Below are 52753 nucleotides of genomic sequence, written 5' to 3' on the forward strand. Positions count from 1 at the left end.
GGGAGCGGCGGGCGGCGGCAGCGGCGCCCCGGCGGGCTCCTCCTCGGCCCGGGCCACCCGCGGCGGCACGGCGAGCTGCACCACGTCGGCGAGCGAGCCGGCGTAGCGGTCGGCGACCGCGCGGCAGAGCCGCAGCAGCCCGGGGCCGAGCACCTCTTCGGTGGACAGGACCTGGGCGATCGGGGCGAGCACGCCGGGGAAGTCGCTCTCGGCGGCACGCTCCACGATGAAGCCGTTGATCAGCCGGCCGCCCTCGCGGCGGCCGCCCCGCTCCCCGGCGCCGAAGCGGACCCGCACCCGGACACCGGGCCGGGCCTGGCCGTCCATCGCGGCGGGCACGGCGTAGTCGAAGTAGCGGTCGAGGTGGAGCTGGCCCTTGTCGACCAGGACCCGGGCGACGGGCAGCCGCTCGGCGAGCGGTGCCCCGCGCCAGGTGCGCGGGCGGGCGCGGGGCGCGGACTTCCTTCGGGCCGCCCGGATCAGCGAAAGCTGTTCGGCGCCGCCCGCGCCCGGCTCTCCCTCCCCGGCGCTCCGGCCGCCTTCACCGCTGCTCACCAGCCCAGTACACCAGACCGCGCCGACACCGCGGCCTCCCGGCGCCGCCGGCGGCCCGGCGGAGTCCGGCGGGAACGCGGACAGCCGCCGGGCACGGAACCCGGCGGCTGCGGCAGGCGGCGGAGGGGGCGGCCTACAGGCCGGCGGCGCGGCGCAGGGCGTCGACCCGGTCGGTGGTCTCCCAGGTGAAGTCCGGCAGCTCACGGCCGAAGTGGCCGTAGGCGGCGGTCTGGGAGTAGATCGGCCGCAGCAGGTCCAGGTCGCGGATGATGGCGGCCGGGCGCAGGTCGAAGACCTCGGAGATGGCCTTCTCGATCCGGTCCGTGGCGACCGCGGCGGTGCCGAAGGTCTCCACGAACAGGCCCACCGGCTCGGCCTTGCCGATGGCGTAGGCGACCTGCACCTCGCAGCGGCGGGCCAGCCCGGCGGCGACCACGTTCTTGGCGACCCAGCGCATGGCGTAGGCGGCGGAGCGGTCCACCTTGGAGGGGTCCTTGCCGGAGAAGGCGCCGCCGCCGTGCCGGGCCATGCCGCCGTAGGTGTCGATGATGATCTTCCGGCCGGTCAGCCCGGCGTCGCCCATCGGGCCGCCGATCTCGAACCGCCCGGTGGGGTTGACCAGCAGCCGGTAGTCCTCGGTGGACAGGCTGATGCCCTGCTCGGCCAGTGCGGCGAGCTCCGGCTCCACCACGAACTCCCGGATGTCCGGGGTGAGCAGCGAGTCCAGGTCGATGTCGGAGGCGTGCTGGCTGGACACCACCACGGTGTCGAGCCGCACCGGACGCTCGCCGTCGTACTCGATGGTGACCTGGGTCTTGCCGTCCGGCCGCAGGTAGGGGATGGTGCCGTTCTTCCGCGCCTCGGTGAGGCGGGCGGCCAGCCGGTGCGCCAGGGTGATCGGCAGCGGCATCAGCTCGGGGGTGTCGTCGCAGGCGTAGCCGAACATCAGGCCCTGGTCACCGGCGCCCTGCCGGTCGAGTTCGTCGTCCTCGCCCTCGACCCGGGCCTCGTAGGCGGTGTCCACGCCCTGGGCGATGTCCGGCGACTGCGCGCCGATCGACACCGAGACGCCGCAGGAGGCGCCGTCGAAGCCCTTCTTGGAGGAGTCGTAGCCGATGTCCAGGATCTTGCCGCGCACCAGTCCGGCGATGTCCGCGTATGCCTTGGTGGTGACCTCGCCGGCCACGTGCACCAGGCCGGTGGTGATCAGGGTCTCCACGGCGACCCGGGAGGACGGGTCCTCCTTGAGGAGGGCGTCGAGAATGGTGTCGCTGATCTGGTCGGCGATCTTGTCCGGGTGGCCCTCGGTCACGGATTCCGAGGTGAACAGACGGCGGGACACGGCGCTCCCTGGGTTTGCAGCGGCTGCTGACTGACGAAGAGGAATGCACGGCCACGGTGTTCGGGCTCGACGGCCGTTCCCGGCCAGCATATCGGTCCGGACACGTGCGCGGGCAGAGTCTGTCCGGTTACTGGGCGACCGGCCGGGCCGTGGGGATTCCGTGCAGGTCAGGCGGGGTGGGCCGAGTCCCAGCGGGCCACCACGGCATCCCAGACCCGGTCGGCGAGCGCCTCCTTGGGGCCGTGCGGGACCATGATCTCCGGCCCCCGGGCGTCCAGGATGACGGCCTCGTTCTCCTCGGTGCCGAAGGCCAGCCGTTCCCCGACCTGGTTGACCACCAGCAGGTCACAGCCCTTGCGGGCCAGCTTGGCGCGGCCGTTGGCCAGCACGTCGTCGGTCTCGGCGGCGAAGCCGACCACGAGCTGCCCGGGGTCGGGCCGCCCGGCGGCGAGCCCGGCCAGGATGTCGGGGTTGCGGACCAGCCCGATCGGGTCCGGTTCCCGGTCGTCCCGCTTCTTGATCTTGCTGCCGGAGCGGTCCGCGGGCCGGAAGTCGGCCACGGCCGCGGCCATCACCACGGCGTCGGCGCCCCGGGCGGCCCCGGTGACCGCCCGGCGCAGCTCCTCGGCGGTGCCGACCCGGATCACCTCGGCGCCGGCCGGATCGGGCAGCTCGGTGTTGGCGGCGACCAGGGTGACCCGGGCACCGCGCGCCAGCGCGGTACGGGCCAGGGCGTACCCCTGCTTGCCGGAGGAGCGGTTGCCCAGATAGCGCACCGGGTCCAGCGGCTCGCGGGTGCCCCCGGCGCTGATCACCACATGGCGGCCGGCCAGATCCTGCTCGGCGGCGCGCGGCCCGCGGGCCAGCACCCGGCGGCAGAACGCGAACAGGGCCTCCGGCTCGGGGAGCCGGCCCTTGCCGGTGTCCGCCCCGGTCAGCCGGCCCACGGCGGGCTCGATCACCAGGGCGCCGCGGCGGCGCAGCGCGGCGACGTTCTCCCGGGTGGCCGGATGCTCCCACATCTCGGTGTGCATGGCGGGTGCGTAGACCACCGGGCAGCGGGCGGTGAGCAGGGTGTTGGTCAGCAGGTCGTCGGCCAGGCCGTGGGCGGCCCGGGCCAGCAGGTCGGCGGTGGCGGGGGCCACCACCACCAGGTCGGCGTGGCGGCCGATGCGGACGTGCGGCACCTCGTGGACGGACTGCCACACCTCGGTGGCGACGGGCCGGCCGGACAGCGCCGACCAGGTGGCCTCGCCGACGAAGTTCAGGGCGGCGGCGGTGGGCACCACGGTGACCGCGTGCCCGGACTCGGTGAACCGCCGCAGCAGCTCGCAGGCCTTGTAGGCGGCGATGCCGCCGCTCACGCCGAGCACCACCTCGGGACGGCCGCCCGGCCGTGCGGGGCCGCCCGGCTCGGCCGGCAGGGCCGCGGGTTCTGCCACGGACCGGCTACTCGGTCGGGCCGTCGATGGCCTCGGCGGTCAGCAGACCGGCGTTGATCTCGCGCAGCGAAATGGAGAGCGGCTTCTCGTGCACGTGGGTGTCCACCAGGGGGCCGACGTACTCCAGGAGGCCCTCGCCGAGCTGCGAGTAGTACGCGTTGATCTGGCGGGCGCGCTTGGCGGCGTAGATCACCAGGCTGTACTTCGAGTCGGTGGCCTCAAGCAGCTCGTCGATCGGAGGGTTGATGATGCCCTCCGGCGGGGCGATGGACGAGGACACGCGCTGCCTCCGAATGGGGTTGTGAACGGTGATCGGGCAAAAGATCAGGACAGACTCATCAAGGCTAGCAGCTCGGCGACCACGGCCTCGACGGAGGTGTTGACCAGGGTCAGGTCGAACTCCGACTCGGCGGCCAGCTCCACCCGGGCGGCGTCCAGCCGGCGCCGGATGACCTCCGGGGCCTCGGTGCCCCGCCCGGTGAGCCGGCGCACCAGCTCCTCCCAGGACGGCGGCGCGAGGAAGACCAGCCGGGCGTCGGGCATGGCCTCGCGCACCTGCCGGGCGCCCTGGAGGTCGATCTCCAGCAGCACCGGCTCGCCCGCCTCCAGCCGGTCCAGGACAGGCCGACGGGGAGTGCCGTAGCGGTTGCCGGCGAACTCGGCCCACTCCAGCAGCTCCCCGTTGGCGATGAGCTTGTCGAACTCCTCGTCCTCGACGAAGAAGTACTGCACACCGTGCCGCTCGCCCGGGCGTGGTCTCCGCGTGGTGGCCGATACCGAGAGCCAGACCTCGGGATGGGCCTTGCGGAGGTGCGCGACGACCGTGCTCTTGCCGACCCCGGAGGGACCGGAGAGCACGGTCAGTCGCGGACGACCGGCCGGTGTTGCGGGGGCCGCCCCCCGGGATGCACCACTCATGCGGTGATTATCCCGGCTACCCGCCGCGCCGAGAAATTCAGGAGGAGCCGGCCCCGAATTCACGCTCAAGCGCCGCGATCTGGTTGGAGCCGAGTCCGCGGACTCGCCGGCTCTCGGAGATGCCGATCCGCTCCATGATCTGCTTGGCCCGGACCTTGCCCACACCGGGCATGGACTCGAGCAGGGCGGAGACCTTCATCTTGCCGATGACATCGTTCTCCTGGCCCTGCTTGATCACCTCGTGGAGCGAGGCGCCGGAGTGCTTGAGCCGATTCTTGACCTCGGCGCGCTCCCGGCGAGCCGCGGCGGCCTTTTCGAGCGCGGCAGCGCGCTGTTCAGGGGTAAGGGGCGGAAGAGCCACGCCTACGTCACCTCAGGTGTCGAACTGTCGGATACGGATGTGGTGAGGAACCTAACGGCCCCGCACCCGGCGGAGCAACATGCAACGCGCCCTGCAACTCCGCTCTCGTCGGAGACTAGCGGCCCAACGCGCCACAGTCAGCGAGATCAGCCGAAAACTCCTGGTCAGCCTCTACTGAAAGGGACATTCCCGGACAAAACCATGGCCGTTTTCGGTCCGGAATCCTTCCCTCCGGCGGGAAGGAGAGCCGGGGCCGGCCGCTCACACGCCCGGCGCGCGGGCCGGCAAGGGCGTCCGGCTCACCTTTCCGACACCCGTTCCCGGCCGTCCAGCGCCGCCGCCAGCCGCTCCGACTCCTCCCGGACGGCCTGGCGCAGTCCCTCCGCCGAGGGGCCCCGGCTCAGCACCCCGCGGCTGACCGAGGGCAGCACCCGGTGCACGGCGGCACCGAACAGCCGCGGCAGGTCCGCGGCGGTGGCCCCCTGGGCGCCCAGCCCGGGCGCCAGCAGCGGCCCGCCCATGTCCAGGTCCACCCCGGCCTCGGCCAGGGTGGCGCCGACCACCGCGCCGAAGGAGCCCAGCGGCTCCGGGCCCCGGTTCTCCTCGGCGAGATGGTCCAGGATCACCTGGGCGACCGGACGGCCGCCGACGGCGGTGGCCCGCTGCACCTCGGGGCCCTCCGGGTTGGAGGTCAGGGCCAGCACGAAGACCCCGCCGCCGAAGCGCCGGGCGGCGTCCAGGGCGGGCCGCAGCGAGCCGAATCCCAGGAAGGGGCTGACCGTGACGGCGTCGGAGCACAGCGGGCTGCCCGGGGTGAGGAAGGCGTCGGCGTAGGCGGCCATGGTGGAGCCGATGTCGCCGCGCTTGGCATCGGTCAGCACCAGCGCGCCGGCCGAACGGGCGTCGGCGATGGCGCGCTCCAGCACCGCCAGGCCCCGCGAGCCGTGGCGCTCGAAGAAGGCGGCCTGCGGCTTGAGCACCGAGACCCGGTCGGCCAGGGCCTCCACCACGGTGCGGGTGAAGCGCTCCAGGCCGGCCACGTCGTCGTCCAGGCCCCAGCCGGCCAGCAGCGAGGCGTGCGGGTCGATGCCCACGCAGAGCGGGCCACGGGTTCCCATGGCCCGCCGCAGCCGGGCCCCGAACGGCTCGGGCGCGCCGGAGGTGCTGCCGGGAACGCCTCCGGGAGTGCCGGTCATCGGGTCTCCGCCTTCCGGGCCGCGGCGCCGACCGCGTCGGCGAGGGTGGGATAGGGGCTGTTCCGCAGCCGCGCCGCCAGGCCCTTGCGCACCGCCCGGGGCCAGAACGGCCCGCGGTAGACGAAGGCGCTGTAGCCCTGGACCAGGGTGGCCCCGGCCAGCACCCGCTGCCAGGCGTCCTCGGCGTCCTCGATGCCGCCCACCCCCACCAGCACCAGCCTGTCGCCCACCCGGGCGTACAGCCGGCGCAGCACGGCCAGCGAGCGTTCCCTGAGCGGGGCGCCGGAGAGCCCGCCGGGCCCGATCTCCCCGATCCGCCCGGCCGGCGTGGCCAGCCCCTCCCGGCCGATGGTGGTGTTGGTGGCGATGATGCCGTCCAGGCCGAGGTCCACGGCCAGGTCGGCGACCGCGTCGATGTCCTCGTCGGCCAGGTCCGGGGCGATCTTGACCAGCAGCGGGACCCGCCGCTCCGGCACGGCACGGCCGGCGGCCTCCCGCACCGCGGCGAGCAGCGGGCGCAGCCGCTCGGTGGCCTGGAGGTCGCGCAGCCCGGGGGTGTTGGGCGAGCTGACGTTGACCACCAGGTAGTCGGCGTACGGCGCCAGCCGCTCGGCGGAGGTGACGTAGTCGGCGACCGCGTCCCGCTCGGGCACGGCCTTGGTCCTGCCGATGTTGACCCCCACCACGGCGTGCGGGAACGGCGGACGGCCGGCCCGGCGGCGGCGCAGCCGTCCGGCCACCGCCGCCGAGCCCTCGTTGTTGAAGCCCATCCGGTTGATCAGCGCCCGGTCGGCGACCAGCCGGAACAGCCTTGGCCGGGGATTGCCGGGCTGGGCCTGTCCGGTGACCGTGCCGACCTCGATGTGGTCGAAGCCGAGCATGGCCAGGCCGTCGATGCCGGCCGCGTTCTTGTCGAAGCCGGCGGCCAGGCCGAACGGTCCGGGCAGGTCCATGCCCAGCGCGGTGATCCGCAGCGCGTCGTCGCGGTGGCCGAGCACCCGGGCGGCGGCTCCCCGCACGCCGGGCACCCGGGCCGCGCCGCGGATACAGGAGAAGGCCAGCCGGTGGGCCCGCTCCGGGTCCATCCGGGCGAAGGCCAGCCGGAAGAGCAGCCGGTAGGCCCGGTGCTGGGTGGGATGCACGTCAGTTCTCCCGGGCCGCGGTGAGGAAGGCGGCGTGTTCCTGGAGGGAGCTGACGCCGACCGCGCCGCGCACCAGGGCGTCGATGGCCTGGGTGGCGGCGGCCAGCGCCTGCACCGTGGTCAGGCAGGGCACGCCCCGGGCCACGGCGGCGGTGCGGATGTCGTAGCCGTCGAGCCGTCCGCCGGTGCCGTGCGGGGTGTTGACGATCAGGTCCACCTTGCCGTCGTGGATCAGGTCCACGATGGTGGGCTCGCCGTCCGGGCCGGGGCCCTCGCTGTGCTTGCGCACCACCGTGGCCCGGATGCCGTTGCGGCGCAGCACCTCGGCGGTGCCGGAGGTGGCCAGCAGTTCGAAGCCGTGCTCGGCCAGCACCCGGGCGGGCAGGATCATGGCCCGCTTGTCCCGGTTGCGCAGCGAGACGAAGGCCCGGCCCCTGGTGGGCAGCGCCCCGTAGGCGGCGGCCTGGGACTTGGCGTAGGCGGTGCCGAAGGCCGCGTCGATGCCCATCACCTCGCCGGTGGAGCGCATCTCCGGGCCGAGCACGGTGTCCACGCCGCGGCCCTGGATGTCGCGGAAGCGGCTCCAGGGCAGCACCGCCTCCTTGACCGAGATCGGCGCGTCCAGCGGCAGGTCGCCGCCGTCCCCGCGGGCCGGCAGCAGGCCCTCGGCGCGCAGTTCGGCGATGGTGGCGCCGAGCGAGATCCGGGCGGCGGCCTTGGCCAGCGGCACGGCGGTGGCCTTGGAGGTGAAGGGCACGGTGCGGGAGGCGCGCGGGTTGGCCTCCAGCACGTAGAGGATGTCCCCGGCGATGGCGAACTGGATGTTGATCAGCCCGCGCACGCCCACCCCCCGGGCGATGGCCTCGGTGCAGGTGCGCAGCCGCTTGATGTCGTAGCCGCCGAGGGTGGTGGGCGGCAGGGCGCAGGCCGAGTCGCCGGAGTGGATGCCGGCCTCCTCGATGTGCTCCATCACCCCGCCGAGGTAGAGCTCCTGGCCGTCGTAGAGGGCGTCCACGTCGATCTCGATGGCATCGTCCAGGAAGCGGTCGATGAGCACCGGGTGGTCGGAGATCAGGCCGGCGTGGCGCTGGAGGTACTCGGCGAGGGCGGCCTCGTCGTAGACGATCTGCATGCCGCGCCCGCCCAGCACATAGCTGGGCCGGGCCATCACCGGGTAGCCGATCTCGGCGGCGATCCGCTTGGCCTCCTCGAAGGAGAAGGCGGTGCCGTACTTGGGGGCGGGCAGCCCGGCCTCGGCCAGTACCCGGCCGAACGCGCCGCGTTCCTCGGCGGCGTGGATGGCCTCCGGCGGGGTGCCGACGACCGGCACGCCGTTGTCCTTCAGGCCCTGGGCCAGGCCCAGCGGGGTCTGGCCGCCGAGCTGCACCAGCACCCCGGCCACCGGGCCGGCGGCCCGCTCGGCGTGCACGATCTCCAGCACGTCCTCCAGGGTGAGCGGCTCGAAGTAGAGCCGGTCGGAGGTGTCGTAGTCGGTGGAGACGGTCTCCGGGTTGCAGTTGACCATGACGGTCTCGTAACCGGCGGCGCTCAGCGCGAACGAGGCGTGCACGCAGGAGTAGTCGAACTCGATGCCCTGGCCGATGCGGTTGGGCCCGGAGCCGAGGATGATCACGGCGGGCTTCCGGCGCGGCGCGACCTCGGTCTCCTCGTCGTAGGAGGAGTAGAAGTACGGGGTGCGGGCGGCGAACTCGGCGGCGCAGGTGTCCACCGTCTTGTAGACGGGACGGATGCCCAGGGCGTGCCGGACCTCCCGGATCACCTCTTCGCGCAGGCCGCGGATCTCGCCGATCTGGAGGTCCGAGAAGCCGTGCCGCTTGGCGTGCTCCAGCAGTTCGGGGGTGAGCCGCTCGGCCGCGGCGATCTCCTGGGCGACCTCGTGGATCAGGAAGAACTGGTCGACGAACCAGGGGTCGATCCGGGTGGCGGCGTGGACCTCCTCGGCGGTGGCGCCGGCCCGGATGGCCTGCATCACGGTGTTGAGGCGCCCGTCGGTGGGGACGGCGGCGGTGCGCAGCAGCGCCTCCTTCTCCTCCGGGCCGCCCGGCTCCCCGGTGAAGGAGAACTGGGAGCCCTTCTTCTCCAGCGAGCGCAGTGCCTTGTTGAGCGCCTCGGTGAAGTTGCGGCCGATGGCCATGGCCTCGCCCACCGACTTCATGGTGGTGGTCAGGGTGGCGTCGGCGGCCGGGAACTTCTCGAAGGCGAACCGCGGCACCTTGACCACCACGTAGTCCAGGGTGGGTTCGAAGGAGGCCGGGGTCTGCTCGGTGATGTCGTTGGGGATCTCGTCCAGGGTGTAGCCGATGGCCAGCTTGGCGGCGATCTTCGCGATCGGGAAGCCGGTGGCCTTGGAGGCGAGCGCCGAGGAGCGGGAGACCCGGGGGTTCATCTCGATGACCACGACCCGCCCGTTGTCCGGGTCGACCGCGAACTGGATGTTGCAGCCGCCGGTGTCCACCCCGACCTCCCGGATCACCGCGATGCCGATGTCCCGCAGGACCTGGTACTCGCGGTCGGTGAGGGTCATGGCCGGGGCGACGGTGATGGAGTCGCCGGTGTGCACGCCCATCGGGTCGAGGTTCTCGATGGAGCAGACCACGACCACGTTGTCGTGCCTGTCGCGCATCAGCTCCAGCTCGTACTCCTTCCAGCCCAGGATGGACTCCTCCAGGAGCACCTCGGTGGTCGGGGAGAGCGCCAGGCCCTGGCCGGCGATGCGGCGCAGTTCCTCCTCGTCGTGGGCGAAGCCGGAGCCGGCGCCGCCCATGGTGAAGGAGGGCCGGACGACCACGGGGTAGCCGCCCAGGGTCTCCACCCCGGCCAGCACCTCGTCCATGGAGTGGCAGATCACCGAACGGGCGGACTCGCCGTGCCCGGTCTTCTCCCGGACCCGCTCCACGACCTCCTTGAACTGGTCGCGGTCCTCGCCCTTGCGGATGGCGGCCACATTGGCGCCGATCAGCTCGACGCCGTACTTCTCCAGGGTGCCGGCCTCGTGCAGGGCGATGGCGGCGTTGAGCGCGGTCTGGCCGCCCAGGGTGGGCAGCAGCGCGTCCGGCCGCTCCTTGGCGATGATCTTCTCGACGAACTCCGGGGTGATGGGCTCGACATAGGTGGCGTCGGCCATCTCCGGGTCGGTCATGATGGTCGCCGGGTTGGAGTTGACCAGGATCACCCGCAGGCCCTCGGCCTTGAGCACCCGGCAGGCCTGGGTGCCGGAGTAGTCGAACTCGGCGGCCTGGCCGATGACGATCGGGCCCGAACCGATCACCAGTACGGACTGGATGTCAGTGCGCTTCGGCACGGTGGGCCTCCATCAGCGAAACGAAGCGGTCGAACAGGTAGGCGGCGTCGTGCGGTCCGGCCGCCGCCTCGGGGTGGTACTGGACGCTGAACGCGGGCCGGTCCAGCAGCCGCAGGCCCTCCACCACGTTGTCGTTGAGGCAGACGTGGCTGACCTCGACCCGGCCGTAGGGGGTGTCGGTGGCGCCGTCCAGCGGGGCGTCCACCGCGAAGCCGTGGTTGTGCGCGGTGACCTCCACCTTGCCGGTGGTGCGGTCCTGCACCGGCTGGTTGATGCCGCGGTGCCCGTACTTCAGCTTGTAGGTGCCGAAGCCGAGCGCCCGGCCGAGGATCTGGTTGCCGAAGCAGATGCCGAACAGCGGGGTACGGCGCTCCAGCACGCCGCGCATCAGCTCCACGGCGTGCTCCGCGGCGGCCGGGTCGCCGGGGCCGTTGGAGAAGAACACGCCGTCGGGCCGGACGGCCTCGATGTCCGCGGCGGTGGCGGTGGCGGGCAGCACGTGCACCTCGATGCCGCGCTCGGCCATCCGGTGCGGGGTCATGCCCTTGATGCCCAGGTCCACGGCGGCCACGGTGAACCGCTTCTCCCCGAGGGCCGGGACGGTGTACGGCTCGGTGGTGGCCACCTCGGCGGCCAGGTCGGCGCCCTTCATCGGCGGCACGGCCCGCACCCGGGCCAGCAGCTCCTCGTGGCGGTCGATCGCCGGGCCGGAGAAGATGCCGACCCGCATGGCGCCGCGCTCGCGCAGATGGCGGGTGAGGGCGCGGGTGTCGATGCCGCTGATGCCGACCACGCCCTGGGCGGTCAGCTCCTCCTCCAGGCCGCGCCGGGCGCGCCAGTTGGAGGAGACCCGGGCCGGGTCGCGCACCACGTAGCCGGCCACCCAGATGCGGCGGGATTCGGGGTCCTCGTCGTTGACGCCGGTGTTGCCGATGTGCGGGGCGGTCATCACGACCACCTGGCGGTGGTAGGAGGGGTCGGTGAGGGTCTCCTGGTAGCCGGTCATGCCGGTGGAGAACACGGCCTCGCCGAAGGTCTCCCCCACGGCCCCGTAGGCGCGGCCGCGGAAGGTGCGGCCGTCCTCCAGGACCAGTACGGCGGCAGGGCGTCCGCCGCCGGCGGGGTTCGTCGCAGCGGTGGTCATGGTGTGCCTTCCTGGTGGTGCTGTCCGGCCGCGGGCCGGCCGTCGCGCTGCCGCGCGGCCCGCGGTGCGGTCGTGCCGGGCGGGCCGGCCGTGCTGCCGGCCTGCCGCCCGGCGAGGGCGGTGAGGGCGTCCACCCAGCCGGGGTGCTGGGCGGCCCGGTCGGAGCGGAAGCCGGAGTCCAGCAGCCGGCCGCCGTGCTCCCAGGTGATCACCAGCAGCGCGTTCTCGGTGAGCACCTTGCCGGCGATGGCCTTGTCCAGGCGTGCGCCGCGCAGCCGGGAGGCGGGGATGAAGAAGTCCTGCGCGCCGGGCCGGTCGACCCGGACCCCGCCCTCGGTGAGGGTCAGCTCGGCCCGGCTGCGCACGCCGAGGCCGTGGGCGACGATCCGGTCCAGCCACTGCCCGGCGGTGGTGGTGCCGTGGTAGCGCCCGGCCAGCCGCAGCCGGCCGTCGTCCGGGCCGGGGGCCGCCGCCTCGGGTGGGGCGGGCAGCGCGGGCAGATCGGACTGGAGCAGGCCCCGCCACTGCCAGCCCTGCCGCATCAGCCAGTAGACCAGGACCACGACCAGGGCCAGCCCGATCGTCCAGGCCAGGTAGCCGGGCCAGGCGGCCCCGCCCGTCCCGGCGGCGGCGGCGGTGATGCCCGCGCTCATGCCGCGGCTCCGTCCGTCAGGGCGCCGTCGGACACCGTGGCGCGGCCGCGCAGGAAGGTGTGGGTGACCCGGCCGGGCAGCTCCATCCCCCGGTACGGGGTGTTGCGGCTGCGCGAGGCGAACGCCGAGGGCTCCACCGGCGAGCGGTGGCCGGGGTCCCACAGGGTGAGGTTGGCGGGCTCCCCGGCGGCGACCGGGCGGCCCTGTCCGGGCAGCCGGCCGATACGGGCGGGCCGGAAGGACATCCGCTCGGCGACCCCCGCCCAGTCCAGCAGCCCGGTGTCCACCATGGCGTGCTGCACCACGGACAGCGCGGTCTCCAGCCCGACCATGCCCATGGCCGCCGCGGCCCATTCGCAGTCCTTGTCCTCCTGCGGGTGCGGGGCATGGTCGGTGGCCACCACGTCGATGGTGCCGTCGGCCAGCGCCTCCCGCAGGGCCCGCACGTCCGCCTCGGTGCGCAGCGGCGGGTTGACCTTGTAGACCGGGTCGTAGGACCGCACCAGTTCGTCGGTGAGCAGCAGGTGGTGCGGGGTGACCTCGGCGGTCACCGGCATGCCCCGGGACTTGGCCCAGCGGACGATCTCCACCGAGCCGGCGGTGGACAGGTGGCAGATGTGCACCCGGGAGCCGACGTGGGCGGCGAGCAGCACGTCCCGGGCGATGACCGATTCCTCGGCCACCGCGGGCCAGCCGGCCAGGCCGAGTTCGGCGGAGACCGGGCCCTCGTTCATCTGGGCGCCCTCGGTGAGCCGGGGCTCCTGGGCGTGCTGGGCGATCACCCCGTCGAAGGCCTTCACGTACTCCAGCGCGCGCCGCATGATCACCGCGTCGTCCACGCACTTGCCGTCGTCGGAGAAGACGGTGACGGCGGCGGCCGACTCGTGCATGGCGCCGAGTTCGGCGAGCTGCTTGCCCTCCAGCCCGACGGTGACCGCGCCGACCGGCTGGACGTCGCAGTATCCGGCCTCCCGGCCCAGCCGCCAGACCTGCTCCACCACACCGGCGGTGTCGGCGACCGGGAAGGTGTTGGCCATGGCGTGCACCGCGGTGTAGCCGCCGCGGGCGGCGGCCCGGGTGCCGGTGCGCACGGTCTCGGAGTCCTCCCGGCCGGGCTCGCGCAGATGGGTGTGCAGGTCCACCAGGCCGGGCAGCAGGATCCGGCCCGCCGCCTCGATCACCGTGGCGCCGTCCGCCCGGGCCGCGGTGTCCGGGCCGTCGCCGACGGCGGCGACGGTCCCGTCCTCGATCAGCACGTCCTGCGGTTCCCCGCCCAGGACCCGGGCGCCGCGGATCAGCGTCTTGCTCATGTCAGTGGTTCTCCTCGGTGCGGGGGCGGGCGGCCGGCGGCTCGGCGGGGGCCTGCCCGGCGGGCGGCTGGGCCCCGCCGAGCAGCAGGTACAGCACGGCCATCCGGACGGACACCCCGGCGGTGACCTGCTCGACCGCGGTGCAGCGGGGCGAGTCGGCCACCTCCGCGGTGATCTCCATGCCGCGGTTCATCGGGCCCGGGTGCATCACGACGGCGTGGCCGGGCATCCGGGCCATCCGGGCGGCGTCCAGGCCGTAGCGGCGGGCGTATTCGCGCTCGGTGGGGAAGAAGGCGCCACCCATGCGTTCCCGCTGGACCCGCAGCATCATCACCGCGTCGCTCTTGGGCAGGACGGCGTCGAGGTCGTAGGAGATCTCGCAGGGCCAGTTCTCCGCGCCGACCGGGAACAGGGTGGGCGGGCCGACCAGGGTGACCTCGGCGCCCAGGGTGGCCAGCAGGCCGACGTTGGAGCGGGCCACCCGGCTGTGCAGGATGTCGCCGGTGATGGTGATGCGCCGGCCGGACAGGTCGCGGCCCAGTCCTCCGTCCGGGCCGAGCAGCCGGCGGCGCATGGTGAAGGCGTCCAGCAGCGCCTGGGTGGGGTGCTGGTGGGTGCCGTCACCGGCGTTGATCACGGCGGCGTCGATCCAGCCGGAGGTGGCCAGCCGGTAGGGGGCGCCGGAGGCGCCGTGCCGGACGATCACGGCGTCGGCGCCCATGGCCTCCAGGGTCTGCGCGGTGTCCTTGAGGGATTCCCCCTTGGAGACCGAGGAGCCCTTGGCGGAGAAGTTGATGACGTCGGCGGAGAGCCGCTTGGCGGCGGCCTCGAAGGAGATGCGGGTGCGCGTGGAGTCCTCGAAGAAGAGGGTGACCACGGTGCGCCCGCGCAGGGTCGGGAGCTTCTTCATCGGCCGGTCGGAGAGCCTGGCGAGTTCCTCGGCGGTGTCGAGAATCAGCACGGCGTCGTCGCGGGTCAGGTCGGCGGCCGAGATGAGATGGCGCTTCATCGTTGCCTTCGGTGTGCCTTGGGGCCTTGGATGCGTGCGGGCGTGGGACGGGGCGGGTGCGGGCAGGCGCGGGTGCCCCGGCGGGACCGCCCGGGGGCGGGCCGCGGGGCGTGCGGGGCTAGCGGTCCGGGGTGGTGGGTGCGGACTCGCGCAGGCCGAGCCGTACGCCGTCCCGGCCGTCCTCCTCGGTGAGCTGGACCCGCACCGCCTCGCGCAGCGAGGTGGGGATGTTCTTGCCCACGTAGTCGGCGCGGATGGGCAGTTCCCGGTGGCCGCGGTCGACCAGGACCGCGAGCTGCACGGCGCGGGGGCGGCCGAGGTCGCCGAGCGCGTCGAGGGCGGCGCGGATGGTGCGTCCGGAGAAGAGGACGTCGTCCACCAGGACGACGAGCCGGCCGTCGATGGATTCGCCGGGGACCTCGGTGCGGGCCAGCGCGCGGGCGGGCCGCAGCCGGAGATCGTCCCGGTACATGGTGATGTCGAGGGAGCCGGCCGGCATCGGGTGTCCGGCGATGTCGCCGAGCCGGGCGGCCAGGCGGCGGGCCAGATGGACGCCGCGGGTGGGGATGCCGAGCAGCAGCACGTCGTCGGCGCCCTTGGTGCGTTCGACGATCTCGTGCGCGATGCGGGTGAGCGCCCGGGCGATGTCCGGGCCCTCCAGGACGGTGCGGGCGGCGGCTGCGCCGTCGGGGCTGCTGGTGCTGTTGGTGCTGTCCATGCGGAACGGACCTCCTTCCCCGCCTCACGGGACGGGCCTTAAAGGACGTCTGGAAAACCGTCCGGGACACCGCGGACGGTTGCGTGGACCCGCGGGAGGAATACCCCAGGGTGAACACAACCGGCTCGCACAGCAGCCCGGCGCGGTCGTTTCCCGAGCATACCGCAGCATTGCCGTACGCCACTCCCGCCCCTTCCGCTACCGGAATCCTGGGCATCTCCCCAGGTCAGAAACGTATCGCCGGTTTCAGCTTGACGGTTTCCATCACGCTGCGTAACCTCACAGTGAGTAACAGCAGAGCCGTCCGGGGAGTCACATGTCCAGCGAATACGCCAAACAACTCGGAGCCAAGCTCCGGGCGATCCGTACCCAGCAGGGTTTGTCGCTCCATGGCGTGGAGGAGAAGTCCCAGGGCCGGTGGAAAGCGGTCGTGGTCGGTTCCTACGAGCGTGGTGACCGGGCGGTCACCGTGCAGCGCCTCGCGGAGCTGGCGGAGTTCTACGGTGTGCCGGTCCAGGAGCTGCTTCCCGGGTCGACGCCCGCCGGCGCCGCCGAGCCCCCGCCGAAACTCGTACTGGACCTGGAGCGGCTGGTCCAGGTGCCGTCCGAGAAGGCGGGTCCGCTGCAGCGTTACGTGGCCACCATCCAGAGCCAGCGCGGTGACTACAACGGCAAGGTGCTCTCGATCCGTCAGGACGATCTGCGCACCCTGGCCGTGATCTACGACCAGTCGCCGTCGGTGCTCACCGAGCAGCTCATCAGCTGGGGCGTGCTCGGCGCGGATGCCCGCCGTGCGGTGCAGACCGAGGAGGGCTGAACCCCCGTCGGCCGGCTTCCGACCGTTCGGAGCGGAAGGGGCGGGCCGGAGACCTCCGGGTCTCCGGCCCGCCCCTTCCGTCTGTTCCGACCGCCGCTCCGGCTCAGCGCCGCAGGGTGGGCTTGAGGTCCTTCAGCCGGCCCAGCAGTCCGTTGACGAACCCCGGGGACTCGTCGGTGGAGTACTCGCGGGCCAGCTGCACGGCCTCGTCCAGCACCACCGGGTCCGGGGTGTCGTCCTCCCAGAGCAGCTCGTAGGTGCCCATCCGGAGGATGGAGCGGTCCACGCCCGGCATCCGGTCCAGCGGCCAGCCGACCGCGTAGGCGGCGATCAGCTCGTCGATCCGCCCGGCGTGCTCGGTGTAGCCCTCGACCAGCCGCACCGTGTACTCCGAGACCCGGGGATGGCGTTCGTCCTCCTGGGCGTGGCGTATCCACTCGGCGAGCACGGTGGCCGGACGGGTGTCGCGCTGATCCGCCTCGAAAAGGATCTGCAGGGCGCGGACACGTGCCTTGCTGCGTGCCGCCACTTAGCCGCTCACCCGGCCGAGGTAGTCCCCCGAGCGGGTGTCCACCTTGATCTTCTCGCCGGTGGTGATGAACAGCGGAACCTGGATCTCGAAGCCGGTCTCCAGGGTGGCGGGCTTGGTGCCGCCGGTGGACCGGTCGCCCTGCAGGCCGGGCTCGGTGTGCGCCACGGTCAGCTCCACGGCCGCGGGCAGCTCCACGAAGAGCGGGTTGCCCTCGTGGATGGCGACCGTCGCCCCGAACCCCTCCAGCAGGTAGTTGGCGGCATCGCCGACGACCGCCGGGTCGACATGCAGCTGGTCGTAGGTCTCCATGTCCATGAAGACGAAGTACTCGCCGTCCTTGTACGAGAACTGCATGTCACGCCGGTCGACGGTGGCGGTCTCGACCTTGGTGCCGGCGTTGAAGGTCTTGTCGACCACCTTGCCGGAGAGCACGTTCTTCAGCTTGGTGCGGACGAAGGCGCCGCCCTTGCCGGGCTTGACGTGCTGGAACTCGACAACGGACCACAGCTGGCCCGCGTCGAGCTTGAGCACCATGCCGTTCTTGAGGTCGTTCGTGGTGGCCACGGTCGCGGATTCTCCTGAAGCAGCTTCGGATCGACGCGAGCCCCCGGGCCCGGCCCCGGTGGGGCTAGAGGGCGAGGAGCTCCTTGGTCGTGATGGTGAGTAGCTCGGGCCCGCCGTCCGCCGACGGCCGGACGACGAGTGTGTCATCGATGCGGACACCGCCCCGGCCCGGGAGGTGGACCCCCGGCTCGACGGTGACCGGCACACAAGGGTCAAGTCTACCCATGGCCACGGGTGACAGCCGAGGGTCCTCCCCGATTTCCAGCCCCACCCCGTGCCCGGTCACCGGGCCCAGGGCCGCACCGTGCCCGGCCGCGTCGAGCACCGCGCGGGCCGCCTGGTCCACCGCCCGGTACTCGGCACCCGGCGCCAGTGCCTCCCGGGCCGCCCGCTGCGCGGTGAACACCAGGTCGTAGAGGTCGATCTGCCAGTCCGCCGGCCGGGAGCCGATGACGAAGGTGCGGCCGATCTGGCAGCGGTAGCCGCGGTAGCGGGCGCCCATCCGCACGGTGAGGAAGTCCCCCTCCTCCACCCGCCGGTCGGTGGGCCGGTGGCCCGGGATGCCGGCGTGGCTGCCGGTGGCCACCGAGGTGGGGAAGGCCGCGCCCTCGGCCCCGTGGTCGATCAGCCGGCGCTCCAGCTCCAGGGCGAGGTGGCGTTCGGTGCGGCCGACCAGGATGGACTCCAGCAGCTCGCCCAGCGCCCGGTCGGTGATCTCGGCGGCGGTGCGCAGCGCCGCGATCTCCTCCTCGTCCTTGACCAGCCGCTGGTGCTCCACGGCGCAGTCCAGGTCGCCCAGCTTCAGACCGCCGGCGCGGGCGGCCAGCGCACGGTGCCGGGCCACGGTCAGATGGTGTTCCTCCACCTCCAGCGCGGCCGCCCCGGCACCCGCCGCCAGGCCCGCCGCGACCAGGGCCGGATCGCTGTCGTCGGTGAGCGGCAGCAGCCGCAGGGCGTCGTCCGCCTCCGGGGCCACCGGACCGGCGGCCGCTCCCCCGGGCGGCACGACCAGCACGTCGGCGTCGGGTGCGGCCTGCTCGGGCAGCACCAGCAGCACCGCGCCGGCCGGTGCGGCCCCGGTCAGATACCAGACGTTCGCGGGCCGGGAGACCAGCAGGGCCGCGTCGCCCGCCGCCGCGCGGCGGGCGCGCAGCCGGGCGCGCCGCGCCGCGTGAGCTTCCGAGATGGTGGCCATGGGGCCGAGAGTACGCAGCGGGGCCGCCGGTTGTCCCGTTCAGCGGGTCCGCTCGGGGTGTCGGCGGCACCGGCCCGCGCGGCCCGCCGGGCGGGTCACCACTGCGGGGGGTTGGACAGCGAGCGGGCCACCGCCTCGTCCAGCAGCCGGGCGGTGGCCGGCACGTCCAGCCGGGAGTTGTCGATGATCGGCAGGCCGGAGCTGTACCAGCCGGCCATCCGGCCGTGGATGGCGGCCACCTCCTCGTCGGCCAGCCGCCGGGTGCCGCTGCGCGCGGCGTTGCGCTGCAGGACCACGTCCAGGCCGGGCAGCAGCACCACCGGGATCAGGCCGGGCCCCACGTGCCGCTTCCAGCCGCCGAGCCCGACCGCGGGCCGGTCCGGGAAGACCGCGTCGTCCAGGATGCAGGAGATGCCGTTGGCCAGGAAGTTGCGGGCGGCGAAGCCGCAGGTGCGGCGGGCCAGCCGGTACTGGGCCTCGGAGTTCTCGTTCCAGCCGGCCCGGGGGTCGGCGAAGCCGGCGCGCACCCACTCACGCACGTCGTCCAGGCTGATGTGCGCGGTGGGCACCTGGCGGCGGTCCGCCCAGTAGCGGGCCACGGTGGTCTTTCCGGCGCCGGCCGGCCCGATCAGCAGGACCGCCACTCCGGCGCGCGAGACGTCCACCGGGACGGCGCCCTGGGCGGCCACCGGGCGCATCCCGCCGGGCGGCAGCGGGATGTTCCCGGTCGTGCTGCCGTCCGCCGGTGCGGGGGGCGGAACGGGGAGTCCGCCGGGCTGGTGCATCCGCTGCCACTCCGTAGTCGTGAAAAGCCTTCGAGAGCCCGGTGCCCGCCTGGGGTCCGGCGTGCGGCCGCGGTGCCGTCCGGGAGCCGGCGGGGATGCTCCTCCCCCGGCGGCCGTACCGGCCGGGTCACGGGGCCGTACCGGTCACACGGTACCGGGCCGTGCGGCGGTGCACCGCACTGGCCGGGAGGTCAGCGGCGTTCCGCGGCCGGAGCGGTCTCCTCGGCCAGGGCCCGCAGGGCCAGCAGGTAGGAGGAGATGCCGAAGCCCGCGATGGTGCCGCTGGCCACCGCCGCCACCACCGAGGTGTGGCGGAACTCCTCCCGGGCGTACGGATTGGAGATGTGCACCTCGATCAGCGGGGCCGTGCGCTGGGCGGCGGCGTCCCGCAGGGCGTACGAGTAGTGGGTGAAGGCCCCGGGGTTGAGCACCACGGGCAGGCGCCGGTCGGCGGCCTCGTGCAGCCAGCGGACCATCTCGCCCTCGTCGTTGGTCTCCCGCACCTCCACCGCCAGGCCCAGTTCCCGGCCCAGCGCGGTGCAGCGGGCCACCAGACCGGCGTAGGAGGTGGAGCCGTAGACGTCGGGCTCCCGGGAGCCCAGCCGGCCCAGGTTGGGGCCGTTGAGCACCAGGACCGGCCGCCCGGCCGGTCCGGCCGGCTCGCGCGGCTCCGGCGCCTGCGCGGGATGTCCGGTCATGCGGCGATCTCCGCGTGCGCGGCGAGCAGCAGGGACGGGTCCGGGCCCTCCAGCACGGCCGGGCGGGCCAGGCCGTCCAGCACGATGAACCGCAGCCGGTCACCACGGGTCTTCTTGTCCACCTTCATGGCCTCCAGCAGCCGGGGCCACTGGTCGCCGCGGTAGGTGACCGGCAGGCCGACCGCCTCCAGCACGGTGCGGTGCCGGTCGGCGGTGGCGTCGTCCAGGCGTCCGGCGATCCGGCCGAGCTCGGCGGCGAACACCATGCCGACGGAGACCGCGGCCCCGTGCCGCCAGCGGTAGCGCTCGTTCTTCTCGATGGCGTGGCCCAGGGTGTGGCCGTAGTTGAGGATCTCCCGGCGGCCGGCTTCCTTGAGGTCGCCGGAGACCACCTCGGCCTTGACCCGCACCGAGCGCTCGATCAGCTCGGCGGTGTGCGGGCCGCGCGGGGAGCGGGCGGCCTCCGGGCCGGACTCGATCAGGTCCAGGATCACCGGATCGGCGATGAACCCCGCCTTGATCACCTCGGCCAGACCGGAGACGTAGTCGTGGACCGGGAGGGACTCCAGCGCGGCAAGGTCGCACAGCACCCCGGCGGGCGGGTGGAAGGCGCCCACCAGGTTCTTGCCCTCGGCGGTGTTGATGCCGGTCTTGCCGCCGACCGCGGCGTCCACCATGCCCAGCACGGTGGTGGGCACGGCGATCCAGCGCACGCCGCGCAGCCAGCTGGCGGCCACGAAGCCGGCCAGGTCGGTGGTGGCGCCGCCGCCCACGCCCACGATCACGTCGGTGCGGGTGAAGCCGGACTGTCCCAGCGCGCTCCAGCAGTAGGCGGCCACCTCGGCGGTCTTGGCGTCCTCGGCGTCGGGCACCTGCACGGCGATGGCCTCGTAGCCCTGTCCGGCCAGGTCCTCCCGGAGCACCCGGCCGGTCTCGGCCAGCGCCTCCGGGTGGACGACGGCGACCCGCCGGGCCTCGGTGCCGATCAGCCCGGGCAGTTCGTCCAGCAGCCGGTGGCCGATGAGCACCTCGTAGGGCGCGGTGCCGGCGCTGCCGCCGACCGCGACCCGGATCGGGGCGGCCGGTCCGGCGGACGTGGGTGGTGTGGTCACGGCTTGAGCTCCAATGCGTCCAGCACGGCCTGGGCGGCCTCCTCGGGGGTACGGCCGGACGTGCTGACCACGGTCCGGGCCACCTCGGTGTAGAGCGGGCGGCGCTCCTCCATCAGGCCGCGCCACTGCTGCCGGGGATTGACCGCGAGCAGCGGGCGGGGGGCGTCCAGACCCACCCGGCGCACCGCGTCGGCGAGGTCCACGTCCAGAAAGACGACGGGGCGGCCGGTGAGCAGGGCGCGGGTGGCCTCGCTGAGCACGGCGCCGCCGCCGAGGGCGAGCACGCCGCGGTGCTCGGCCAGGGCGGTGCGCACCGCGGCGGCCTCCAGTTCGCGGAACCGTTCCTCGCCGTCGGCCAGGAAGATGTCCCGGACGGGCTTTCCGGCCAGCCGTTCGACATCGGCGTCGGTGTCGCGGAACTCCGTGCCGAGGCGCTCGGCGAGCAGGGTGCCGACGGCGGTCTTCCCCGCGCCGGGCGGGCCCACCAGGATCACGGCGGGTGCGGGCGTACCGGGTGCGGTGGTCATCGGATCTCCAGTGCCTCCAGGTAGCCGTGGACATTGCGCCGGGTCTCGGCGACGCTGTCGCCGCCGAACTTCTCGGCCACCGCGTCGGCCAGCACCAGGGCCACCATGGCCTCGGCCACGATGCCCGCCGCGGGGACCGCGCAGACGTCGGAGCGCTGGTGGTGGGCGCGGGTCGGCTCACCGGTGGCGGTGTCCACGGTGGCCAGGGCGCGCGGCACGGTGGCGATGGGCTTCATGGCGGCGCGGACGCGCAGCAGTTCGCCGGTGGAGATGCCGCCCTCGGTGCCGCCGGAGCGGCCGGTGGCGCGGCGGATGCCCTCCGAGGTGGTGACGATCTCGTCGTGCGCCTGCGAGCCGGGCACCCGGGCGAGGCCGAAGCCGTCGCCGAGTTCCACGCCCTTGATCGCCTGGATGCCCATCAGGGCGGCGGCCAGCCGGGAGTCCAGGCGGCGGTCCCAGTGCACGTGGGAGCCCAGGCCGACCGGCACGCCGTGGGCGACCACCTCGACCACGCCGCCGAGGGTGTCGCCGTCCTTGTGGGCCTGGTCGATCTCGGCGACCATCGCCTTGGAGGCGTCGGCGTCCAGGCAGCGGACCGGGTCGGCGTCCAGCCGGGCCAGGTCCCCGGGGAGCGGTACCGAGCCGCGCGGGGCCCGGGCACCGCCCAGCTCCACCACGTGGGAGAGGATCTCGATGCCGGTGGTCTCGCGCAGGTAGGAGCGGGCCACGGTGCCGAGGGCGACCCGGGCCGCGGTCTCCCGGGCGGAGGCGCGTTCCAGGACCGGGCGGGCGTCGTCGAAGCCGTGCTTCTGCATGCCGGCCAGGTCGGCGTGGCCGGGACGGGGACGGGTCAGGGGTGCGTTGCGGGCGAGTTCGGCCAGTTCCGCCGGGTCGACCGGGTCGGCGGCCATGACCTTCTCCCACTTGGGCCACTCGGTGTTGCCGACCATGATCGCCACCGGGGAGCCGAGGGTGCGGCCGTGCCGTACCCCGCCGAGGAAGGTGACCTCGTCGCGTTCGAACTTCATCCGGGCGCCGCGGCCGTAGCCGAGCCGCCGCCGCGCCAGCTCGTCGGCCACCAGGTCGGTGGTGACCGGGACACCGGAGGGCAGCCCCTCCAGCGTCGCGACGAGTGCGGGGCCGTGCGACTCCCCCGCGGTCAGCCAGCGCAACCTGCTCAACAGTGCTCCCTCGGTAGTCGGGGCCGTCCCTGTGCCGTCCCCGATCCTGCCACGCCCCCCGGTGCGGTCCCGCCCCATCCCAGCCTGCGGACGCCGGCCCGGCGCCGGGCGGGGCGGGCCGGCAGCCGTGGCCGCCGCTCGTGGTTGTGGCCGTGCTTGTGGCCGTGCTTGTGGCCGTGGCCGTCAGTCGTGGCGCCCGGCGAGCGCGGCCTCACCGGCCGCCCGCATGGCGGCCAGCGGCGCGGGGGCGCGGCCGGTCATCTGCTCCACCTGGAGCACCGCCTGGTGGATCAGCAGGTCCAGGCCGCCGACCACCCGGCCGCCGCGGTCCGCCCAGGCGGCGGCCAGGGGGGTGGGCCAGGGGTCGTAGAGCACGTCGAAGAGCACCCCGGGCCGGTCGGGCACGGCGGCGGCCAGGCCGTCGGTGGCGCCGGCCGGGGTGGTGGCGATCACCAGCGGAGCGCGCAGCGCCTCGGCCGCGGACTCCCAGCCGGCGTCCCGCACGTCCACGCCCAGCCGTTCTCCCCAGCCGCGCATCTCGGCGGCGCGGGCCGGGCTGCGCACGTAGGCGGTGACCTCGCCGCCGCAGATCCGGGCCAGCGCGGCCAGCGCCGAGGAGGCGGTGGCGCCGGCGCCCAGCACGGCGGCGTGGTCGGTCTTCTCCACGCCGCGCTCGCGCAGGGCCGCGATCATGCCGGGGATGTCGGTGTTGTCGCCCAGTCTGCGCCCGTCCTCGGTGAACACCACGGTGTTGACCGCCTCCACCGCGGCGGCGGTGGGGCTGATGGAGTCCACCAGCGGGATCACCGCGCGCTTCAGCGGCATGGTGAGCGACAGGCCGGCCCACTCCGGGCCGAGCCCGGCCAGGAAGCCGGGCAGGGCCGGCTCGTCGATCTCGTAGCGGCCGTAGGTCCACTCCGGCAGGCCGAGCGCCCGGTAGGCGGCCCGGTGCAGGACCGGGGAGAGGGAGTGGGCGATGGGCGACCCCAGCACCGCGGCCCTGGTCCGGGCCGCCGGGCCGGGCCGCCCGGCGGGCTCAGTCATGGTCGGTCATGGTCAGTCGCCGCCCTGCTGTGCATTGAGTTCCTCCACCAGTTGCTCGTGCTCCTCCAGGGTCTTGGTGAAGTGGGTGGTCTCCCCTATCGAGACGAAGAACATCCATCCCTCGGAGGTGGGGTTGAGGGTGGCCTCTATGGCGTGGTCGCCCGGGTTGCCGATGGGTCCGGGCGGCAGACCGGGGTGGACGTAGGTGTTGTACGGGTCCTGCTCGGCCTGGATCTCCTCGACACTGAGCCGCAGTTCGCTCTGGTTGCGCAGGTAGTTGAAGGTGGAGTCGAACTCCAGCTTCCGGTTGGTGACGGTGTTGTCCGGTTCCAGGCGGTTGTAGATCACCTCGGACATCTGCGCGAAGTCGTCGTAGGTCAGGCCCTCGGCCTGCACCAGACTGGCCACCGTCACCAGATCGAAGGGGGACTCCAGGCCCATCGCGGCGGCCTGGTCCTCCAGCCCGTACTCGGTGTACTTGGCGGTGGCGCGGCCGACCATCTCGGAGAGCAGGGACTCGGGGGTGACGGACTCGCCCACGTTGTAGCGGGCCGGGAAGAGGAAGCCCTCCAGCGGGTCCTTGACGTTCTCCCGGCCCAGCGCCCACTCGGGGAGCGGCCACTCGCCCTCGGCGGCGATCCCCGCCGTGGTGCCCTCCTCCAGGCCGAGTTTCCCGTCGATCAGGGCGTAGACCGCCGAGGCCCGCAGGCCCTCGGGAACGATCAGGGTGTTGAGCGCCGCCGGGTCGGTCATCAGCTCGACGGCGGACTTGGCGGACATCTCCAGGCGCAGCACGTAGTACCCGGCCTGGATGACCTCGCCCTCGGCGGCGCTGGTGAAGGCGCCGACGCTCTTGACCACGCCGGCTTCCTTGAGGATGTTGCCCATCTGGGCGAGGGTGGAGCCCTCGGGGATCTCCACCTGGACCTCGCCGTGGCCCTGGCCGGAGTAGTCGGGGGGCGGGCCGAAGCGGTCGTCGTAGAACTGTTTGGCGTAGTAGACGCCGGCTCCCAGGGCACCGATCAGCAGCACGGCCACCATCAGGCAGGCCAGTCCGCCACGGCGCTTGCGCGGCCGGCCGCCGCCGGCTTCGCGCTCCCGCCGGGAGCGGGGGCCCCAGTCGTCGTCCTCGTCGTCGGGCGGGCCGAAGTCGCGGTCCCCGCCGTCGGCGCCGAGCCCGTCACGGGTGCGGCGCGCGGCGCGGCCGCGCCGCGCCGCGCGGCCGTCGTCCCAGTCGTCGTCGCCGTCGTCGCGGCGGGCGAAGAACTCGGCCTCGCCCTGGTCAGGGCCGGGGTCCCAGCCGGTCTCCGGGTCGGGGCCGGGGCCGGGATCGTGGCGGGCGCCGTGGCGGCCGGCGCCCTGGACGCCGTAGCCGCCGGTGTCCTGGGGACCGGACGGCGGCTGGTCCCGCATGTGCTGCGGGCGCGGCGGCGGATATCCCGGCCGGCCGGAGCCGTACGGGTCCTGCGGGTCGTGCGCCTCCTGGTAACCCCGTCCGCCGCCGTAGGGGCCGGACGGGTACTGGCCGGAGCCGCTCTGTTCCCAGCCGCCCTGGTAGCCCTGCCCGGACCAGTGCTGCCCGCCCTGCGAGTGCCCCTGCTGCTGGTCCTGGTGGTAGCTGTGGTGCGGGTTCTGGTGGTGGTTCTGCTCGTACTGGTGGCCCTGCTGGTACTGCTGCCGGTCGTAGTAGGGCTGGTTCCGCTGTCCCTCCTGGTACTGCGGATAGGACTCGCCGGAGTGCTGCTGGTGCTGCGGGTACTGCTGTCCGCCGCCGTAGGTGTCCCAGGAGCCCTGCTGCGCCCCGCCGTAGGAATCACCGCCGTAGGAGTCACCGCCGTAGGAGTCACCGCCGTGGGAATCGGCGCCGTAGGAATCACCGTACGGCCCGCCGTAGGGATCGCTGCGGCCTTCCCCCCAGGACGCGTCTCCGTAGAGCGGGTCCTGCGGGTGCCACGGTTCGGAGCCATGGCCCCGGCCATACTCACTCATCGATCCCCTTGCGACGCCGGGTCTCCGTCGGTCCCGCACTCTCGGGCCGGGAGTTCGAACACTTGGCGCAAGTGCTCATGTTCGGATGACTGTCATCTCGCGCAGGAACGTTACCGTATCGCGATCAGACAACCACTTCGACGCACTGCCCCGGAGGGCTCCCCGACACTCGTTCGGTCTCCAGCGCCGCTTCCAGGATGACCACCGCGGCGGCCTGGTCGATCCGGCCGCGTCCCTTCCTGGCGGAGACCCCCGACTCCCGCATCCGCTGCGCGGCGGTGACCGTGGACAGCCGTTCGTCCACCAGCCGCACCGGGACCGGTGCGATCCGCCGGGCCAGCTCCTGGGCGAAGGCCCGTACCCGTCCGGCGGCCGGACCCTCCTTGCCGCTGAGCGAACGCGGCAGTCCGACGACCACCTCCAGCGGCTCGTGCTCCGCCACCAGGGCGGCCAGCCGCCGGTGGGCGGCCGGGACGTCGCGTCCCGGGACCGTCTCCACCGGCGTGGCCAGCAGCCCGTCGGGGTCGCTGGAGGCGACCCCGATCCGGGCCTCGCCGACATCGACGGCGAGCCTCCTGCCGCGGCGCATCAGGCGGCTTCCGACACCAGGCGCTCGACCGCGGCCAGGGCGTCGTCCACGGCGGCCGGGTCCTGGCCGCCGCCCTGGGCGATGTCCGGCTTGCCGCCGCCGCCCCCGCCCAGCGCCTTGGCCGCGGCCCGCACCAGCTCACCGGCCTTGAGCCCGCGCTCCCGGGCCGCCTCATTGGTGGCGATCACGGTCAGCGGCCGGTCCTTGACCACGGTGAACAGCGCCACCACGGCGGGCCGGTCACCGGGAATCCGGCCGCGCACGTCCAGTACCAGCCTGCGCAGGTCGTCGGCGGTGGTGCCGTCCGGCACCCGGCCGGAGGCGAGCGCCACGCCGCGCACGTCCCGGGCCTCGCGGGCCAGCCCGGCGGCGGCCTGGAGCACCTTCTCGGCACGGAACCGCTCGATCTCCTTCTCGGCCTCCTTCAGCCGGGTGAGCATGCCCGAGATCCGCTCCGGCAGCTCCTCGGGGCGGCCCTTGAGCAGCTCGGTGAGCTGGGAGACCACGGTGTGCTCACGGGCCAGGAAGCGGTAGGCGTCGGTGCCCACCAGGGCCTCCACCCGGCGCACCCCGGAGCCGATGGAGGACTCGCCGAGCAGCTTGACCAGGCCGAGCTGGGCGGTGTTGTGCACATGGGTGCCGCCGCACAGCTCCTTGGAGTAGTCCCCGATGGTGACCACCCGGACGCGCTCGCCGTACTTCTCGCCGAACTCGGCGATGGCTCCCTGCTTCCTGGCCTCGTCCAGGGACATCACCTCGGCGCTGACGTCCAGATCGCGGGCCAGCACCTCGTTGATCTTCTGCTCCACATCGGTCAGCACCGAGCCCGGCACGGCGGCGGGCGAGCCGAAGTCGAAGCGGAAGCGGCCGGGCGCGTTCTCCGAGCCGGCCTGGGCGGCGGTGGGGCCGAGCGCGTCGCGCAGCGCCTGGTGGGTGAGGTGGGTGGCGCTGTGCGCGCGGGCGATGGAGCGGCGGCGCCGCACGTCGATGGCGGCGTGGGCGGGGGAGCCCACCGTCACCTCGCCGACCTGCACCACGCCCTTGTGCACGCTGACCCCGGGCACCGGCTGCTGGACGTCGCGCACCTCGATCACGGCGCCGTTGTCCAGCCGGATACGGCCCGTGTCGGCGAGCTGGCCGCCGCCCTCGGCGTAGAACGGGGTACGGTCCAGCACCACCTCGATCTCGTCGCCCTCGGTGGCGGCGGGCGAGGAGACACCGTCCACCAGCAGGCCGACCACGGTGGCCTCGTTCTCGGTGCGGGTGTAGCCGGTGAACTCGGTGGCGCCGGAGGCGTCCGCGACGGCCCGGTAGGCGGAGAGATCGGCGTGGCCGGTCTTCTTGGCCTTGGCGTCCGCCTTGGCGCGCTCGCGCTGCTCCCGCATCAGCCGGCGGAAGCCCTCCTCGTCCACGGACAGGCCCTGTTCGGCGGCCATCTCCAGGGTGAGGTCGATGGGGAAGCCCCAGGTGTCGTGGAGCAGGAACGCCTTGTCCCCGGGCAGCACGGTCGAGCCGGCCGCCCTGGTCTCGGTGACCGCGGTGTCCAGGATGTTGGTGCCCGCCTTCAGGGTCTTCAGGAAGGCGGCCTCCTCGGCGAGCGCCACGGTCTCGATGCGCCGGCGGTCGGTGATCAGCTCCGGGTACTGCTTGCCCATGGTGCCGATGACGGTGTCCACCAGGCGGCCCACCACCGGGCCGTCCGAGCCCAGGATGCGCATGTTGCGGATGGCGCGGCGCATGATGCGGCGCAGCACGTAGCCGCGGCCCTCGTTGCCGGGGGTGACGCCGTCGCCGATCAGCATCACCGCGGTGCGCATGTGGTCGGCGACCACCCGCAGGGAGACGTCGCTGGACTCGGCGTCCCCGTAGCGCACCCCGGTGAGTCCGGTGGCCTCGTCCATGACCACCCGCAGGGTGTCGGTCTCGTACATGTTGCGCACGCCCTGCAGGATCATGGCGAGACGCTCCAGGCCGAGGCCGGTGTCGATGTTCTTGGCCGGCAGGTCCCCGATGATCTCGAAGTTCTCCTTGCCGTGGCCCGGGCCGCGCTCGTACTGCATGAAGACCAGGTTCCAGATCTCCACATAGCGCTCGTCGTTGACGGCCGGGCCGCCCTCGGGCCCGAACTCGGGGCCGCGGTCGTAGTTGATCTCGGAGCAGGGTCCGCAGGGGCCGGGCACGCCCATGGACCAGAAGTTGGGGCCCATGCCCAGGCGCTGGATGCGCTCGGCGGGCACTCCGACGACGTCCCGCCAGATCCGCTCGGCCTCGTCGTCCTTCTCGTAGACGGTGATCCACAGCCGGTCCGGGTCCAGGCCGTAGCCGCCGTCCGCGACCGGGGAGGTGAGCAGCTCCCAGGCGAGCGTGATGGCGCCTTCCTTGAAGTAGTCCCCGAAGGAGAAGTTGCCGCACATCTGGAAGAACGTGCCGTGCCGGGTGGTCTTGCCGACCTCTTCGATGTCCGGGGTGCGCACGCACTTCTGCACACTGGTCAGCCGGGGCGCGGGCGGGGCCGCCTCCCCCAGGAAGTAGGGCTTGAAGGGCACCATGCCGGCGGGGACCAGCAGCAGGGTGGGGTCGTCGGCGATCAGCGACGCCGACGGGACGACGGTGTGCCCCCGCTTCTCGAAGAAGCTCAGCCAGCGGCGGCGGATTTCGGCCGACTCCATCAGTGGTCCTCTTTTCGGGGGTTCGGGGCAGTCGGGGAGTCCGGTGTGGTCGGGAGGGTCCGGGAGGCGCGGCGGGGCGGCGCGGGAATTCCCGCGGCCGGCCGGGAGGGCGGCACGGGACGCGGGCGCTCCTGCGGGGGCTCGGCCGTCAGGCCCAGGGCCCCGGTGAGCTCCGCCTCGCGCTGTGCCATTCCGGCCCGTACGTCCGAGGCGAAGGCACGCACCCGGCGGCCGGTGTCGACGGCCCGGCCGGCGGCGCGCAGGGCGAGCGATTCGGGGCTCAGCTCGCGCAGCTTGCGATGGACCCGGGTGGTGGCCCAGACGCCGGCGGCGGCGCCCGCGCCGAACCAGAAGGCGCGTCGGAACATGGCGGGTCAGTCCTTTCCGCCCCGGCGCGGCCGGGCGATCAGCACGGTGGTGCGGGTGCGGGAGGCGCCTGCGGGCGGGCCTGCGTCGCGTGCCGCCCGGCGGCGGGCCAGGGCGCGGCGCACGCCGTAGCCGAAGGCCGCGACCTTGACCAGCGGGGTGCCGAACGCGGAGGAGACGGTGGTGGACAGGGCCGAGGCGTTGGCCGTGACCTCCTGCACGTCGGTGGCGATGGCGTCCACCTTGTCGAGCTGGGTCTGGGCGGACCGCACGGTGGCGGAGGCCTCGGCGAGCAGCGGGACGGCCCGCTCGGTCACACCGGTCACCAGCCGGGTCGCCGCCCTGAGCACTTGGGCCAGCCTCACCAGCACCACGGCGAGGAACGACACCAGGATGGCCCAGAAGACGGCCACCAGGAGGCCGGCCACTTCTCCACCGGACACGCTGCACCGCTTCCCTGAGACGACATGATCTTGGGGAGATCTTGGGGTTCGTGGGGTCGGCCGCCGCTCACCCGGCGGGGCGGGGAAGGCGGGACGGCAGAGCACGACCCTATCGCGCCCGGGGGCCCGGGCCGAACCGCTTTCCGGGCGGGGCCCGGCGCGCCGGGCCGCACGGCGCCGGACCGCCGGCCGCCCGGAGGTCCGGGGCCGGCGGCCGGTGCGGGGCCGGGCGGTGGCGGCGGCGCGCGGTGGCGGGGCGCGGGATCAGCGGGCGTAGTACTCCACGACGAGCTGCTCCTCGCAGACCACCGGTATCTCGCGGCGCTGCGGGTCGCGGTCGAGGCGGAAGGCCAGCGCCGGGAGGCTGACCTCCAGGTAGCGCGGGGTCTCGCCCTCCCCGGCCCAGCCGCCCTCGCGGGCCACCGCGAAGGGGTGCTTGCCGCGGCTGCGGTCGCGCACCCGGACCACGTCGCCGGGGCGGAGCCGGCAGGAGGGCCGGTCGACCTTGCGGCCGTTCACCTCGATGTGGCCGTGCACCACCATCTGCCGGGCCTGGTAGACGGTGCGGGCCAGGCCGGAGCGCAGCACCAGGGCGTCCAGGCGGCGCTCCAGCTCGACGATCAGGTGCTCGCCGGTCTTGCCCTCCTTGGCCTTGCGGGCGCGCTCGTAGGCGCGGGCGAGCTGGCGCTCGCTGACGTCGTACTGGGCGCGCAGCCGCTGCTTCTCCAGCAGGCGGACCTTGTAGTCACTGCTCTGCTTGCGGCCCCGGCCGTGCACGCCCGGCGGGTAGGGACGCTTCTCGAAGTACCTGACGGCCTTGGGCGTCAGTGCGATGCCGAGCGCGCGGCTCTGCTTGACCTTGGGACGCGACTGGTTCACGTGCGGGAGACCTCCATGTAAGTTAGGCAAGGCTTACCTTATCCGAGGAGAACGCATGGATCGACCTGGGGTCCCTGTTCCGGGCCAGCCGCGCCCCCTGGACGGCGACGACGAGCAGCGTCCCTCCGCCGCCGAGCGTCTGCGCACCCTCGCGGAGTCGAACGCCTCCGGCGTGCTGGTGATTCCGGACGCCGGACGGCCGTCCGGCCCGGAGCGCCACGGCGGGCCAAAGGACTTCCCGGAGACCCGGTGCGAGACCCGCGCCGTGGACCCGGGCGGCCGGGTACTGCTGCTGGTCGCCGGGGATTCCCCGGCGGCCCGCGCGCTGTCCGGCGGCGGCTCCGGCCGCCCGGACGGGCCGGGCGCCGAGCAGGCCGGCGTGCTCAACATCACAGACGTCGCCCCGGTCGCCGTGCCGCACCGGGTGCGCGGCAAGGGGGCGCTGGCGGGCTGGCTGACCGCGGTGCCCGCCCGGGAGCGGCCCGCCGCGCTGCGGCTGCTGGGCGGTGAACCCGGCTCCCGGGACGCGGTACTGCGGCTGGAGCCCGGCGAGGGCCATGTGCACGACCTGTGGGGGGAGGCGGTGGTGGAGCCGGAGGACTTCGCCGCGGCGGCGGCCGATCCGCTGGCCCCGCACGAGGCGGAGCTGCTCCAGCACCTGGCCGCCGCGCACGGCGCGCAGCTCGCCCGGCTGTGCGCGCTGCTGGACGGGCGGGGCTGCGGGCGGTGGGAGCGGATGGCGCCGGTGGCGCTGGACCGTTTCGGGCTGCGGGTCCGGTTCTGGGCCGGGGATTCGGGTTTCGACGCCCGCTTCGACTTCGCCGCCCCGGTCGCCGACACCGCCGCCCTCCGCCACGCCATGCACCACCTCTTCGCCACCGCCTCCTCCTAGCCCTCCCGGCGGCGGCCGGGGGAAGGCCGGGCGGGACCAGCAGCGCACCGGCCGCCGCGACAGCGGCCGGCACGGCGGTGAAGGTGAACGCCGCGGTGAAGCCCGGACGCTGCGGGCGGCCCTGACCGCGCGGCCCTGACCGCCGGAGCACCGCCGGCCGGCCGGTACCGGCTCACTCCCGGCCTTCCCGGCCCTCCGCCGCGAGGCGCTCCCGGACCCGCTGCACCACCTCGGCATAGCGGGCCTCGGCTCCCCGCCCGGTGGGGTGGTAGTACCGCTTGCCGTGCACGGTGTCCGGTGCGTACTGCTGGGCGGCGATGCCGCCGGGCAGGTCGTGCGGGTACCGGTAGCCCTCGCCGTGCCCCAGCTTCCGCGCGCCCCGGTAGTGGCTGTCCCGCAGGTGCGCGGGCACCGGCCCGGCCAGCCCGGCCCGGACATCGGCCAGTGCCGCGTCGACGGCCAGGTAGGCGGCATTGGACTTGGGTGCCAGGGCCAGGGCGAGCACCGCCTGCCCGAGCACGATCCGGGCCTCCGGGTAGCCGATCATCGCCACCGCCTGGGCCGCGGCCACCGCGGTCGGCAGCGCCGTGGGATCGGCCAGCCCGATGTCCTCGCTGGCCGAGATCATCAGCCGCCGGGCGATGAACCGGGGATCCTCCCCCGCCTCGATCATCCGGGCCAGGTAGTGCAGCGCGGCATCGGCGTCCGAGCCGCGGATGGACTTGATCAGCGCGCTGGACACGTCGTAGTGCTGGTCGCCGTCCCGGTCGTAGGTCACGGCGGCGCGGTTGACCGTCTCCTCCAGGGTGGCCAGCCGGATCTCCGTCCCGCCCTGGTCCAGGGTGGCGCCGGCCGCCGCCTCCAGGGCGGTCAGCGCCCGGCGGGCATCGCCGCCCGCCAGCCGCAGCAGATGGGCCTCGGTGTCCTCCGGCAGGACCACCGCACCGCCCAGCCCGCGCTCGTCGGCCACCGCGCGGCGCAGCAGGCCGCGGATGTCCTCGTCGGTGAGCGGCTCCAGCGTGAGCAGCAGCGAGCGGGAGAGCAGCGGGGAGATCACCGAGAAGTAGGGGTTCTCGGTGGTGGCGGCGATCAGCGTCACCCAGCGGTTCTCCACCGCCGGGAGCAGGGAGTCCTGCTGGGCCTTGGTGAAGCGGTGGATCTCGTCCAGGAACAGGACGGTGTCCTTGCCGTGGGCACCGGTGGCGCGGCGGGCGCCGTCGATCACCGCGCGCACCTCCTTCACCCCGGCGGTGATCGCGGAGAGCTCGACGAACCGCTTGTCGGCGGCCCGGCTGACCACATGGGCGAGCGTCGTCTTGCCGGTGCCCGGCGGCCCCCAGAGGATCACCGAGGAGGGGCCGGCCGGCCCGGCGCCCCGCTCCCCCACCAGGCGGCGCAGCGGCGAGCCGGGCCGCAGCAGATGGCCCTGGCCCACCACCTCGTCCAGGTCGCGGGGGCGCATCCGGACGGCCAGCGGACGGCCCGCGGGCTCCTTCTCCTGGCGGTCCTCGGCGGCGGCGGTGAACAGGTCGGGCTCCACATCCGCCACCCTACTGGCCGGCTGTGACAACCGGCCGGGCACCGTGAGGTGCCCGGCCGGGAGGGCACGGCGGAGCGGGACGCCGTGGAACCGCTCAGAACCAGAAGTCCCACCAGCGGGTCAGGATCAGCATGCCCATGATGCCGATGTGCACGGTGGGCAGCACCCAGTGGAACTCCAGCACACCGCGGCGCAGCCCTTCGGGAACCCTCACGAAGCCGTGCCGCAGGTTGTGCACCACCGTGTACCAGAACATGACGCTGGTCACGACCCACACCAGGTTGCACCACAGGCACAGCGCGCCGATGTTGTACAGCGACTGGTACATCAGCCAGGTGCAGAACCCCACCCCGAAGGCCGTGCCGGCCAGCAGCCCGCGCCAGAACCAGGCCCGGTAGCGGGCCCCGGCGAGCAGCGCCACACCGATGGTGATCACCGAGGCGTAGGCGACCATGCCCAGCATCGGGTTGGGGAAGCCGAAGACCTCCGCCTGCGCGCTCTCCATCACATCGCCGCAGGAGACGACGGGGTTGATGGAGCAGGCCGGGGTGAACTCCTCCTGGTTGACCTTGGCCTCGAGCAGGTGCAGCTTGTCGAGGGTGATGACCCAGGCGGCCAGCAGTCCCAGGAAGCCGGTGACGATCAGCATCACCGAGAACGCCTTGCTCGCGCCGGTGCCGCCCGGCCCGGACGGCTCTCCTTCGCCCTTGCGCGGCTGGGCCGGCACCTCGGCGGCCGTGTCGTCGAGGTCTGCGGTGGTCGTCATCCTGGTGTCCTCATGCGGTCCGAGATCGTGGGGGGACGGTGCAGTGCACCGGGCGGCGCCACCGGGGCGGGCGGGAGCCGCCGGGCGCGCCCGGCAGGAGCCGGTGTCGCGCTCGCCATTGTTGCACCGGCGTCAAGAAGGCGAACCAATGCGCGCGCGCACTTCTTCCCGGGCCGCGGCCAGCGGCACCGCGGTCTGCTCCCCGCTCTCCAGATCCTTGAGCTGGACCACGCCCTCGGCCAGGTCCCGTTCGCCGGCCAGCAGGGCGTAGCGGGCACCGGAGCGGTTGGCCGACTTCATGGCGTTCTTCATGCCCTTGCCGCCGTAGGCGAGGTCCGCCGCGACCCCGGCCCGGCGCAACTCGGTGACCAGGCCGAACAGGGTCCGCCGGGCCTGCTCCCCGAGCGGCACGGCATAGACCTCGGTGGCGGCCGGCACGTCGAGGTCCACACCCTCGGCGCGCAGCGCCAGCACCGTGCGGTCCACACCCAGCGCCCAGCCCACCGAGGGCAGGGCCGGGCCGCCGATCATCTCCGACAGTCCGTCGTACCGGCCGCCGCCGCCGATGGCCGACTGTGCGCCCAGCCCGTCGTGGACGAATTCGAACGTGGTTCTGGTGTAGTAGTCCAGGCCGCGCACCAGCCGGGGATCGTCCTCGAAGGGGACACCGGCCGCGGTGAGCAGCTCCCGCACCTCGGCGTGGTAGTCCCGGCACGCCCGGCACAGGTGGTCCCGCATCAGCGGGGCCGCGCCGAGCCGGGCCCGCACGGCGTCGCGCTTGTCGTCCAGCACCCGCAGCGGATTGATCTCGATCCGCTTGCGGGTCTCGTCGTCCAGGTCCAGGCCGCGCAGGAAGTCCTGGAGCACGGTGCGGTAGGCGGGCCGGCACTCGCGGTCGCCGAGCGAGTTGAGCAGCAGCCGGAAGCCGGTCAGGCCGAGCGAGCGGTAGCCGTCCACGGCCAGCACGATCAGCTCGGCGTCCAGCGCCGGGTCCTCGGCGCCGATGGCCTCCGCCCCGACCTGGGCGAAGTGCCGGTAGCGGCCCTTCTGCGGGCGCTCGTAGCGGTAGTAGGAGCCGGAGTACCAGAGCTTGACCGGCAGGTTGCCGGCCTTGTGCAGGCTGGCCTCCAGGGCGGCGCGCAGCACCGAGGCGGTGCCCTCGGGGCGCAGCGCCAGCCGGTCGCCGCCCTTGGTGGTGAGGGTGTACATCTCCTTGGTCACGATGTCGGTGGACTCCCCGACACCGCGGGCGAAGAGTTCGGCCTGCTCGAAGCCGGGGGTCTCGGCATAGCCGTAGCCGGCCCGGCGCACCGGCGCGGCCAGCGCCTCGCGCACCGCGAGGTGCTCGGCGGACTCCGGCGGCAGCAGGTCGTAGGTGCCCTTGGGGGCCTTGAAGCTGGGTGCACTCACGGGTGGTGTCGTCACATTCCTCGTCGCGGCGGCGCGGGATCCGCGCCGGCCGGGCCGTCGGCCACCGCCCGCAGGAAGGGGTTGGCGGCGCGCTCGCGGCCGATGGTGGTCTGGGGGCCGTGTCCGGACAGCACCACGGTGGAGTCGTCGAGCGGCAGGCACACGCGTGCCAGCGACCGGAGGATCTCGGCGTGGTCGCCGCCGGGCAGATCGGTGCGTCCGATGGAGCCGGCGAACAGCAGGTCGCCCGAGAACAGGACCGGCGGGACGTCGTCCTGCCCGGGCATCCGGAAGGTCACCGACCCCTTGGTATGGCCCGGGGCGTGGTCGACGGTCAGCTCCAGTCCGGCCAGCTCCAGCACCGAGCCGTCGGTGAGCTCGCGAAGGTCGTCCGGCTCGCCGACGGTCAGCTCGCCCAGCAGCTGCTGCCCGATGGCCATGCCCAGCCCCTTGGCCGGGTCGGCGAGCATGTAGCGGTCCTCGGGGTGGATCCAGGCGGGCACGTCGCGCGCGCCGCACACCGGGACCACGGAGGCCACATGGTCGAGGTGGCCGTGGGTGAGGATCACGGCGACCGGCTTCAGCCGGTGCTTGGCCAGGGCGGCCTCGACGCCTTCGGCGGCCTCGTGGCCCGGGTCGATGATCACGCATTCCTCGCCGGCCGCGGGGGCGACCAGATAGCAGTTGGTCCCCCAGGCCCCGGCGGGGAAGCCCGCGATGAGCACGTTCGCCCCTGTCTGTCGGTGGGTTCGGCGACGGTGGCCCGCACACCGGCCGCCGGCCGGCGGGGCCCGCCCGGGGAGAAATCCTACCGGGCGGCTCCCGGGCGGGCGCGGACCCGTTACGGTACGCCAGTGAACGCGGGCGGAGGGGCCGCCGGGGCTGTGCCGCGGCCGGTGTTCCGGCGGGGAGCCCCGGCAGCGTCTCGCGGCAATTGCCGCTCGCAGAGTGCGGACAGCCGGGCTGCCGGTCGCCTATGTTGGCGTTGTGGACGGGCGGCCCTGCGTGACTGCACTGCGTCGCCCGGCATCCGGGCTACCACCGGATGAGGAACTGTGGACGATGCCGCGGGGCTCCGGCCCCGGCCGGGTGTCATGTGGAGGAGGCGCTGTGAGCAGCGACCCGTGGGGCCGTGTCGATGAGAGCGGCACGGTGTATGTGCGGACCGCCGACGGGGAGAAGGTCGCCGGCTCGTGGCAGGCGGGGTCGCCCGAGGAGGCCCTCGCCTACTTCGAGCGCAAGTACGAGGGCCTGGTGGTGGAGATCGGGCTGCTGGAGCGCCGGGTGCGGACCACCGATCTGTCCGCCAAGGACGCGACGGCGGCGATCGAGCACATCCGGGAACAGGTCGACGCGGCGCACGCGGTCGGGGATCTGGAGGCACTGTCCCGGCGGTTGGACAAGCTGACCGAGCTGGTGCAGCAGCGGCAGGCCGAGCGCCGGGCCAGCCGGGCCCGGCAGAGCGAGGAGACCCGGCAGGCCAAGGAGGCGCTGGTCACCGAGGCCGAGCAGCTGGCCGCCAGCGACCAGTGGCGGGTCGCCGGGGAGCGGCTGCGGGCACTGGTGGAGACCTGGAAGAGTCTGCCGCGGCTGGACCGCAGGACGGACGACGAGCTGTGGCACCGTTTCTCGCACGCCCGCTCGGCGTTCTCCAAGCGGCGCAAGGCGCACTTCGCGGCGCTGGACGCGCAGCGCGAGGAGGCCAGGCGGCGCAAGGAGAAGCTGATCGCGGAGGCCGAGGAGCTGTCCGGCTCCACCGACTGGGGCCCGACCGCCACCCGCTACCGGGAGCTGATGCGGGAGTGGAAGGCCGCCGGCCGGGCCCAGCGGGACGTGGAGGACGAGCTGTGGGCACGCTTCCGCGCCGCGCAGGACGTCTTCTTCCAGGCCCGCGGCGAGGTGTTCGCCGAACGGGACGCGGAGTACCGGGACAACCTGGCGCGCAAGGAGGAGCTGGCGGCCGAGGCGGAGAAGCTGCTGCCGGTGACCGAGGTGCGCTCGGCGCGGGCCGCGCTGCGCTCCATCGGTGAGCGCTGGGAGGCCATCGGCCCGGTGCCGCGGGACGCCCGGCCGGCGATCGAGGGCCGGCTGCGGGCGGTGGAGCAGGCGGTGGCCGAGGCCGAGGAGGCCGAGTGGCGGCGCACCAACCCCGAAGCCCGGGCCCGCGCCGCGGAGCTGACCGGCCAGCTGGAGGACGTGGTGGACCGGCTGCGCCGCCAGATCGACACCGCCCGCGCCGCGGGCAACAACGCCCGCGCGGACAAGCTGGAGAAGGAGCTGTCCGGCCGCCAGGCACTGCTGGACCAGGCCCGCAAGAGCCTGGAGGAGTTCGGCGGCTAGCCGTCCGCGAGGGGGCCGGGCCGGCCGGCCCGGCCCCCTCGCGGCGCGGTTCAGTGCTTGCGGGAGGGGGTGACGCGGTAGACGTCGTAGACGCCCTCCACCCCGCGCACCGCCTTCAGCACATGGCCCAGGTGCTTCGGATCCCCCATCTCGAAGGTGAAGCGGGAGGTCGCCACCCGGTCACGGGAGGTCTGCACGGCCGCCGACAGGATGTTGACATGCTGGTCGGACAGCACCCGGGTGACGTCCGACAGCAGCCGTGAGCGGTCCAGCGCCTCGACCTGGATGGCCACCAGGAAGACCGAGGACTGGGTCGGCGCCCACTCGACCTCCAGCATGCGTTCCGGCTCCCGCGCCAGGGACTCGACGTTGTCGCAGTCCGCCCGGTGCACCGAGACACCGCTGCCCCGGGTGACGAAGCCGATGATCGGGTCCCCCGGCACCGGGGTGCAGCAGCGGGCCAGCTTCACCCAGACGTCCTCGGCGCCCTTGACCACCACCCCGGGATCGGCGGTGGAGCGCCGCCGCGCTCCGCGTGCCGGCACCGGCGGCGCCGACTCGGCGACGTCCTCGCCGGCCGCCTCCTCGCCGCCCACTGCCAGCACCAGCTTCTGCACCACGCTCTGTGCCGAGACATGGCCCTCGCCGATCGCGGCGTAGAGCGCCGAGATGTCGGGGTAGCGCATCTCGTGGGCCAGCGTGACCAGGGCGTCGCCGGTGAGGATGTGCTGGATCGGCAGGTTCTGCTTGCGCATGGCCCGCACGATGGCGTCCTTGCCCTGCTCGATCGCCTCGTCCCGGCGCTCCCGGGAGAACCAGCCGCGGATCTTGTTGCGCGCCCGTGCCGACTTGACGAAGCCCAGCCAGTCCCGGGACGGCCCGGCGCCGGGCGCCTTGGAGGTGAAGATCTCCACCGTGTCGCCGTTGTCCAGGGTGGACTCCAGCGGCACCAGCCGGCCGTTGACCTTGGCGCCTATGGTGCGGTGGCCGACCTCGGTGTGCACCGCGTAGGAGAAGTCCACCGGGGTGGCCCCGGCGGGCAGCGCGATCACATCGCCTTTGGGCGTGAAGACGAAGACCTCGTTGCGGGACAGGTCGAAGCGCAGCGACTCCAGGAACTCGCCCGGGTCGGTGGTCTCCTTCTGCCAGTCCAGCAGCTGGCGCAGCCAGGTCATCTCCTTGACCGCGTCGCCGCCCTTCTCGCTCTTCTTCGGGGGCGTGCCCAGCCCGCGGGCACCGGCCGCCACCGCCTGCTGCTTGTACTTCCAGTGCGCGGCGATGCCGTACTCGGCCCGGCGGTGCATCTCGTAGGTGCGGATCTGGAGCTCCACCGGCTTGCCGCCCGGACCGATCACCGTGGTGTGCAGTGACTGGTACATGTTGAACTTGGGCATGGCGATGTAGTCCTTGAACCGCCCGGGGACCGGATTCCACCGCGCGTGCACGGTGCCCAGCGCCGCGTAGCAGTCACGGACGGTGTCGACCAGCAGCCTTATGCCCACCAGGTCGTAGATCTCGGCGAAGTCCCGGCCGCGCACCACCATCTTCTGGTAGATCGAGTAGTAGTGCTTGGGCCGTCCGGTGACGGTGGCCTTGATCCGCGCGCCGCGCAGGTCGTTCTGCACCTCGTCGATGACGGTGGCCAGGTAGTCGTCCCGCTTGGGGGCGCGCTCGGCCACCAGCCGGACGATCTCGTCGTACATCTTGGGGTAGAGGATGGCGAAGGCCAGGTCCTCCAGCTCCCACTTGATGGTGTTCATGCCCAGCCGGTGCGCCAGCGGGGCGTAGATCTCCAGCGTCTCCCGGGCCTTCTGCTCCTGCTTCTCCCGCTTCAGGAAACGCATCGTGCGCATGTTGTGCAGCCGGTCGGCCAGCTTGATGACCAGGACCCGCGGGTCCTTGGCCATGGCGACGACCATCTTGCGCACCGTCTCGGCCTGGGCGGCCTCGCCGAACTTGACCTTGTCCAGCTTGGTGACGCCGTCCACCAGCAGCGCCACCTGGTCGCCGAAGTCACGGCGCAGGTTGTCCAGGCCGTACTCGGTGTCCTCCACGGTGTCGTGCAGCAGCCCGGCCATCAGGGTGGCGGTGTCCATGCCCAGCTCGGCCAGGATCGTGGTGACGGCCAGCGGGTGGGTGATGTAGGGGTCGCCGCTGCGCCGCTTCTGGCCGCGGTGCCAGCGCTCGGCCACCTGGTAGGCGCGCTCGATCTGGCGCAGTGCCGCGGTGTCCGCCTTGGGGTCGTTCGCCCGGATCACCCGCAGCAGCGGCTCCAGCACCGGGTTGTAGGGGCTGGAGCGCTGCACGCCGAGCCGCGCCAGCCGGGCGCGCACCCGGTTGGAGGAACCCGAGCGGCCGGAGATGCCGGAGATGGCGGGCACCGCCGGACCGGCCTGCGCCGACGCGGGTTCGGGCTTGCGTTCCGGGGCGTCGCCGTTCCGCCCCACGGCCGTCGAGCCGGCGGCCGGACGGTGTGTGCCGTTCACCGGTGGGGCGTCGTGGCTGTGCGGCCCGCCTGAGGTGCGTGGCTGGGGCTCGTCTGGCAAGGGGGACTCCCGGGGGGACGGTCGGACTGCCATGGTAGCGAGCCGGGGCCGTCGGCACGTTTCGGCGAGATGGCGGGACCCGCGGCCCGCTCCGCGCCCGGTGTGCACCGGGCCGGGAGCCGGAGCAACGGCGCCGCGGCGGGACCCCTTCCCGGCACTGTGTCCGGGTGGGGTCCCGCCGCGGCGGTGACGTGCGGCGGAGCGTGCCCTCAGACGGTGAGCAGCACGTCCAGCGGGGCCGTGCCGAGCGCGGGGAGCAGCCGCTCCCGGCCGGCCAGGAAGCTCAGCTCCATGAGCATGGCCACCCCGGCCACCTGGGCTCCGGTGCGGCGGATCAGGTGCAGCGAGGCCTCCGCCGTGCCGCCGGTGGCCAGCACGTCGTCGATCACCAGCACCCGGTCCTGCGGAGTGAGGTCCTCGGCGTGCAGCTCGATCTCCGCGCTGCCGTATTCCAGCCGGTAGGACTGCGAGATGGTGGCGCCGGGCAGCTTGCCGGCCTTGCGGACCGGGACGAAGCCGACCTGGGCGGTCACCGCGACCGGTGCCGCCAGGATGAAGCCGCGCGCCTCCAGCCCGACCACCTTGGTCGCCCGCTGGCGCCGGCAGATGGCCGCCATGGTCTCGGTGACCAGGGAGAACGCCGCGGAGTCGGCCAGCAGCGGGGTGATGTCCTTGAACATCACGCCCGGCTGCGGGTAATCGGCCACCTCCCGGATCCGGCTGAGCAGCAGCTCCCGGGTCTCCTGCGGCACGGGCACGGCGGGGGCCGGCGGCACCGCCGGCGCGGCCCCGCCGCTCCCGGGCGTCGTCGCCTCGGTCACCGCCGGATCACCGCCGCTTGCCGGACGGGCGGCCCCGGCCCCGGCTGCGGGAGACCGGCTGGCGGCGCTGGACCACCACGAATCCCTCCTCGTCGGTCGCAAGCGCCTCGTCCGCCGGGGCGCCCGGGCGGGACACGGCGGCGTGCACCGCGGTGGGGGCGTTGGCCGAGTCCTCGGTCTCGCCGCGCTCGGTGCGCTTGGCCAGGATGCGGCGGTCGTGGGCCTTGATCTCCGGGTCCCGCAGCCGGAAGTCCACGACCACCGGAGTGGCGATGAAGATCGACGAGAAGGTACCGGCGGCCAGGCCGACGAACAGCGCCAGCGCGATGTCCTTGAGCATGCCGCCGCCGAGCAGGCCGGTGCCGATGAACAGCAGCCCGCCGACCGGCAGCAGCGCCACCACCGAGGTGTTCACCGACCGCACCACGGTGGCGTTGATGCCCTGGTTGGCCAGCTCCCCGAAGGTGAACCGGGTCTGTTTGGTGACCGAGCCGGTCTTCTCCTTGACCTTGTCGAAGACCACCACCGTGTCGTAGAGCGAATAGCCCAGGATGGTGAGCATGCCGACCACGGTGCCCGGGGTCACCTCGAAGCCCACGAAGGCGTAGACACCGACGGTGATCGCCAGGTCGTGCAGCAGCGCGACCAGCGCGCCCAGCGCCATCCGCCACTCGAAGGCGATGGCCAGGTAGATGCTGACCAGCGCGAGGAAGATGATGACGCCGCGCAGCGCCTTGTCGGTCATCTGGTCGCCCCAGCTGGGGCCGACCACCTCGGCGTTGACGTCGGTGGCGGCCACGCCCAGCTCGGCGGCGATGGCCTCGCGCACCTCGCCGGACTCCTCGGTGTCCAGGCCGGTGACCTGGATGCGCAGCGCGCCGCTGCCCAGTTCCTGGACCCGGGCGTCGTTGCCGGAGGCGTCCTCGGCGACGCGCCGGGCATCGTCCTGGCTGATGGAGGCGTCGGGCGGGGTGGTGAGCACCGCGCCGCCCTGGAACTCCACACCCATGTACAGGCCGCGCACGCCCAGGCCGGTGAGCGAGACGATCACCAGCAGCACCGAGATGGCATACCAGAACTTGCGGCGGCCCACGAAGTCGTAGGCCATCTCACCGCGGTAGAGCTTGGCGCCGAGCGTTCCGAAGCGGGACATCTCAGGCCTCCTTCGGTTCGGCGGGGACGGTGACCGGGCGGCGTCCGCCGCGCCGGATGGGCGGCGGTGCTCCGAGCCGCTTCGGGTCCAGCCCGGACCACTTGTTGCCGCGGGAGAAGAACTTGCGGCCGCCGGCCAGCGAGACCAGGGGCTTGGTCAGCAGGAAGACGATCAGCACGTCCATCGCGGTGGTCAGGCCGAGCACGAAGGCGAAGCCCTGCACCGAGCCGACCGAGACGAGGAACAGCACGATCGCGGCCAGGAACGACACCACGTCGGAGACGAGGATGGTGCGCCGGGCGCGCGGCCAGGCGCGGTGGATGGCGGCCCGCACCGGGCGGCCCTCGCGGACCTCGTCCCGGATCCGTTCGAAGTAGACGATGAAGGAGTCCGCGGTGATGCCGATCGAGACGATGGCGCCGCACACCGCCGGCAGGCTGAGCGCGAAGCCGATGGCCGTGCCGAGCAGCGACATCACCACGTAGGTCAGCAGCCCCATGGCCGCCAGGCTGGTGATCGCGACCAGGGCCAGCACCCGGTAGTAGAAGAAGAGGTAGCCCATCACCAGGGCCAGGCCGATGCCGCCGGCGATCAGGCCCGCCCGGAGCTGCTCGCTGCCGAGGGTGGGCGAGACCGTGGTGACGTTGGCCTCCTCGAAGGTGAGCGGCAGGGCGCCGTACTTGAGGACGTTGGCCAGGTTGGCGGCTTCCTCCTGGGTGAACGGGTTGCCCTCGCCGCCCTCGATGATGGCGCTGCCGCCGCCGAGGCGCTCGCTCACCGAGGGGGCGGAGACCACCTCGCCGTCCAGCAGGATGGCGAACTGGTTCTGCGGCGGGGCCTTGGTGGCCAGCTCCGCGGTGATGTCCGCGAACTTGTCACCGCCGGTCTTGTTGAAGTCCATGGTGACGATCCACTCGGCGCGCTGCGGATCGAAAACGGCGTCCGCGCCGGTGAGGTCGGTGCCGGGGACGGCCACCGGGCCGAGCTGGTACTTCAGGCCGTCCTCGCCGCAGGCCACGATCGGCTCGTCGTCCTCGGCCTGGACGGCGGCCTGGCTGGCGGCCAGCCGCGCCTCGGGGGTGGAGCAGTCGAGGTCGGCGAGGGCCTGGGTGACCTCGTCGAGCCCGGTGCCCTCGTCGGCCGGGGTCCCGGGCTCCTCCCCCGTGCCCTCGGCGGTGCCCTCGTCGGCGGTGCCCTCGGTCGTGCCCTCGGTGGCGCCCTTGTCCGTGGCCCCGGTGTCCTCGGTGGCCTCGGCGCCGGGGGACTCCTCGGCCTCGTGCTCGTCGGTGCGGAAGGAGGCGGGGGAGGCGGTGGCGGCGGACTCCCCGCCGATCACGGTGTCGCCCAGCGACGGCAGGCTCTGGTCGCTGGTGTCCTCCTCGGTGCCGGTCCCGCCGCCGGTGTCTCCTTCGGTGCCTTCCGCACCTTCCGTGCCTTCGCTGCCCTCGGCGGAACCGTCCGTGCCCTCGGTGGCGCCGTCCGTGGCGTCCTCACCGGTCTCCCCGGTCTCCCCGGTGTCCTCGCCCGTGCCGCCGGTCTCCTCGCCCTCCGGGACGATGGTGGAGTAGTCGACGGTGACGACCGGACGGAAGGCCATCTGCGCGGTGGTGCCCACCTGCTCCCGGGCCTGCTTCTCGTCGGTCCCCCTGGGGATGGAGACCACGATGTTGCGGTCGCCCTGCGCCTGGACCGTGGCCTCGGACACACCCAGGCCGTTCACCCGGCGCTCGATGATGCTGACGGCGGTGTTCAGGTTCTCCTGGGTGACCGCGCCCTCATTGCGCGCGTCCTCGGTGGCGGAGAGCGTGATGCTCGTGCCGCCGGCGAGGTCGATGCCCAGCCGCGGGGTCGTCTCACCGGTGGCGAACATGCCTGCGGTGAGTGCTGCGGCGAGGATCAGGAACACCACGATGGCGCGTCCCGGCCTCCCGTATGCCGACCTGGCGTCCTTCTTGGCGGGCTTGGGGGGCCTGAAGCCCGGGTTAGGTCCAGCCACCTTCTCGTCTCTTTCTGTCCAACGGCTCACGCCCGGTGGTCGCGGCGCGGCTGGCGGTACCGCCCGGGCCGCTCCGGTCCGGGGGATGGTGCCTCAACGGTTCCGTCCACGCTCAGGTGCCGGCGGCCGTGTGCGGCCGCCGGCACCTGGCTCAGGACTTGCCGCCTTCGCCGTCGTGCTTGGAGTCGTCGCCCGGTTCGCTGTCGTCCGGCGAGCCCTTGCCGAGATCGATGCCGCTCCCCTTCGGCTCCTGATCTCCCTCGGTCAGCGAGGAGGCGTCGTCCGGGACTTCCGGGGTGTCGTCGTCATCCGGATCGGTTTCTCCGTTCACGATCCGGTGGTATTCGTCGGCTTCCAGGATCGCGGAGACCGCCTGCTTGCTGAACACCGCGTGCATGCCGGGCTCCAGCTCCAGCAGCAGCGTGTCGTGGCGCACCTCCTTGACCAGGGCATACATGCCACCGATCGTGCGGATGCCGGTGCCTGGTTCGATCGAGTTGCGCATGTCTTCGAGCTGGCGCTGCTTGTTCTTGGCCGAGCGCGTCATCAGCAGCATGACGCCGATCACCAGGACGAGCGGGAGTAGAAGTTCCACGGCGGAGGATTTTCCTTAACACGGCCGGTATGAACCGGCCTGAAGTTTTTGGGCGGGGGGTATGCCATCCTCTTGAGGTGGCGTCGGCGCAGTCTAAGCGAGGCTTCGCCGCATGAACAACGTCAGTGACAGCGGCGATGTTCCGGCCCGGACGCCGGGATCCGAGGCGAATGGCCGGATTCCATCATATTCAGGTGTCGAACAGACCTGCCTGGGCCTGCGGCCTCTCCGGCGGTTCCAGCCCCAGATGGCGCCAGGCCGCAGGGGTCGCCACCCGGCCCCGCGGGGTGCGGGCCAGCAGGCCCTCGCGGACCAGGAACGGCTCGGCGACCTCCTCCACGGTCTCCCGCTCCTCCCCCACCGCGACCGCCAGGGTGGACAGACCCACCGGGCCGCCGCCGAACAGCTTCAGCAGTGCGCCGAGCACCGCCCGGTCCAGCCGGTCCAGGCCCCGCTCGTCCACCTCGTAGACCTCCAGGGCCCGGGCCGCGACCGGAGCGGTGATCACGCCGTCCGCCCTGACCTGGGCGTAGTCCCGGACCCGGCGAAGCAGCCGGTTGGCGATCCGCGGGGTGCCCCGGGACCGGCCGGCGATCTCGGCGGCGCCCGCCCGGTCCACCGAGACGTCCAGCAGCGCGGCGGAGCGGTGGATCACGCGCTCCAGCTCGTCGCGGCCGTAGTGCTCCATGTGTCCGGTGAAGCCGAAGCGGTCGCGCAGCGGCGGGGGCAGCAGCCCGGCCCGGGTGGTGGCGCCGACCAGGGTGAACGGCGGCAGTTCCAGCGGGATGGCGGTCGCCCCGGGGCCCTTGCCGACGATCACGTCGACCCGGAAGTCCTCCATGGCCATGTAGAGCATCTCCTCGGCCGGGCGGGCCATGCGGTGGATCTCGTCCAGGAACAGCACCTCGCCCTCCTGGAGCGAGGAGAGGATCGAGGCGAGATCCCCGGCGTGCTGCACGGCCGGGCCGGAGGTGATCCGGATCGGGGCGCCCATCTCGGTGGCGACGATCATGGCCAGGGTGGTCTTGCCCAGGCCCGGGGCACCGGAGAGCAGCACATGGTCGGCGGTGGCGCCACGGGCGCGGGCGGCGCGCAGCACCAGATCGAGCTGTTCCCGGACGCGCTCCTGGCCGATGAACTCGCCCAGGCTGCGCGGGCGCAGCGCGGCCTCGACCGCGGCGTCCTCGCTGTCCGGGGCGGCGCCGACCAGGCGCTCGGCCGGTTCCTCCCGGCTCATGGCCGCCCCCTTCCGGCCCGGCGGCGCGGCCGTGGGGCGGGCGGCGCGGCGGTGCGGCGGCCGGGTGCGGGACGGTTCACGGCGGCGGGCTCCTGTTCGGCTGCGGCGTGCGGGGCGGTCAGCGGGTGCGGTTGAGGGTCTGCAGGGCGGCCCGGAGCAGGGGGGCGAGGTCGGGGCGGCGCCCGGCCGCCTCCTCGGTCCCGGCCTGCGGGGTGACGGCGGCGACCGCCTCCTCGGCCTGCCGGGGCTGGTAGCCCAGCCCGACCAGGGCCTCGTGCAGCTGCTGCTCCCAGGGGGCGGGGCCGGCGGCCTGCGCGGGGCGGGCGGCACCGGCCCGGGTCTCGCCGACCGGGGCGCCGAGCCGGTCCTTGAGCTCCAGCAGCAGCTTCTGGGCGCCCTTCTTGCCGATGCCGGGGACGGCGGTGAGGGCCTTCTCGTCCCCGCCGGCGACCGCCCGGCGCAGGGCGTCGGGGCTGTGCACGGCCAGCATCGCCTGGGCCAGCCGGGGGCCGACGCCGCTGGCGGTCTGGAGCAGCTCGAAGACCTGCCGCTCGTCCTCGTCGGCGAAGCCGTACAGGGTGAGGGAATCCTCCCGGACGACCAGCGAGGTGGCCAGCCGCGCGGCCTGGCCGGTGCGCAGACCGGAGAGGGTGCCGGGGGTGCACTGCACGGCGATGCCGACTCCCCCGACCTCGACGACCGCGGCGTCCGGGGCGAGGGCGGCGACCGTTCCGCTGACGAAGGCGATCATGTGGGGCTGCCCTTCGGGACTCGTGCGGTCTCCCGCTCCCGGGCCCGGTCCAGCCGGTGCTGGGCGGAGGCCCGCCAGATGTGGCAGATGGCCAGGGCCAGGGCGTCCGCGGCGTCGGCCGGTCTCGGTGCCGCGGCCAGCCGGAGCAGGCGCGTCACCATGGCGCCGACCTGGGCCTTGTCCGCCCGGCCGGAGCCGGTGACGGCGGCCTTGACCTCGCTGGGGGTGTGCAGGGCGACCGGCAGCCCGCGGCGGGCGGCGCACAGCATGGCCACCGCGCCGGCCTGCGCGGTGCCCATCACGGTGCGCACGTTGTGCTGGCTGAAGACCCGCTCCACGGCCACCGCCTCGGGCCGGTGCTCGTCCATCCACTGCTCCAGGCCCTGTTCGATCAGCAGCAGCCGCTGCGGGGCCGGGGCGTCGGCGGGGGTGCGGATCACGCCCACGCCGGCCATGCGCAGCGGGCGGCCGGCCGTGCCGTCGACCACACCGACGCCGCACCTGGTCAGCCCCGGGTCCACACCGAGCACCCTCATGCCGCGGCTCCTCCCCTGCCGGTGCTGCTCCGCCTGTTCACGCTTCCGGCTCCGCAGGGTAGTCGGCCCCACCGACAATGCCGGCGGCACCGGCCCGGGCGTGCCGGGGCGCGCCCGGGCCGGTGCCGCTCCGGGGCCCGCTCAGGCTCCGACCTTGGCCATGACCTCGTCGGGGACGTCGAAGTTGGCGAAGACGTTCTGCACGTCGTCGCTGTCNGCTCCGACCTTGGCCATGACCTCGTCGGGGACGTCGAAGTTGGCGAAGACGTTCTGCACGTCGTCGCTGTCCTCGATGGCGTCGATCAGCTTGAAGATCTTGCGGGCGCCCTCCTCGTCCAGCTCCACCTGCATGGTGGGGACGAAGTTGGCCTCGGCGGAGTCGTAGTCGATGCCCGACTCCTGGAGCGCGGTGCGCACCGCGACCAGGTCGGTGGCCTCCGAGATCACCTCGAAGTTCTCACCGAGGTCGTTGACCTCCTCGGCGCCGGCGTCCAGCACGGCGGCGAGGACGTCGTCCTCGGTCAGCCCGCCCTTGGGGACGATCACCACGCCCTTGCGGTTGAACAGGTAGGCCACCGAGCCCGGGTCGGCCATCGAGCCGCCGTTGCGGGTCATGGCCACCCGCACGTCGGAGGCGGCCCGGTTGCGGTTGTCGGTGAGGCACTCGATGAGGATCGCCACGCCGTTGGGCCCGTAGCCCTCGTACATGATGGTCTCGTAGTCGGCCCCGCCGGCCTCCAGGCCCGCGCCGCGCTTGATGGCGCTCTCGATGTTCTTGTTGGGCACCGAGCTCTTGCGGGCCTTCTGCACGGCGTCGTAGAGCGTCGGGTTGCCATCCGGGTCGGGGCCGCCGAGCCGTGCCGCCACCTCGATGTTCTTGATCAGCTTGGCGAAGAGCTTGCCGCGCTTGGCATCGATCACGGCCTTCTTGTGCTTGGTGGTTGCCCACTTGGAGTGGCCGGACACAGCCCCGCTCCTTCGTTAGGTCATCGACAGTCAACAGAACCGACGCCGGAGATCCTACCGTCCGTCGCTCACCGGCCCGAGTCCCCGGCCGCCCGCACCATGGCGGTGAACAGGGCGTGCACCCGGTGGTCGCCGGTGAGTTCCGGGTGGAAGGCGGTGGCGAGCAGCCGGCCCTGCCGGACCGCGACCGGATGGCCGTCCCAGGAGGCGAGCACCTCCACCCCGGCGCCGGTGGACTCCACCCAGGGCGCACGGATGAACACGCCCTCCACCGGGCCGCCGTCGATGCCCGCGAAGTCCAGCGCGGCCTCGAAGGACTCGTTCTGCCGGCCGAAGGCGTTGCGCCGCACGATCATGTCGATGCCGCCCACGGTCTCCTGGCCGGAGCGCGGGTCGAGGATCTTGTCGGCCAGCATGATCATGCCGGCGCAGGTGCCGTAGACCGGCATGCCCGCCCGGGCCCGCTCCCGCAGCGGTTCCATCAGCCCGAAGGCATGGGCCAGCTTGGACATGGTGGTGGACTCGCCACCGGGGATCACCAGGGCCGCGCACTCGGCCAGCTCGCCGGGGCGGCGGACCTCACGGGGCTCCGCGCCGGCGGCACGCAGTGCGGCCAGGTGCTCACGGACGTCGCCCTGAAGGGCGAACACGCCGATGACGGGGGTGGTCTCGGCAGCGGACACGGTGTTTCCTCCCGAAGCTCTCGGAACGGGCCGGACGGGCGGGGCGGCGGGCCCGGCGGTGCGGGCGGATGCGGGCGGCCCCGGGGCCGGGGAGCCGCCCGCGCCGCCGGTTCACCAGCCGCGGTCGGCGTAGCGCTCGCTCTCCGGGAGGGTGTCGCAGTTGATGCCCACCATGGCCTCGCCGAGGTTGCGGGAGACATCCGCGATGATCTTCGCATCGTCGTAGAAGGTGGTGGCCTTGACGATGGCGGCGGCGCGCCGGGCCGGGTCGCCGGACTTGAAGATGCCGGAGCCGACGAACACGCCCTCGGCTCCGAGCTGGCGCATCAGCGCGGCGTCGGCCGGGGTTGCCACACCGCCGGCGGAGAACAGCACCACCGGGAGCCTGCCCAGCTCGGCCACCTCCTTGACCAGCTCGTACGGGGCGCGCAGCTCCTTGGCGGCGGCGTACAGCTCGGTGTTGTCCAGGCCCTTGAGGCGGGCGATCTCGCCCTTGATCTGACGCATGTGGCGGACCGCCTCGACCACGTTGCCGGTGCCGGCCTCGCCCTTGGAACGGATCATGGCCGCGCCCTCGGAGATCCGGCGCAGGGCCTCGCCGAGATTGGTGGCGCCGCAGACGAAGGGCGTGGTGAAGGCCCACTTGTCGCTGTGGTTGACCTCGTCGGCCGGGGTGAGCACCTCGGACTCGTCGATGTAGTCCACGCCGAGCGCCTGGAGGACCTGGGCCTCCACGAAGTGGCCGATCCGGGACTTGGCCATGACGGGGATGGAGACCGCGTTGATGATGCCCTCGATCATGTCCGGGTCGGACATCCGGGCCACCCCGCCGTCCTTGCGGATGTCGGCGGGCACCCGCTCCAGCGCCATCACCGCGACGGCGCCGGCGTCCTCGGCGATCCTTGCCTGTTCGGGGGTGACGACATCCATGATCACGCCGCCCTTGAGCTGCTCGGCCATGCCGCGCTTCACGCGCGCGGTGCCGGTAGCGGGAGCCTGGGGCGTGCCGGCCTGCGATGTGCTGGGGGACGTGCTGGACACGGATCTGACCTCATTCGTGGGAGAGTCGTGGAAGATCTGCCGGGAGATCTGTCGGAGAAACGACAAAGCCAATGGTAGGGCCAACGATTCCGGCGCGAGCGCGCCGCCGGACGGTGCCCGGTTACCGATGAAAACGCGCGCGCGGGGCGTCCGGAAGGGCCAATCGGTCTCCGGTGGACCGCTCCCGGCTCCGGCCGGTCACCCGGCCGCGGCGGTGCCGTTGCCGTAGGCGGCCAGCACCTCCGGGGCCTCGTCGTCCATGTCGAAGGCCATCGGGAAGGGCGCGTGCCCGGCCAGCCGGAACCAGCGCACCTTGCGGTGGCGGCGCAGCGCCCGCGCCGCCCGCACCGCGTCGTTGTGGAAACGGCGGGCCATGGGCACCCGCCGGACCGCAGCGGCGAGTTCGGCCACCGCCTCCGGCCCGCCGGGCACCTCGCTGACCGCGGTGAGCTGCTCCCGGTCCCCCAGCACCGCGCGCAGCGCCTGGCTCAGTTCGCTCTCCGCGACCTCCCGCTCGTCCTCGGGGGCCCGGCGGGCGGCGTGCGCGGCCTGGTAGAGCACCATGGCGGAGGCCGGGTCGAAGACCCCGGAGGTGGCCAGCTCCAGCGTGGCCGAGGCGCGGCGCAGCAACTGGGCGTCCAGCGCGGCTCGGGCGGCGTCGATCCGGGCGTGCAGCCGGTCCAGACGGCCGGCGGTCCAGCTCAGGTAGACGCCGATGAGCAGCAGGACGACGGCGATCCAGATCACGGTGGTCACGGCAGGCCACAGTACCCGCAGCGGTCACCGGCACCGGCCGGCGGGCGGGCGGGCGGGAACCGGCTGCCCGCCTCAGCCGCTCCGGGACCAGAGGCGCGACCAGGGGCTGAGCCGGTCGTCGGGGGCCACGGTGGAGGCTCCCTCGGTGACCGTCTCGTAGACCGCCAGGATGTCGGAGCCGACCGTGGACCAGTCGAAGCGCCGCACGTGGCGGCGGGCCCGTTCGCGCAGGGCGGCCCGCCGCGCCGGATCGGCCAGCAGTTCCGCGGCGGCGCCGGCCAGGGCGTCGGCGTCCCCGGTGGGGAACAGCACGCCCGCGGTGCCGCCGTCCAGCACCTGGCTGAACGCGTCCAGGTCGCTGGCCAGCACCGGGGCGCCGGCCGACATGGCCTCGACCAGGATGATGCCGAAGCTCTCGCCGCCGAGGTTGGGCGCGGCGTAGACGTCCACGCTGCGCAGCAGCCGGGCCTTGTCCTCGTCGCTGATCATGCCCAGGAAGTCCACCCGGTCGCGCAGCGCGGCCGGCAGCAGTCCGGCGGCCTCCCTGGTGTCGCCGCGCCCGGCGACCAGCAGCCGGGCCTGCGGCTGCCGCTCCAGAATCCGGGGGAACGCCCTGAGCAGCACCGGCAGCCCCTTGCGGGACTCGTCGATGCGCCCTATGAAGCCGATGGTGGAGCCCTGCCACTCGGCCTTGGGCTCGGCGTCGGAGAAGAAACCGACGTCCACGCCGTTGGGGATGGTGACGGCGTCGCCGCCGAGGTGTTCCACCAGGGTGCGCCGGGCGTATTCGCTGACCGCGATCCGGGCGCTGATCTTCTCCAGGGCGGGCTGCAGGATCGGGTAGGCGGCGACCATGGCGCGGGAGCGCGGGTTGGAGGTGTGGAAGGTGGCCACGATGGGGCCGCGCGCCACCCAGCAGGTGAGCAGGGCCAGCGAGGGCGCGGCCGGCTCGTGCAGGTGCAGCACGTCGAAGTCGCCGTCGTGCACCCAGCGGCGGACCCGTGCGGCGGAGAGCGGGCCGAAGCTGAGCCTGGCCACCGAGCCGTTGTAGGGCACGGCCATCGCCCGGCCCGCGGAGACCACGTACGGCGGCAGCGGGGTGCCGTCGTCGGACGGGGCGAGCACCGAGACGGTGTGGCCCAGCCGGATCAGGTGCTCGGCCAGGTCCCGGACGTGGAACTGCACTCCGCCGGGGACGTCCCAGGAATAGGGGCAGACGATGCCGATCCTCACCGGGCGCTCACCGGGCCTCGGGCCCGGTGCCGCCGGCGGCGGCCCGCCGGCGTTCCCGGGCCGCCAGGTCGGCGGACCACAGCGGCTGGAGCATGTGCCAGTCCTGGGGGTGGGCGGCGATGCTCGCGGCGAACCGGTCGGCGAGTTCCTGGGTCATCGCCCGGCCGCGCTCCGCCCGGGTGCCGGCCGCGGGGACCTCCACCGGGGGCTCGACCCGGGCGCGCAGCACCGGGGTCTCGTCGTACCAGAGGGTGGCCGGGAGCAGCAGGGCGCCGGTGTGCTGGGCGAGCAGCGCGGGGCCGCCGGGCATCCGGGCGGTCTCGCCGAAGAACTTCACCTCCACGCCGGAGGCGGACAGGTCGCGGTCGGCGACCAGGGCCACCATTCCGCCCTTGCGCAGCCGGCGGGCGAGGGTGCCGAAGGCCTCGCCGCCGCTGTGCGGCAGCACCTCCATGCCCAGGGACTCCCGGTGCGCGACGAAACGGTCGTACACGCTCTCCGGCTTCAGCCGTTCGGCGACCGTGGTGAGCCGGACCGAGAAGGTAGTGGTGAGGAAGGCGCCGGCCAGGTCCCAGTTGGCCAGGTGCGGCAGGGCGAGGATGATGCCGCGGTCGGACTCCACGGCGTCGGCGAGGGTGCGGAAGTTCTCCACCGCGACCCCGGCCCGGATCCGGGCCGGGCTCCACACCGGGAGCCGGAAGGACTCCATCCAGTAGCGCAGGTAGGAACGCATGCCGGCGCGGGACAGGGCGCGCAGCCGGTCCGGGCCGGCGTCCGGCACCACGCGGGCGAGGTTGGCCTCCAGCTGCCGGACTCCGGTGCCGCGGCGGCGCCAGGCGGTGTCCGCGATGCGCCGGCCCAGGGCCGCGGCGGCGGGTTCGGGGAGCCGTTGCACGGCGCTCCAGCCGAGTCCGTAGAGGGTGCCGGCGAGCCGCTCGTTCATGCGCCGCCGCTCCCCCGTCCCGGGCGGTGCCGCCGCCCGGCCCCGG

The 52753-nt window shown here is 73.5% G+C and carries 48 protein-coding genes and 2 pseudogenes; 3 read left to right on the forward strand and 47 right to left on the reverse strand.

All coding sequences use genetic code 11. The features are described 5' to 3' along the window. The 14 genes and pseudogenes from GQS09_RS05200 to pyrR form a co-directional block, all read right to left on the reverse strand. Positions 1-555, reverse strand: a pseudogene (locus GQS09_RS05200) (primosome assembly protein PriA); the annotation flags it as partial. Between the two features lie 133 nt (positions 556-688). Beyond that, positions 689-1897: a methionine adenosyltransferase gene (gene metK, locus GQS09_RS05205; protein WP_165984791.1), complete on the reverse strand. Its 1209-nt coding sequence runs from the start codon at positions 1895-1897 to the stop codon at positions 689-691. A gap of 167 nt (positions 1898-2064) precedes the next feature. After that, positions 2065-3339 carry a bifunctional phosphopantothenoylcysteine decarboxylase/phosphopantothenate--cysteine ligase CoaBC gene (gene coaBC / locus GQS09_RS05210; RefSeq protein ID WP_313895997.1) on the reverse strand — a complete coding sequence of 425 codons (1275 nt, stop codon included), beginning with the start codon at positions 3337-3339 and terminating at the stop codon, positions 2065-2067. 7 nt (positions 3340-3346) lie between these two features. After that, positions 3347-3619: a DNA-directed RNA polymerase subunit omega gene (rpoZ, locus tag GQS09_RS05215; RefSeq protein ID WP_093839672.1), complete on the reverse strand. Its 273-nt coding sequence runs from the start codon at positions 3617-3619 to the stop codon at positions 3347-3349. A 44-nt stretch (positions 3620-3663) separates the two neighbouring features. After that, entirely contained in the window at positions 3664-4257 is a 594-nt protein-coding gene (gmk, locus tag GQS09_RS05220; protein ID WP_165984792.1) for a guanylate kinase, read from the reverse strand. A gap of 37 nt (positions 4258-4294) precedes the next feature. After that, positions 4295-4618: an integration host factor gene (locus tag GQS09_RS05225; RefSeq protein WP_093839670.1), complete on the reverse strand. Its 324-nt coding sequence runs from the start codon at positions 4616-4618 to the stop codon at positions 4295-4297. A gap of 299 nt (positions 4619-4917) precedes the next feature. Further along, positions 4918-5814, reverse strand: a complete 897-nt coding sequence (gene pyrF, locus GQS09_RS05230) for an orotidine-5'-phosphate decarboxylase (RefSeq protein WP_165984793.1) — start codon at positions 5812-5814, stop codon at positions 4918-4920. After that, the gene (locus tag GQS09_RS05235; RefSeq protein ID WP_313895998.1) at positions 5811-6956 is read right to left on the reverse strand and encodes a quinone-dependent dihydroorotate dehydrogenase; all 1146 of its coding nucleotides are present in this window, start codon (positions 6954-6956) and stop codon (positions 5811-5813) included. Before GQS09_RS05235 ends, pyrF begins: the two co-directional genes overlap by 4 nt. A 1-nt stretch (position 6957) precedes the next feature. Next, entirely contained in the window at positions 6958-10278 is a 3321-nt protein-coding gene (gene carB, locus GQS09_RS05240; RefSeq protein ID WP_165984794.1) for a carbamoyl-phosphate synthase large subunit, read from the reverse strand. Next, positions 10262-11422 carry a glutamine-hydrolyzing carbamoyl-phosphate synthase small subunit gene (gene carA, locus GQS09_RS05245; RefSeq protein WP_165984795.1) on the reverse strand — a complete coding sequence of 387 codons (1161 nt, stop codon included), beginning with the start codon at positions 11420-11422 and terminating at the stop codon, positions 10262-10264. Before carA ends, carB begins: the two co-directional genes overlap by 17 nt. Next, positions 11419-12075 carry a hypothetical protein gene (locus GQS09_RS05250; RefSeq protein ID WP_243761133.1) on the reverse strand — a complete coding sequence of 219 codons (657 nt, stop codon included), beginning with the start codon at positions 12073-12075 and terminating at the stop codon, positions 11419-11421. The genes carA and GQS09_RS05250 overlap by 4 nt, the downstream gene beginning before the upstream one ends. Next, entirely contained in the window at positions 12072-13385 is a 1314-nt protein-coding gene (locus tag GQS09_RS05255; protein ID WP_165984796.1) for a dihydroorotase, read from the reverse strand. The genes GQS09_RS05250 and GQS09_RS05255 overlap by 4 nt, the downstream gene beginning before the upstream one ends. Position 13386: 1 nt before the next feature. After that, a complete protein-coding gene (locus tag GQS09_RS05260) occupies positions 13387-14394 on the reverse strand; it encodes an aspartate carbamoyltransferase catalytic subunit (RefSeq protein WP_165984797.1) in 1008 nt (335 codons plus the stop codon). 118 nt (positions 14395-14512) lie between these two features. Beyond that, positions 14513-15112 carry a bifunctional pyr operon transcriptional regulator/uracil phosphoribosyltransferase PyrR gene (gene pyrR, locus GQS09_RS05265; RefSeq protein ID WP_165984798.1) on the reverse strand — a complete coding sequence of 200 codons (600 nt, stop codon included), beginning with the start codon at positions 15110-15112 and terminating at the stop codon, positions 14513-14515. 316 nt (positions 15113-15428) lie between these two features. Between pyrR and GQS09_RS05270 the strand changes: the two genes are divergently transcribed. Then, positions 15429-15929: a transcriptional regulator gene (locus GQS09_RS05270; RefSeq protein ID WP_165984799.1), complete on the forward strand. Its 501-nt coding sequence runs from the start codon at positions 15429-15431 to the stop codon at positions 15927-15929. 103 nt (positions 15930-16032) lie between these two features. Here GQS09_RS05270 and nusB read toward each other — a convergent pair whose 3' ends face one another. From nusB to rpsD, 15 genes are all read right to left on the reverse strand, one after another. After that, complete coding sequence (nusB, locus tag GQS09_RS05275; RefSeq protein ID WP_165984800.1) at positions 16033-16458, reverse strand: transcription antitermination factor NusB; 426 nt, start codon at positions 16456-16458, stop codon at positions 16033-16035. Further along, entirely contained in the window at positions 16459-17025 is a 567-nt protein-coding gene (efp, locus tag GQS09_RS05280) for an elongation factor P (protein ID WP_165984801.1), read from the reverse strand. It abuts the gene before it with no gap. A gap of 64 nt (positions 17026-17089) precedes the next feature. Beyond that, positions 17090-18211 (reverse strand): M24 family metallopeptidase, encoded by a 1122-nt coding sequence (locus GQS09_RS05285; protein ID WP_165984830.1) that lies wholly within the window; start codon positions 18209-18211, stop codon positions 17090-17092. 104 nt (positions 18212-18315) lie between these two features. Next, positions 18316-19005: an AAA family ATPase gene (locus GQS09_RS05290; protein WP_165984802.1), complete on the reverse strand. Its 690-nt coding sequence runs from the start codon at positions 19003-19005 to the stop codon at positions 18316-18318. 191 nt (positions 19006-19196) lie between these two features. After that, positions 19197-19703, reverse strand: coding sequence for a type II 3-dehydroquinate dehydratase (aroQ, locus tag GQS09_RS05295; protein WP_165984803.1), 507 nt, complete (start codon positions 19701-19703; stop codon positions 19197-19199). Next, entirely contained in the window at positions 19700-20815 is a 1116-nt protein-coding gene (aroB, locus tag GQS09_RS05300) for a 3-dehydroquinate synthase (RefSeq protein ID WP_165984804.1), read from the reverse strand. The genes aroQ and aroB overlap by 4 nt, the downstream gene beginning before the upstream one ends. Then, complete coding sequence (locus GQS09_RS05305) at positions 20812-21342, reverse strand: shikimate kinase (protein ID WP_165984805.1); 531 nt, start codon at positions 21340-21342, stop codon at positions 20812-20814. The genes aroB and GQS09_RS05305 overlap by 4 nt, the downstream gene beginning before the upstream one ends. Then, positions 21339-22523, reverse strand: a complete 1185-nt coding sequence (gene aroC / locus GQS09_RS05310; RefSeq protein WP_165984806.1) for a chorismate synthase — start codon at positions 22521-22523, stop codon at positions 21339-21341. The genes GQS09_RS05305 and aroC overlap by 4 nt, the downstream gene beginning before the upstream one ends. A 183-nt stretch (positions 22524-22706) precedes the next feature. Continuing rightward, positions 22707-23567 (reverse strand): shikimate dehydrogenase, encoded by an 861-nt coding sequence (locus GQS09_RS05315; protein WP_165984807.1) that lies wholly within the window; start codon positions 23565-23567, stop codon positions 22707-22709. A 12-nt stretch (positions 23568-23579) separates the two neighbouring features. After that, positions 23580-25556: an endolytic transglycosylase MltG gene (gene mltG, locus GQS09_RS05320; protein WP_165984808.1), complete on the reverse strand. Its 1977-nt coding sequence runs from the start codon at positions 25554-25556 to the stop codon at positions 23580-23582. 124 nt (positions 25557-25680) lie between these two features. Beyond that, on the reverse strand, positions 25681-26145 hold the full coding sequence (gene ruvX / locus GQS09_RS05325) for a Holliday junction resolvase RuvX (RefSeq protein ID WP_165984809.1): 465 nt from the start codon (positions 26143-26145) through the stop codon (positions 25681-25683). Continuing rightward, complete coding sequence (gene alaS, locus GQS09_RS05330) at positions 26145-28814, reverse strand: alanine--tRNA ligase (RefSeq protein WP_165984810.1); 2670 nt, start codon at positions 28812-28814, stop codon at positions 26145-26147. The genes ruvX and alaS overlap by 1 nt, the downstream gene beginning before the upstream one ends. Continuing rightward, complete coding sequence (locus tag GQS09_RS05335; protein ID WP_165984811.1) at positions 28814-29182, reverse strand: DUF6167 family protein; 369 nt, start codon at positions 29180-29182, stop codon at positions 28814-28816. The genes alaS and GQS09_RS05335 overlap by 1 nt, the downstream gene beginning before the upstream one ends. 6 nt (positions 29183-29188) lie before the next feature. Next, complete coding sequence (locus GQS09_RS05340; RefSeq protein ID WP_165984812.1) at positions 29189-29623, reverse strand: DUF948 domain-containing protein; 435 nt, start codon at positions 29621-29623, stop codon at positions 29189-29191. A 264-nt stretch (positions 29624-29887) separates the two neighbouring features. Next, entirely contained in the window at positions 29888-30502 is a 615-nt protein-coding gene (rpsD, locus tag GQS09_RS05345; RefSeq protein ID WP_165984813.1) for a 30S ribosomal protein S4, read from the reverse strand. A gap of 55 nt (positions 30503-30557) precedes the next feature. Between rpsD and GQS09_RS05350 the strand changes: the two genes are divergently transcribed. Continuing rightward, a complete protein-coding gene (locus GQS09_RS05350) occupies positions 30558-31394 on the forward strand; it encodes a DUF2470 domain-containing protein (RefSeq protein WP_243761134.1) in 837 nt (278 codons plus the stop codon). A gap of 172 nt (positions 31395-31566) precedes the next feature. Here the strand turns inward: GQS09_RS05350 and GQS09_RS05355 are convergent, their stop codons facing one another. The 4 genes from GQS09_RS05355 to GQS09_RS05370 form a co-directional block, all read right to left on the reverse strand. Continuing rightward, positions 31567-32934, reverse strand: a complete 1368-nt coding sequence (locus tag GQS09_RS05355) for a replication-associated recombination protein A (RefSeq protein ID WP_165984814.1) — start codon at positions 32932-32934, stop codon at positions 31567-31569. A 94-nt stretch (positions 32935-33028) separates the two neighbouring features. Continuing rightward, positions 33029-33700, reverse strand: coding sequence for a vitamin K epoxide reductase family protein (locus tag GQS09_RS05360; RefSeq protein WP_165984815.1), 672 nt, complete (start codon positions 33698-33700; stop codon positions 33029-33031). Positions 33701-33832: 132 nt separating this feature from the next. Continuing rightward, positions 33833-35125 (reverse strand): histidine--tRNA ligase, encoded by a 1293-nt coding sequence (gene hisS / locus GQS09_RS05365; RefSeq protein ID WP_165984816.1) that lies wholly within the window; start codon positions 35123-35125, stop codon positions 33833-33835. Beyond that, on the reverse strand, positions 35122-35835 hold the full coding sequence (locus GQS09_RS05370) for an MBL fold metallo-hydrolase (protein WP_165984817.1): 714 nt from the start codon (positions 35833-35835) through the stop codon (positions 35122-35124). Before GQS09_RS05370 ends, hisS begins: the two co-directional genes overlap by 4 nt. 385 nt (positions 35836-36220) lie before the next feature. On the opposite strand from GQS09_RS05370, the gene GQS09_RS05375 reads away from it, so the two are divergent. Continuing rightward, complete coding sequence (locus GQS09_RS05375) at positions 36221-37450, forward strand: DUF349 domain-containing protein (protein ID WP_165984818.1); 1230 nt, start codon at positions 36221-36223, stop codon at positions 37448-37450. Between the two features lie 50 nt (positions 37451-37500). Here the strand turns inward: GQS09_RS05375 and GQS09_RS05380 are convergent, their stop codons facing one another. The 14 genes and pseudogenes from GQS09_RS05380 to GQS09_RS05445 form a co-directional block, all read right to left on the reverse strand. Further along, complete coding sequence (locus GQS09_RS05380) at positions 37501-39996, reverse strand: RelA/SpoT family protein (RefSeq protein WP_399552412.1); 2496 nt, start codon at positions 39994-39996, stop codon at positions 37501-37503. Between the two features lie 209 nt (positions 39997-40205). Then, positions 40206-40754, reverse strand: a complete 549-nt coding sequence (locus GQS09_RS05385; RefSeq protein ID WP_399552413.1) for an adenine phosphoribosyltransferase — start codon at positions 40752-40754, stop codon at positions 40206-40208. Positions 40755-40824: 70 nt separating this feature from the next. Beyond that, the gene (gene secF / locus GQS09_RS05390) at positions 40825-41970 is read right to left on the reverse strand and encodes a protein translocase subunit SecF (RefSeq protein WP_165984819.1); all 1146 of its coding nucleotides are present in this window, start codon (positions 41968-41970) and stop codon (positions 40825-40827) included. Position 41971: 1 nt separating this feature from the next. Beyond that, positions 41972-43966, reverse strand: a complete 1995-nt coding sequence (secD, locus tag GQS09_RS05395; RefSeq protein ID WP_313895999.1) for a protein translocase subunit SecD — start codon at positions 43964-43966, stop codon at positions 41972-41974. 151 nt (positions 43967-44117) lie between these two features. Further along, positions 44118-44522: a preprotein translocase subunit YajC gene (gene yajC, locus GQS09_RS05400; protein ID WP_207957495.1), complete on the reverse strand. Its 405-nt coding sequence runs from the start codon at positions 44520-44522 to the stop codon at positions 44118-44120. Positions 44523-44751: 229 nt separating this feature from the next. Beyond that, positions 44752-45798, reverse strand: a complete 1047-nt coding sequence (gene ruvB, locus GQS09_RS05405) for a Holliday junction branch migration DNA helicase RuvB (protein ID WP_165984821.1) — start codon at positions 45796-45798, stop codon at positions 44752-44754. A 118-nt stretch (positions 45799-45916) separates the two neighbouring features. Beyond that, complete coding sequence (ruvA, locus tag GQS09_RS05410) at positions 45917-46549, reverse strand: Holliday junction branch migration protein RuvA (protein ID WP_165984822.1); 633 nt, start codon at positions 46547-46549, stop codon at positions 45917-45919. Continuing rightward, positions 46546-47085 carry a crossover junction endodeoxyribonuclease RuvC gene (gene ruvC, locus GQS09_RS05415; RefSeq protein ID WP_165984823.1) on the reverse strand — a complete coding sequence of 180 codons (540 nt, stop codon included), beginning with the start codon at positions 47083-47085 and terminating at the stop codon, positions 46546-46548. Before ruvC ends, ruvA begins: the two co-directional genes overlap by 4 nt. A gap of 217 nt (positions 47086-47302) precedes the next feature. Beyond that, a pseudogene (locus GQS09_RS05420) lies at positions 47303-48051 on the reverse strand (YebC/PmpR family DNA-binding transcriptional regulator); the annotation flags it as partial. Between the two features lie 68 nt (positions 48052-48119). Continuing rightward, positions 48120-48734 carry a pyridoxal 5'-phosphate synthase glutaminase subunit PdxT gene (gene pdxT, locus GQS09_RS05425; protein WP_165984824.1) on the reverse strand — a complete coding sequence of 205 codons (615 nt, stop codon included), beginning with the start codon at positions 48732-48734 and terminating at the stop codon, positions 48120-48122. A gap of 111 nt (positions 48735-48845) precedes the next feature. Then, positions 48846-49775, reverse strand: coding sequence for a pyridoxal 5'-phosphate synthase lyase subunit PdxS (gene pdxS / locus GQS09_RS05430; protein ID WP_165984825.1), 930 nt, complete (start codon positions 49773-49775; stop codon positions 48846-48848). A 198-nt stretch (positions 49776-49973) separates the two neighbouring features. After that, positions 49974-50531 (reverse strand): hypothetical protein, encoded by a 558-nt coding sequence (locus tag GQS09_RS05435; protein WP_313896000.1) that lies wholly within the window; start codon positions 50529-50531, stop codon positions 49974-49976. A gap of 72 nt (positions 50532-50603) precedes the next feature. Next, positions 50604-51764, reverse strand: a complete 1161-nt coding sequence (locus tag GQS09_RS05440) for a glycosyltransferase family 4 protein (protein ID WP_165984826.1) — start codon at positions 51762-51764, stop codon at positions 50604-50606. A 7-nt stretch (positions 51765-51771) separates the two neighbouring features. Further along, positions 51772-52707 (reverse strand): phosphatidylinositol mannoside acyltransferase, encoded by a 936-nt coding sequence (locus GQS09_RS05445; RefSeq protein WP_165984827.1) that lies wholly within the window; start codon positions 52705-52707, stop codon positions 51772-51774. Positions 52708-52753: the final 46 nt, after the last annotated feature.

Origin of the sequence: Streptomyces sp. YIM 98790 (assembly GCF_011421595.1) — a bacterium.
Taxonomy (GTDB): Bacteria; Actinomycetota; Actinomycetes; order Streptomycetales; family Streptomycetaceae; genus Streptomyces.

What these genes read in the sequence shown, in the direction of transcription:
- gmk (WP_165984792.1), bottom strand. Translation starts at nt 4,257, where the DNA reads ATGAGTGGTGCATCCCGGGGGGCGGCCCCCGCAACACCGGCCGGTCGT.
- pyrF (WP_165984793.1), bottom strand. Translation starts at nt 5,814, where the DNA reads ATGACCGGCACTCCCGGAGGCGTTCCCGGCAGCACCTCCGGCGCGCCC.
- carA (WP_165984795.1), bottom strand. Translation starts at nt 11,422, where the DNA reads ATGACCACCGCTGCGACGAACCCCGCCGGCGGCGGACGCCCTGCCGCC.
- GQS09_RS05250 (WP_243761133.1), bottom strand. Translation starts at nt 12,075, where the DNA reads ATGAGCGCGGGCATCACCGCCGCCGCCGCCGGGACGGGCGGGGCCGCC.
- GQS09_RS05255 (WP_165984796.1), bottom strand. Translation starts at nt 13,385, where the DNA reads ATGAGCAAGACGCTGATCCGCGGCGCCCGGGTCCTGGGCGGGGAACCG.
- GQS09_RS05260 (WP_165984797.1), bottom strand. Translation starts at nt 14,394, where the DNA reads ATGAAGCGCCATCTCATCTCGGCCGCCGACCTGACCCGCGACGACGCC.
- pyrR (WP_165984798.1), bottom strand. Translation starts at nt 15,112, where the DNA reads ATGGACAGCACCAACAGCACCAGCAGCCCCGACGGCGCAGCCGCCGCC.
- GQS09_RS05270 (WP_165984799.1), top strand. Translation starts at nt 15,429, where the DNA reads ATGTCCAGCGAATACGCCAAACAACTCGGAGCCAAGCTCCGGGCGATC.
- GQS09_RS05290 (WP_165984802.1), bottom strand. Translation starts at nt 19,005, where the DNA reads ATGCACCAGCCCGGCGGACTCCCCGTTCCGCCCCCCGCACCGGCGGAC.
- aroQ (WP_165984803.1), bottom strand. Translation starts at nt 19,703, where the DNA reads ATGACCGGACATCCCGCGCAGGCGCCGGAGCCGCGCGAGCCGGCCGGA.
- GQS09_RS05305 (WP_165984805.1), bottom strand. Translation starts at nt 21,342, where the DNA reads ATGACCACCGCACCCGGTACGCCCGCACCCGCCGTGATCCTGGTGGGC.
- GQS09_RS05315 (WP_165984807.1), bottom strand. Translation starts at nt 23,567, where the DNA reads ATGACTGAGCCCGCCGGGCGGCCCGGCCCGGCGGCCCGGACCAGGGCC.
- mltG (WP_165984808.1), bottom strand. Translation starts at nt 25,556, where the DNA reads ATGAGTGAGTATGGCCGGGGCCATGGCTCCGAACCGTGGCACCCGCAG.
- ruvX (WP_165984809.1), bottom strand. Translation starts at nt 26,145, where the DNA reads ATGCGCCGCGGCAGGAGGCTCGCCGTCGATGTCGGCGAGGCCCGGATC.
- alaS (WP_165984810.1), bottom strand. Translation starts at nt 28,814, where the DNA reads ATGGAGTCGGCCGAAATCCGCCGCCGCTGGCTGAGCTTCTTCGAGAAG.
- GQS09_RS05335 (WP_165984811.1), bottom strand. Translation starts at nt 29,182, where the DNA reads ATGTTCCGACGCGCCTTCTGGTTCGGCGCGGGCGCCGCCGCCGGCGTC.
- GQS09_RS05350 (WP_243761134.1), top strand. Translation starts at nt 30,558, where the DNA reads ATGGATCGACCTGGGGTCCCTGTTCCGGGCCAGCCGCGCCCCCTGGAC.
- GQS09_RS05360 (WP_165984815.1), bottom strand. Translation starts at nt 33,700, where the DNA reads ATGACGACCACCGCAGACCTCGACGACACGGCCGCCGAGGTGCCGGCC.
- secF (WP_165984819.1), bottom strand. Translation starts at nt 41,970, where the DNA reads ATGTCCCGCTTCGGAACGCTCGGCGCCAAGCTCTACCGCGGTGAGATG.
- yajC (WP_207957495.1), bottom strand. Translation starts at nt 44,522, where the DNA reads ATGCTGCTGATGACGCGCTCGGCCAAGAACAAGCAGCGCCAGCTCGAA.
- ruvB (WP_165984821.1), bottom strand. Translation starts at nt 45,798, where the DNA reads ATGAGCCGGGAGGAACCGGCCGAGCGCCTGGTCGGCGCCGCCCCGGAC.
- ruvA (WP_165984822.1), bottom strand. Translation starts at nt 46,549, where the DNA reads ATGATCGCCTTCGTCAGCGGAACGGTCGCCGCCCTCGCCCCGGACGCC.
- ruvC (WP_165984823.1), bottom strand. Translation starts at nt 47,085, where the DNA reads ATGAGGGTGCTCGGTGTGGACCCGGGGCTGACCAGGTGCGGCGTCGGT.
- GQS09_RS05445 (WP_165984827.1), bottom strand. Translation starts at nt 52,707, where the DNA reads ATGAACGAGCGGCTCGCCGGCACCCTCTACGGACTCGGCTGGAGCGCC.